We start from the raw sequence: 57671 nt of genomic DNA, 5'->3' as shown, positions 1-57671 counted from the left end.
TACAGCTGCAGCTTTAATTACAATATCGGAATCAGGGAATCTTTCCACAACTGCCTCCAGCATGTTCTGCGCAGATTCAACATGGATTACCTTCACACCTTCGGGAACCGGCAAAGAAGCCTTTCCTGTTACAAGTGTTACCTCCGCTCCCATACTTCGTGCGGCTTCCGCAATCGCATACCCCATTTTACCAGACGAATCATTCGTTAAATAGCGGACAGGGTCAATTCGTTCAACCGTTCCACCTGCGGTAACCAATACTTTTTTGCCGCGCAGCTGCCCTTTCTCCATAAAAAAGCGGTGAATCGCTTCTACAATCTGCTCCGGTTCCTCAAGCCTTCCCTTGCCAACATATCCGCAAGCCAATTGTCCGGTTCCCGGCTCCACAAATAACACCCCGCGTCGGGCCAAAGTTTCCATATTGGCCTGGACTGCGGGATGGGCGTACATATGAACATTCATCGCCGGAGCAACAAGTACTGGAGCTGTTGTTGCCAAGAGGGTTGTGCTTAACATATCATCGGCCAAACCATGCGCCATTTTGCCAATAATATTGGCCGTAGCCGGAGCTACTACTACAAGGTCCGCACGATCCGCCAGATCAATATGCGATACAACGGCAGCATCCTTTTCATCGAATGTATCCACAATCACATCGTGCCGAGATAGTGTTTGAAAGGTTAGAGGTGCTATAAAACGGGTGGCGGATTCGGTCATGATGACGCGCACATCAGCCCCTGCTTGAGCCAATTTACTACAAATTGCAGCTGCCTTATAAGCAGCAATTCCCCCGCTAACGCCAAGAACGATAGTTTTATTTCGAAGCATTCCCTTTTCGCCCCCAATTGTCGAGAAAAAAATAACAACCACAAGGGTTGTTGGTAGAACAGCTTACTTTACGATTTCTTTGGTAGGAAGCTTCTCGTAAGAGATATGCTCCTCATAAATCTCTTCCAATGCAAGTCCTACATTCTTGTACGAAGCTCTGTTACGAACCTCCGTTTTTGCTCCATCACGCAGCAGTCTTGCACGCTTTGCCGCGGCAACAACCAACGAATATTTGCTATCCACTTTATCTAACAGCTTGTCAATTGAAGGGTATAACATTTATTTCACCTCTGCCATCCATTGTTTTATTTTACTTACGACTTTGTCCTTGCGGCAATGCTCAGCTACTATAATCGATTGGATACTTGAGCAAGCATGCTCAACATGATCGTTAACAATAGCATAATCGTAATGCTCCATCATGCGAATTTCATCCATGGCTACTGACATCCGGCTACGGATCGCTTCTTGCGATTCCGTTCCCCGCCCAATGATACGGCTTTCTAACTCATCCATTGACGGAGGCAACAAAAATATAAAGACACCTTCCGGAAACGACTTCTTTACTTTCAGAGCGCCTTGAACCTCAATCTCCAGAATAATATCCTTGCCGGAGTTTAGAGTATCCTCAACAAACTTACGAGGTGTGCCGTAATAATTACCAACATATTCAGCCCATTCCAAAACTTGATTATCTTGGATCAACTGCTGAAATTGTTCCCTTGTCTTAAAGAAATAATTCACGCCATCCACTTCACCCTCACGAGGAGCACGTGTCGTAGCTGAAACCGAGTAGATTAAATCAGGTGCACATTCCCGAAGTGCTTTACAAACCGTACCTTTACCAACTCCGGAAGGTCCTGATAATACAATCAAAATTCCCTTGTCACTACTCGTCATGATCATCGTCCTTATTGGAAAGTCGATGCGCCACCGTCTCAGGCTGTACCGCAGATAAAATCACATGGTCGCTATCGGTTATAATCACTGCTCGGGTGCGGCGTCCATAAGTCGCGTCAATCAACATGTGACGGTCGCGTGCTTCTTGTATGATCCTCTTGATCGGCGCCGATTCCGGACTAACGATAGAAATGATCCGATTTGCGGATACAATATTACCGAAACCGATATTAATAAGTTTGATAGCCATCTATTTTCCTCCCACAGGCTTTGCTACAACAAAGCCGCCTCGTAAGCATTCATTAGCTTTCATTAGCCTTCTATTCGATATTCTGAATCTGCTCTCTCATCTTCTCCAGCTCGGCCTTCATTTCCACGACAAGTGCTGTGAGACCGGCATGGTTAGCTTTAGATCCGATTGTGTTCACTTCCCTGTTCATTTCCTGTACAAGAAAGTCTAATTTTCTCCCAACCGGCTCCGTAGAGTCCAGCAGCTGTTTGAATTGCTGAAGATGACTTTGCAGACGGGTTATCTCTTCATCCACATTGGCCCGTTCAGCAAATACCGCAACCTCTGTAGCTAAACGCGCCTCATCAATAACGGTTTGCTGCAGCAGCTCCTGTATGCGTAAACGCAACTTAGCTGTGTAATCCAGCACGGCTTGAGGAGCCAGTCGTTTGATTTGCTCAAGGAAGGATTCCGTAGCTTCAATCCGCTGCAGAGTGTCCGCATATAAATGGCTACCTTCCGTTTCACGCATATGAAGAAGCTGTGTAACCGCTACGCCTACGCACTCTTTAAGCGCAAACTCAATTTCCTCTTCCGTAACTTCGACCGTTTCCTTAATGGAAATCAAATCAGGGATACGCAAGTAGTCCTTCACTTCCATCACTTCATGCAGGCCAAATTTGTCCTTCAGCTGCTCAGCCGCCGAGCGGTAAGCTTCCGCTAAAGTCCAATTCAACTCTGCCGTTTGATTCGCTGCAGAACTGCGTTCTATCGTTACGAACAGATCTGCGCGTCCTCGTTTGATCCGCTCCAGAATGGTGCGTTTAAGTAAATCCTCATACTTTAACCATTCGCGGGGCATCCTTACAATGACTTCACAATAGCGATGATTGACCGATTTCAGGTCCATTTGCACGCTATAGCCAGCAAAGGCGCGGTTTGCTTGTCCGAATCCGGTCATACTGCGAATCATCGCATTTTCACATCCATTATCCTATATTAATTCATTTTGCTAGTGGGTACAAGTGGAAATAGCTCTCCCCGATTTCTCCCATACATAATTTGTCAGCTGGACGGTCATCTCATAGGAAAGAAAAGGTGTCATGAGATAGATTCCGTTAAAATACTTCATTGCTGTATCCAGAAGCTCCTTAGCGATCTGCACACCCATTGCCCGGCCTTCTTCACCCTTCAAGCCGCTCATACGCTGGCGCACCTCATCGGAGAGCTGGATACCCGGTACTTCATTATGCAAATATTCCGCATTGCCTCCGCTAGCCAGCGGCATAATGCCGATAAAAATAGGAATACTCAAATGTTTCGTCGCCTCGTAAATTTTCTCAATCAACTGAGCATCATATACCGGCTGCGTCATAATATAGTCCGTACCGGCTTCTATCTTCCGTTCCAGTCTTTGCACGGCTTTATCCAGATGCTTGACGTTAGGGTTGAACGCAGCGCCTACAATAAAGTTCGCTTGTTTCTTGAGCGGCTTGCCGGAGAAAGCTACCCCTTGATTCAGCTGCTTGATCATACGGATAATCTCAAAAGAGGTCAAATCATAGACAGAGCTCGAACCCGGCAAATCGCCAAATCGCGCTGGATCTCCGGTTACAGCGAGCACATGATCAATTCCAAGAGCATGCAATCCCATCATATGCGATTGAGTCCCAATCAAATTGCGATCACGGCAAGCAATATGAATCAATGGGCGTAATCCTGTCTGCTCTTTTACCAAATAACCGAGAGCCAAATTGCTCATTCGAGTTACAGCCAATGAATTGTCTGCCATGGTCAAAGCGTCGACTTTAGCTTCTTTAAGCGCGTGTGCGCCCTTCATAAATTTCTCAATATCCAAATCGCGTGGCGGATCCAGCTCCACAATAACCGTATGGCGCTGCTTCACCAAATCTATGATATTAGGCTCAACCGCTGCATTCGTTATTTCATCAACCGCTTTTGCCACCGATTCACGTTGAGGCAGCTCAACTATCCCTGTTGACTGCGTCTCATTAACCAAAGCTGTCGGATCCGGTGTATACATAGCAATCGCCTTCGACATTGCAGCAATATGCTCAGGCGTAGTTCCGCAGCATCCGCCAATGATACGCGCTCCCAGATCAGCGAATTTCAGTGCCGTTTCCGCAAAATATTCCGGCGTTGCCGCATAGGTAAAGCGACCATCGACATAATCGGGTATACCTGCATTAGGGAAAATAGAATAAGGCAATACGTCGCCTGCTGCAGCTACTTTTTCAAGTGAACGTAAAAGGCCGTTAGGACCGCTTCGGCAGTTAAAGCCAACAACATCAGCACCATTCTGCTTCAGTTTGGCAAAAGCATCATGCAGCGTAACGCCATCTTGTGTCGTCCCCGTTCCTTCCGTAGCGAATTGGCATATAACCGGTAATGAACTGAGTTTGCGTATTATTTTTAGAGCGAGCAGCAGCTCCTCAAGATCATAGAATGATTCCAATAACAGCCCGTCCACTTGTGTGTCCAATAAAATCTCAATTTGTTGACGCAAATCTTCTTTTATTTTCACAGTCCGAAAATTTTTGCGCATTCCTGCACGAATGGAACCGATTGCTCCCACGACATAAGCATCGCTGCCTACTGCTTTACGAGCCAAGTCAACGCCCGCGCGGTTAATAGCCTCAACATCCTCTTCGAGTCCGTACTTGGACAGCTTCTCGCGGTTGGCGGAGAATGTATTTGTTTCAATTAATCTTGCGCCCGCCTCATAATAACGTTTATGAACATCCGCTATTACATCCGGCTTTAACAAATTTAATTCCTCATAAGATATACCTACAGGAAATCCCATCTGATACAAGTATGTCCCCATGGCCCCATCACCAATAATAATTTGCTGGCGGAGCGCTTCCCTCAAATCAAGCTTCATCCTCTACCGTCCTGCCTTCCCTTTTCATTTACACCACAAGGTTAAACGACTGTTCATTAGCAATAGCTGGTGAAACAAGCCAGCTTTGCAACGAGCGCGTTTTATTGGTCAAGAATACCCGTATACACCTGCTCGGCAGGCCCGGTCATATATACATGGTTGTCAGCCTCGCTCCATTCGATAAACAAATCTCCACCCTTTAATGAAACGGTGGCTATTCTATCGGACAACCCATTCAACACAGATGATACCAAAGTAGCGCAAGCGCCCGTCCCACATGCCAAGGTTGGTCCTGCTCCACGTTCCCACACCCGCATATCCATAGCGTCGCGTGATTTGACTGTCGCAAATTCAACATTCACTCGTCTCGGAAACAGCGGATGAACTTCAAGCTTCGGTCCCCACACTGCAAGATCGATTGCCGCTGCGTCCTCTACATAAATGACACAATGCGGATTCCCCATCGAGATAGCGGTAAAGTGAAATACTCGTCCATCCACTTCAATAGGATAGTTCAGCACTTGCTCCTGATCGATAGTAGTAGGCACCAGCTTTCCTTGAAGCACGGGCTCTCCCATATCAACACGAACGGCAGTTACTTTGCCATGCGATACAGTAAGCTGAACCTGCTGTGCGCCCGCTCCCAACGTCTCGATAGATAGCTCGGTTCGAGAGGAATCAATAAGATCATGCTCATATATATATTTAGCGACGCAGCGTACCGCATTGCCACATTGTTCGGATTCCGATCCGTCTGAATTAATAATACGCATTTGGTAATCTGCTTTATCTGAAGGCAATATATAGACTAAACCATCAGCTCCGATGCCAAAAAAACGGCTGCATAATTGAACGGCGAGCTCGCTTGAGTTCGACGGCAGCTCGCTTTCGCCCGCAACGACGATAAAATCATTACCTAACCCATGCATTTTTGTAAAATTCATGATCTCTCCCGCTTTCAATCTTTCTAGAGTTCCTTTTGTTTAGCCACTATCATAACGCAAAACGAATAGCATGCATAGTTTTTCCGCAAAATTTTAACCGATATTCCCGGAAAATGCAAAAAGCCCGCGCTCGTGGGTCTTATTCCCTGGCACAGGCTGTTGTTGATTATCTGGTTATAGGTTTTGCGTTACCGTAATGAATAGGCTTGCGTTTGGCAGGCTTGCTCATGACACTGCCGATACCCATCAGGAACGTTGGAATTCCAGCAAACACAAGCACGATAATCCAATCCTGCCAGCCGAGCGGAACCGTTTTGAAAATCGGCTGCAACTGTTTGATGTACAGCACAGCAAGCATGAGCAGCAATGAGGAAATGACTGCTAATACTAAATAACCATTTTGCAGCGGATTACGATGAAAAATCGAACGGGAACTGCGGCAATCAAACACATGAATCAGCTGTGCCATTACTAATGTAGCAAAAGCAACGGTTTGTGCATGAACCAATGTGACTGAGTCGCCATTGGGTCCCTGGTACAGGACAATCAAGAAAGCCGCAAGCGTGCACAGACCGATTAATATACCCCGGCTAATAATTTTCCAGCCCAGACGGCGGGCAAATATGTTTTCACGTGCCCCTCGCGGCTTCTGCTGCATCAAATCCTTCTCAGCTTGATCGACGCCAAGAGCCATGGCGGGAAGACCATCGGTCACCAGGTTAACCCATAAGATTTGGATTGGGATAAGCGGCAGCGGCAGCCCGGCCATCATGGCCAGAAACATAGTCATAATTTCGCCAACGTTGGAAGCAAGCAGATAGCGTATAAATTTACGAATATTTTCGTATATGCCGCGCCCTTCTTCTATGGCTGCAACAATGCTCGCAAAGTTATCATCGCTAAGCACAAGAGCTGCCGCTTCCTTGGTTACGTCTGTTCCGCTGATGCCCATCGCGATGCCGATATCAGCCGCCTTAATGGCCGGCGCGTCATTCACGCCATCGCCTGTCATTGCAACTACGTGGCCCTTGCGCTGCAGCGACTTCACGATCCGCAGCTTATGCTCCGGTGAAACCCTTGCGTATACATAAGCATCCTCGACGCGATCGTCCAGCTCATCATCGCTCAGCTGATTCAGCTGCTGTCCATTTAATGCCAACCCGCCGCTTGGTGGCAAAATACCGAGCTGCTTCGCAATCGCTTCTGCCGTTCCCTGATGATCTCCTGTTATCATCACCGTTTTGATGCCAGCCTTGCGGCATTTGGAGATAGCATCCCGCACTTCTTTGCGGGGAGGATCGATCATCCCTGTTAATCCAATGAAGACAAGCCCCTGTTCAACGTCATCCTCATCCGTAAAGCTGTCGGTTACCTTCAGATCGCGATATGCGAGACCCAACACCCGAAGTGCATTTTTGGCCATGCCTTCATTTGCAGCAAGCACCTTTTGCTTCAACGTCGTGGTGAACGGAATCACCTTATCGTCCCATAGGACGTAACTGCATTTATGCAGCAGCAAATCAGGCGCTCCTTTGGTACAAACCATCCGGCCGCTTTGATGCTCAACCAGTACAGTCATCCGCTTCCGTTCCGAATCGAACGGAAATTCGCCTATCCGGCTGTACTGCCCACCAAGCAGTTGTTGAGTAGCTCCCGCTTTGGCTCCAAGTACAACCAGTGCCCCTTCGGTTGGGTCCCCTTTGATGTTCCAACTGACTGAAGGCTCCTCGGATGCCTGCTTCTTGCGTTTGGCCTCCCCCTTTTCTTCAACCAGTACGGCGTTGTTACAAAGCACTGATACTTGCAGCATCCGGTTCAGCATCAGATTGTTGTGGATGTCCACTTGGCTGCCGCTGCTTAGAATATCACCGCGAGGGTCATATCCATCGCCGGTAACCTCCAATACATTGCCTCCAAGCCACAGATGGGTTACTGTCATTTTATTTTGTGTCAATGTGCCAGTCTTGTCGGAGCAGATAACCGATGCACAGCCGAGAGTTTCAACGGAGGGCAGTTTGCGCACGATTGCTTTTCGCTGAATCATCCGCTGTACACCCAAAGCAAGCGCAATAGTGACAATGGCCGGTAATCCTTCCGGAATAGCTGCAACAGCTAAGCTGACTCCAGCCAGGAACATACCGTAAGGCTCCTGTCCGTGGACGATACCTGCTATTACGACAACTACAGTTAAGGCTAGCGCAACAATAATTAATATTTTCCCCAGCTGCTCTAAGCGATGCTGGAGCGGTGTTTCCATGGACTCTGTGCTCTGGATTAAGTCAGCTATTTTACCCATTTCCGTATTCATGCCGGTGCGGACTACGATGCCTCTGGCAGTACCCCGCGTAATCATAGTGCCCATAAAACCGAGATTTCTTTGGTCGCCGAGTGGCACTTCCTCACTGTGAAGCACATCCGTATGCTTATTGACAGGCACGGATTCTCCCGTTAAAGCAGATTCCTCCGCATAAAGACTGTTCGCGTCAATAAATCGAATGTCTGCCGGAATCCGGTCCCCGCTCTCCAGGAGAACGATATCCCCAGGTACTAGATCCCTTGCAGGAATTTGATATAGCGTACCCTCTCTCATTACCTTCGCATGCGGAGCGGACAATTCCTTTAATGCACGAAGTGAGCGCTCCGCCCGGAATTCCTGAACGAAGCCAAGAATCCCATTCATAATAATTATGGCGATAATCGTCACCGCATCCAAATATTCACCCAGCAGCCCTGAAATGAGTGTAGCGCCCATCAGCACCAGCACCATAAAATCTTTAAACTGATTCAAAAATAAAGCGATCGGCGATATTTTTGCCCCTTCGGATAATTCATTGCGACCATGCTCGTCCATACGCTTCTGCGCTTCTTCTGACGACAGCCCTTTTGACGGATGAATTTGCTGCGATTGCAAAATCTCCTCCGCCGTCATCTGATACCACTTTTTCTGACTCATCTGCTCATTCCCTCCCAAAAGGATCAAACAACCTCTAGAAATAAATGTATTCAGACAAGCTAAAAAATAGCACAATAGAAGGAATGGGATCGCAGACTTAAGTTTTTGCCGAAAATATGGCATGATAGAGTATATCTTCTTAAGCCCTCATATAAACTAGAATTTGAATGGAGTTGGAACCAACATGTCGTTTGACGGTCTAGTCGTCCACAGCCTCGTGCAGGAACTGCAGGCCTGCGTGGGCGGCCGAATTAATAAAGTGCATATGCCATCAGGCAATGATATTGTATTGCAGCTTCGCGCTCAAGGTAGCAATGTAAAGCTGCTCCTGTCCGCGAATCCCACATACCCTCGTGTTCATGTAACTGAACAAACCTTTACTAACCCTATGGAAGCTCCGATGTTCTGCATGCTGCTTCGAAAGCATTGTGATGGCGGCGTCATCGAAAGCATCACTCAACCGGGGCTGGAGCGGGTCATCCGACTTCAAGTACGTCAACGTGACGAAATTGGTGATGTCAGCAGCAAAGTCATCATTATTGAAATTATGGGACGGCATAGTAACATTATTCTGGTTGATCCCGCAACAGATACCATTATTGACGGCATTCATCATGTAACGCCAGCGATCAGCAGCTATCGGATTGTCATGCCAGGAAGCAGGTATACCACCCCACCTGAGCAGTACAAAAACCATCCGTTTCTTGTGGATAAGGAGCGCTTCATCACTCTGCTCACGCAACCGCCAGCAGAGGCTCCGCAAGAAGATGATGTTTTAAAAAGCTTGAATAGCCTTGGCAAACCGGCACCACAAACGATCAATGAAGAAACATGGGAACAGCGTCTTGTTGCCCGATTCAGCGGCCTCAGTCCGCTCGTAGCCAAAGAGCTTGTATATCGCACGCAGTATCCTTTAACAGTGGCAAACACTCCCGAAGCCAACGCGGCGCTCTTGTGGGAGCCATTCCATGAGCTTATGGAAAATCTCAAGCAAACCAGCGGAGAGCCTCACATTTGCGAGCAGCCTGATACAGCGAAGCAAGCTTTCTCGATAGTAGAGCTAACTCACCTGCATGGTGAGATCAGGCGGTATTCTTCTGTGAGTGAATGCTTGGAAGCCTTTTATGGAGACAAGGCCGAACGGGATACCGTCAAGCAGCGGGTATCCGATTTATTGAAATTTCTGCAAAATGAGCGCAACAAAAATGCTAAAAAAATGGAGAAGCTTCAAGAAACCTTGGAGGAAGGCCAGGATGCGGATAAATTTAGAATTATCGGAGAGCTGCTGACCTCCTCTATGCATCTGGTCCAGAAGGGTGATAAACAGATCGAAGTTATCAACTATTACGATGAGGAGCAGCGCCCAATCTTTATTACTCTGGATCCGTTACTCACACCTTCGGACAATGCGCAGCGTTATTTCAAAAAATATACTAAAAGTAAAAACAGTCTAATTGCGGTAAAAGAACAGCTTCTACAAACCCAAGAAGAAATTCTTTATTTGGACAGCCTGCTCCAGCAGCTTGGCACCGCTTCGCTCAGCGATATTGAGGAAATTCGTGAAGAACTGGTCGAGCAAGGATATATTCGCGACCGCAGCAAAAAAACACGTAAAAAGAAAGCCAATCAGAAACCGCTGCTATCCTGCTTTACTTCTAGCGAAGGAATTCCCATTTATGTTGGGAAAAACAATACGCAAAACGAGTATTTAACAAACCGGCTGGCCCAATCCGCAGATACTTGGCTGCACACGAAGGATATTCCCGGCTCACATGTAGTCATCCGCAGCGTACAATTCGGTGAGGCAACTCTCCATGAAGCGGCACAATTGGCCGCGTATTACAGCCAAGCGAAGTCATCAAGTCTTGTGCCTGTGGATGTAACAATGATCAAGCATGTCCGCAAACCGAGCGGCGCCAAGCCTGGATTTGTCATTTACGATCACCAGAAGACATTATTCGTAACACCGAATACTGAAGAAATCAAACAAATGCCTGTAAGCATCAAATAACAGACAGTAAGACAGGCAAGAAAAATGTCTTAAACCGTCCTTGGTATACGATCTACGTTTTGTTCGCTTTGGAGAGATGGGTGTTGGATTACGGCCGCTGTTGAAGTCGTGTTCCTTTGAATGGATGGCTTGCAGCGGGAGGAACACGATGTTCAAAGGTAGGTTGCATACCGAGTAGTTACCGGAGGTGACGACCAGGACGAACGCTATCGCTCCTCCACCCCACATAACCCTGAGCAACCCGGCAGTACTGCATCAACGGAAGTGAAGGGTAATCCGGAAGTAATTGTTCCTCTATCACCTAAAAAGTCCAAAAATCAGAGTGATACAGGAACAGCTAGTTCCGTTATTGCTCTGATTTTGTGCATAATGCTCCTATTTGCCCAACATAACGGAATTCCGGTTTCCGCTATCGCCTTAGATTGAGGCAGGCTGATGGAATAGCGGAACTCTTTGCTCCGTTCAAATCCTCCAGGATCATCGAAGCGCAGCTTCTCCGCCATCCATATAAAAATCCCCCTGGATCAAGAGGTGCATTAAAGATCTTTAGCTCTAACGTAATGCAGCTCTAATCTAGCTCTAATCTAAGCAAGGCAGGCAGGTTACTCGTTCTTCATTCCTTGGAAAAGCTTTCTGATCCTCTTTCATTGAAGATACATATCAATCTCTTAAAGGCAGCTTGTCTTGCGAGATAAATAGCGTGCCCTCGGCAAACTTATATTTAGAAAGGGTATCCTAAAAAAAGGCGCTTCAACCGCGGTTCCCCTGCGAGTTGAAGTGCCTTTTTTCTACATTCGAGTTGTTTCATCAAATTGGACAATAATTAAACTAAGCTATCCACTTCAGCATTTATTCTCCAGATAAGTTGCTTTCCTTCAAGATAACGTCATGAGCGCCACCCTCAATAATGCTTGTCGCTGAAACAATTGTTATGCGGGCTTTGCGCTGAAGCTCTTCAATCGTTTTCGCACCGCAGTTGCACATTGTCGATTTGATTTTGCTGTTTGTTTTATCCAAATTTTCTTGTAACCCTCCCGCATAAGGTACGTATGAATCAACACCTTCTTCAAAAACAAGACCTTGCTTGCCTCCGGTATCATAACGCTGCCAATTTCTCGCCCGGTTAGAACCCTCTCCCCAAAACTCCTTAACAAAATTGTTGCCTACCTTCAATTTGCGGGTCGGGCTTTCATCAAAACGGGCGAAATATCGGCCCATCATAACAAAATCAGCACCCATTGCTAACGCAAGCGTTATATGATAATCGTGAACAATTCCACCATCTGAACATATGGGTATATATATTCCCGTTTCTTCAAAATACTTGTTTCTAGCTTCAACAACCTCAATAAGTGCTGATGCCTGGCCTCGGCCTATTCCTTTTTGCTCCCTCGTAATACAGATAGAACCGCCGCCTACACCCACCTTGATAAAGTCCGCACCCGATTCAACCAAGTACAGAAATCCTTCACGATCCACGATATTGCCGGCTCCGATTTTTACATTAAAGTTAGATTTTACATACTGTAAAGTATCACGCTGCCATTCGCTAAACCCGTCAGAGGAATCGATTACAAGGACATCAACTCCCGCTTCTACTAATGCAGGCACTCTTTCTTCATAATCCTTCGTATTAATGCCGGCTCCCACGATATAGCTTTTGTTAATATCAAGCAATTCTTGAGGATTTTCTTTATGGGCGTCATAATCTTTGCGGAAAACCAGAAAATCGAGGTTCTGCTGACTGTCCACAATCGGTAAACAATTCAGCTTATGCTCCCAGATCAAATCATTGGCCTCAGGTAATGAAATACCCGAGTTCCCGTAAATTAGAGAAGAGAACGGAGTCATAAATTCATGAACTGGCTTATCTAGTGAATCGCGGCTAATTCTATAATCCCTGCTCGTTACGATACCTACAAGCTTCCCCTTTGGCGTTCCATCATCCGTAACCGCAACGGTAGAATGACCGGTTTCTTCCTTCAAGTCAAGCACATCTTTAAGAGTATGAGATGGGGTCAGATTGGAGCGGCTCACTACAAACCCGGCCTTATAACTTTTGGCTTTTCGCACCATTGCCGCCTGTTCTTCAATCGGCTGGGATCCGAAAATAAAGGCAATCCCCCCGCTCCGCGCCAAAGCAACGGCCATATTGTGGTCTGAGACCGACTGCATCACAGCTGATGCAAACGGGATATTCAAAGAAATATCCGGCTCTTCCCCTCGTTTAAATTTTACAATCGGCGTCTTCAGATCAACATTCGCAGGTGTACAATCCTTCGTTGATAAGTTAGGAAGCAGCAAAAACTCACTGAATGTCCGCGATGGTTCCATGTAGTAATAGGCCATTTTTCAATTATCCCCCTTCTGAATTTTGCGAAGCACAACTACCTGTTAAGCATGAGTATAATTTTTCAAAAGAAACTTACTGCTGACATTGCTTGGATGTGGGTAAATTTTTACAATCATAACATACAGCCCAAAATGTATCAATCCTATGTTGACGTAAAGGAAAACTTACTTAATAATGGTCATAGCAACCCATATGGAGGTAGTATCATGAGAGCAAGTATTGAGGAATTAATTGACCTATTCGACAAATATACCGATGAACAGATTGCTGATTTATCCGATTTTTCTTATGAAAACCGTACGATGTCCCGCGATGAAACCATTATCATCGTCTCCACGATTAGAGCCTCACGTGTAGCAAGAGGATATATCAACGGAGGCCGAACACGAATTACCGACAAAGACAACCAATTAGAGAGCCAATAGAGAACCAATTTGAGCAGGTTTTAGCTTGATCCTAAAATTATGACAGCAAAAAAGCTTCCAGAACGTCTTTATCGTCCTGGAAGCTTTAAGCGATGCTTGATATAGATAGATTTAGTTCTCCTACCCATTCCTCACACAAGTAATTATTTATTTCCCCATGATTTCGTAAGCTTCTGCAAATAGGCCTTCAGCGCATCCTGTAAATCCTCCCGCTGCAACGCTATTTCGATGCTCGCCTGTATGTAACCGAGCTTATCTCCAACATCGTAGCGCTTGCCCTGGATTGGGTAAGCAATCATCTGCTGCTCAGCATTAAGTATACGGAGAGCATCCGTCAATTGAATTTCTCCACCGCGCCCCGGTTCACAGTTCTCCAATATGCCAAAAATTTCAGGAGCAATTATATATCTGCCAATAACAGCCAAGTTGGATGGAGCTAGTCCTCGCTCTGGCTTTTCAACTAAATCTTCTACATATTGATACCCTTCTCCACATACACCAGGCGAAACAATACCATACTTATCGACATCCTCCCAAGGGACCTCTTGCACGGCTATAACCGATGTTTCCGTTTGCTCGTAGACATTGATCATCTGCTTTAGGAACGGAGGACTCGACTGAATAATATCGTCACCCAATAGAACCGCGAACGGTTCATTTCCGATAAATTTGCGTGCGCATAGCACTGCGTGACCAAGCCCCAGGGGTTGTTTCTGGCGAATATAGTGAACATCTGCAAGATTGGAGACTGATTTTACCAGCTCCAGCAGCTCAAGGCTACCTTTTTCTTCAAGTATCATTTCCAGCTCAACCGATTTATCGAAATGATCCTCAATCGCACGCTTATTGCGGCCAGTTACGATCATGATGTCTTCTATGCCAGCTGCGATTGCTTCTTCGACAATATATTGTATCGCAGGTGTATCAACAATGGGCAGCATTTCTTTGGGCTGTGCTTTTGTAGCAGGAAGGAAACGCGTTCCTAAGCCTGCCGCAGGGATAATCGCTTTACGTATCTTCATATTTAAGCCTCCTCGGTATTGTCGCTTGGCATTTGCTTGGTTGTCGTCCGCTTCGCCTCTGCCAGTTGCTTCACTACCGACATTTCAACTTTGCGCGCTCCAACCGGAGCGTGAAACACAACACCGCCGCGCTCTCCATGAAAATCAGAGCCGCCCGTCATAATAAGCCCAAGCTGCTCGGCAATGGATTGATAATGCTTCTCCTGCTCTGGAGAATGATCAGAGTGATATACCTCCAATCCCACCAAGCCGACGTCTGCAAGCTGAGGGATCAGCTCATCCAGATCGTACAGCCCAGGATGGGCCAGAACGGGCACACCCCCTGCTTCCAGTATCCACTCGACAGCGGTAAAAGGGTCTATGCGCGGCGGATTGACGTAAGCTGCCGCTCCATTACCCAAATAGCGTTCGAAGGCCTCCGCTATCGAGCTCACATACCCCTTCTTCAGCAGCGCATCCGCAATATGCGGCCTGCCTATCGTTTCATCTGCCTTCTTGGACGTTTCCAGAGAGGCCCATACATCTTCCATCGTGACCTGCAAGCCAAGCTCATTCAGACGTTCAATCATCATCACGTTGCGCTGCTCACGGACGTCTCGGAGCGAGGTTAACCGGCTCAGAAACAGTGTATTTGTATGGTCAATCCAATACCCAAGTACGTGAATATCTTGCCCCTCAAATACAGTGCTGATTTCAACGCCGGGAATAACAGTAATTCCGCTTTGACTACCTGCTTCCAACGCTTCGTCAATCCCTGCGACCGTGTCATGATCGGTAATGGCAATTCCCGCCAGACACGCTTTCACGGCAAGCCGGATATTTTCCGAGGATGGCTGTGTCCCGTCTGAAGCCGATGTATGTGTATGTAAATCTGCATAAAGCATTGCGTATCCTCCTAAAATTATGTACAATTTCCCCTTACATCCACTGACTCAAATCCCGTTCCCGCAAAAAAGTAACAAAAGTAACCGCCGAGATCGGCAAAATGGTAGAATTCAAATAAATTGCATAGAAGCTTCGCGAGAAGCGGATTCCTTCTATTTTTCTTATCACAAGCACGCCTAATGCCGCCTCATGCTTAAGAGACGACTGAGACAGGATTGAAATGCCCAGCCCAGCTTCTACCGCTGATTTGACTGCTCCTGTACTACCCAGCTCCATGACAATTTTCATATCGGTCGGATCGAAGCCTGCCCTTGCCAGCTCTTCCTCCATCACTCTGCGAGTACCCGAGCCTTGCTCTCGCAGCACAAAAGGATACTTAAGAACCTCCTCCATTGTAACGACAGGACTTTGCGCCAAAGGATGGTCTCGCGGCACTATTAATACAAGCTCATCGTTCATCACAGCTTCTATGTGAACGTCGGGATGATCAATCTCAGCTTCAACTAACCCAAAATTCAATTGATGATTAAGCACTTCATCCAGTATCAGCCGTGTATTAATAACTTTCATACTTACTGAAATATTCGGATACTCCTTGCCAAATGGGCCTAACAGTCGCGGCAAAATATATTCGCCAACTGTCATACTTGCTCCCAGATGGAGTCTCCCCTCAAGCATATGTGTAAACTTGGACATGCTTATGTCGGTTTCCTTCATCAGCTCGATACTGCGTTTAGCATACGGTAATAAGGATCTGCCAGCCTCAGACAACTCAATCTTTTTTGTTGAACGATGGAACAGCTTTGTCCCAAAGTAATCTTCTAAAGATTGCACCTGCATCGTAACCGCAGGCTGTGTCATATGAAGCGCTTGTGCCGCGTGTGAGAAGCTTCCTTTCTCCGCAACGGTATAAAAAATATGTAGCTGATGAAAATTAAGTGCCATCGTCCGTTTACCTCCAGCTTGCATTGGTATTCCTATTATAGCAAAAATAAAAAGAGCATGCCGTATATTACGGAATGCCCCTATCGTATATTCCAATTATCTGCGTTTTCTGCTATTTTTAATTAATGTCATTCTGCGCGAATGGCGAAGCCATGAATAATAAGACTTCAGGTCACGCAGTTCAATAGTTTCAGACATTCTCCCAAGGAAAGTGACGATGACCATACGATGCAGCTGTCGGTTGCCAGCACCTGAGCTTGGCTCCCATCCAGTAAACTCAGCGACCATCACTAAATCATCCTCAACCAAATAAACGTCTTCACCATTCTTATAATAAGACTTGATCTGCCCGGCTTTCAATCTATCCCACAAAAAATCGCATATATCATCAAAGCCAGTTTTTTGGCTCTCAACTCTATCCGCCCAACGGATCCGAGCATGATTTGTGATTACGATATCCGCGATGTTTTTGTCCCCCAAAGCAACATAAAACGGCTCGCAGTTGTTTAATCGGTCAATTGTTCTGTCTCTCATAAATCACAACCCCTCACCTATTAAACTAGTCCTTTTCGCCTATGTACATTTATGCTTCTTTATTTTACTAGATTTGAAAACGGATTCCAAATAAAAAAATCTTTAGATACCGCGATAATAGCAGTCAATAACAATAAAAAACTTCCAGTCTCATCCTTTTTGACAGAAGAATTGTACGCAAAAAAAGCCTCCGAGGTTTCAGAAGCTTTGGGGTTGCGTATATATATTAAGAAAAGCACAAGGTGCAATGCTTTTAACAATGGATTGGTTGCATTTATACGGTGTAAAAACGTGTTTTATCAGCCATATTACTACTACTGTATTCCGTTTGGATCTCATTGCGGTAAGAGCGTTCGACTTTTTTGACAAAAGGCAGCTTCTGCAGCTGTTTGGTTGTTTCCTCCAGTTTGGAGGAGTGCACGTACATTGCTGCATAGTGCAATCTTTTGGAAATAAAATGTACACTTCCATATCGTTCTAACTGTTTATTAGCAGCTTTGAGGTCACTTACCCAAACGATTAATCCACTGCGGTCGGTAAACATGATTTATACCTTCTTTCTATAAATAAGATCATCAATGAAAGGACGAATCGAATTGAATATGGCACATATCCTTGTTGAGGCGCTGCGCGGAGCCAGGACAGAAAGCCTGCATCGCGGCCACATTGCCGTTGTGAACACCAACCACGAACTCATTGCTTCTGCTGGTGACTCGGCTTATTATACATTCGCTCGTTCTACGGCTAAGCCGTTGCAAGCGATTCCTTTATTAGAAATAGATGGCGAGCTTCACTTTCAATTGAACGATAAAATGATCGCTCTTCTATGCGCATCGCATAATGGTGAAGATGCTCATGCTGAGTTGGCAAATGAGATACTGCATCAGCTTGGACTGGATGAAAACGCTCTGCAATGCGGGGTTCACGAGCCCTTTCACATACCGACAGCCAACCGATTGAAGGAAGCGGGAATCCCCCTCACTCCCCTTCGCAATAACTGCTCAGGCAAACATTCCGGCATGCTGGCGCTTTCCCGATTGCTTGAACTATCGACAGGTTCTACCATTGAACCCTATATCTCAAACTCTCATCCTGTCCAATTACGGATGCTGGACATCATTGCTTATATGTGCGGTGTCCCTGCAGATCAAATATCACTGGGTACGGATGGTTGTGGTGTTCCGGTTTTTGCGGTACCGTTGGAGTCACTTGGCTATGCTTATGCACGGCTTGGCAAGCCAGAAGGCTTGCCAGAGCAGCGTGCTCAAGCTTGTCGGAGGATTGTGCAGGCTATCATCCGACAGCCTTACTATCTGGCAGGAAGCGACCGTTTCGACACCCGGCTAATCGAGGTGACTCAGGGCCGCATTATTGGCAAGATGGGTGCAGAAGGAATGTTTGCCTTTACCATCCCGGAGAAGGGCTGGGGAGCTGCCGTCAAAATCGAAGATGGAGCTATGCGTGCCATTTATCCGGCTGTCATGGAAACATTGATTCAATTGGATATGCTCCGTAAAGAAGAAATCCTGCTTCTGGAAGAGTTCTATCATCCCAAAGTGCTGAATTGCCATAATGAAGTTGTTGGAGAAATTCGCCCCCTATTGAAGCTAAGTCGATTCACTTCGTAAGTCAATAATTCAAAAACAGAATTTTTTAACCACAGCTTCCGCTGCAGCCGCCTCCGGTCGAGCAGCTTCCGGTGGAACAGCTCCCGCCTCCTGCGTTCATGTCGTTGCCGGGCACTTTAATCGTGTCCGAGACGCTATGTGCAATCATTTGAGATACTGTATACAGCAGTTCATCAAGCCGCTGCTCTGCTTCCTTGAAATATTTGACGGATTCAAGGTTATCCAGCTTTACTTGAATCGCCTGTACCTGCTCCAACGCAGCATGGTAGTCTGGATGAAAATGACCGAACCGCTGGCATTCTTCGAACAGCTCTTTCTTTTTGTTAAAAAGCTTCACAAGTTCCTTTACCTGCGGGTCCTCGTCCTTGCGCTGCTTCCAATATAAATAATCCGACGTCTCCGTGGAAATTTTAATCATATCTCCTAAGTCGTACGCCTGCATCAGAATGGCAGACATATCCAACGCTTGAGCTTCAATTACTGCCATTATAGCACCTGCCTCGTATATAATATTCTTGATTGTCAGACAAGTTTATCATACCACATATTACACTTATTTGTTGCATCAATATTTATCATTTATGCCAGGCACAATGATCCTCATTTCCTGCCAATCCTCAGGAAATAAGCATATCTCCTGAAGCTTGGACTGTTCCAATCCAGTCATACTCCAGGTGCCGCGAGTCTCTTGCAGCTTTCTTGGGGCAATTATGTGATCATGGCCGTTATGGCGTACCTGCAGCGTAGTTTTCCACTCCATAGCCAGCTCGACCATTTCACGACGAGTTGAGGCGTGGTAAGTGCGGTAATCTTTCATCCAGCCCTGTGGAATCCCTTGTAAATCGGGGAATAAATCACGAACATCAGGCATTTTCTGCTCCATCTCAAAATACATGAACGTATGTCTCGAATATAGAAAGCCTTTATCTGCTATATGTACAGGACCATAGTTAATGGCTGTAGTATCATTCGAAGTTAAGATACCGTCTTCCAGCGGCTTCATTGACACTAAGCTGATCCTTGCTTCCCTCTGCTCGGAAGGATTGGCATTAGCTAACAGCTTAAGCTTACCAGTCATCCATCCTGCTTTATTAAGAAGCTCAGTCAACGGCTTTAATTGGTCCGTTCGAACAATCCACGCCTGCCCGCCAATCTCTTCAAGCAAGCAATCAGAGCAACCTGGCAGCTTCTTCACAGCTTCAGCAACGGCAGCATCCTCACATCGCAGCAGCAGCACTTCAGAAAGCTTGACTTTACCGAATGGCTTCGCCCATTGCTCCAGAGTAAGCCTGACATTTTCCGGTATGCCGTATAGAGATTGCTTTTCCAAAAACAACAACAGCTCTTCCAGCTGCAGCCCCTTCTCCAACCCTCGCTGTAAGCTTTCCTTGCCCAGTTTATAAACCGAAACAAGATCGGCCTTCTGCAGATCAGCAAACGCTGATAGCTCCCACTTTATTGCAAAAGGTACATTCGGTGGCACCAATACTTCGAAATCAGGTTGAACATAAAAGCCTTCTTTCTCCGTTATCGTCCTATCCGCTTGCGATTCAATGGGTTGTATCCTCCAACGGTAAACGACATCTCGGCCATCTGCTCCAGCAAATCCCTTCTCCATCCAACCAAAAGCTAGCAGTGGATGAATCCACTGCTGCTCCAGCTGATCGAGCAGCTCCTGTCCTGCAACATTCTCTTCGTTGCCAAATGGAGCTATTTTCTGCACCCGCAGCCACTGAGGAATATCGTCAGCAGCATACCAATCTTCATACTGCCTTTCCAGCAGAAGTACGGCATGCTGAAGCCAAGCTGGACCTGGAAACGCAACCATTTTCCAAATAAAATACAGCTGTTTATTTTGTTCGCGTTCGCTTAATAAGAGCCATCTTTTAACTTCAAGCTCCTGCAAACAAAGCTGCTCGCCCCGTTGCTCCACCAGCCGAAGTCTGAACAGAAATTCCATTATTACCGCAAGCTTTACAGGATACACGTCTGCATAAGCATATTTTAAAGAGCAGCCGAGAAATCTTTCATCTTGAATAGTTAGCAGGTCCAACCATTTTTGCAGCTGTTTTTTGTGCAGCGTTCCATTCTTCGTAAGCTTCATATCATTTTGATCTAAAAAAACAAGTGTCTGAAACAGCAAAGAAGCAAGACCCGGATTGTATTGTTCCACACATTCTATAGGGGTGTCTGTTGTTCTTGTCAAAGCCTGTTTATTATCTGCAGTTAATATAAGTTGCTGCCAAATGGCAAGAGCATCTTCAGCAAGGACATATACATGCTCTCCCCATGTTTTCTTGAACATATAGATTAAACCCTTTTTCAGCAATAACAAAAAACCGACTTTGGCTTCTGCACCCGACATCACGTGTGAGGTTAATTTTTCAAGCTTAGGCCAGTCAAAAGGCTCGCTTCCGATCGATGTAACAAGGAAATGAAGCACTTTTTTTTCTCTCGTAGACAATTGATTGTACACCGTTTCCATTATCGCTGAATTGCCCCATATGGAATCCAACGTTTCTCCCCGTCTCAACCAAGGAGCATAAACCGCCTCAGCTTCGATGTGAGATTTTAGAGCCTCCGGCATTTTGCTTAAGTAGAAAGCATGGTTCACGTCGACAAGACCTCCTCTTCGGATTGCTGATTCAATGGCTTACTGCTATAAGAATTATCAAGAGCGGCAGTAACTTTTCCCTCATCCTCAGCCTGTGAATACTCCTCAATTCGATACTGATAGCCTTGTTCAATTAGAAACAACTGCCGGTTTAGTGCGTATTCCTGCTCCTTCGTGTCGGATGAGACAATTGTGTAAAAAAATGCTTTATTAGCATCCGACTTTGGACGCAGAATGCGCCCCAGACGTTGGGCTTCTTCTTGACGGGAGCCGTAGCTGCCGGAAATTTGAATGGCTACAGAGGCATCAGGCAAATCAACGGCAAAGTTAGCCACTTTCGATACGATGATAGTATGCAGCTCTCCCCGACGAAACTGGTTGTAGAGCTCCTCCCGCTCCTCATGCGGCATCTGACCATAAATAAGCGGCGCATCCAAAGCTTGAGCCACCAGCTTGAGCTGATCCAAATACTGCCCTATAATAATCGTCTGTTCCCCTTTATGCTTGGCTAACAGCTGGTTTATCACATTCAGCTTGCTCTTGCTTGTGCTGGCAATTCTCATTTTCTGTCTCGCCTCTGCAGCCAGGTAAGAATCCTGTTCAGCCTGGAGCAACGGAACGCGGATTTCTGTGCAGCTTACTGAGGCAATCCACCCTTGTCCTTCCAGCTCCTTCCATGGCATTTCATAACGTTTGGGACCAACAAGTGAGAATACATCCTCCTCCCGTCCATCTTCACGGACAAGCGTTGCTGTCAATCCAAGTCTTCTTGTAGCTTGTATGTCAGCGGTTACGCGGAACACGGGAGCAGGCAATAGATGGACTTCATCGTAAACAATTAATCCCCAGTCTCGTTTATTGAACAAATCCATATGTATGAACAAATCATCCTTGGACTTGCGGTAAGTTAATATTTGATAAGTCGCTATCGTTATCGGACGAACATCCTTTTTCATACCCGTGTATTCCCCTACCATATCCTCAGTAACATCCGTTTTCTCCAAAATCTCACGTTTCCATTGATTTACAGAGGTCGTATTTGTAGTAAGAATCAGAGTAGCGCAATTCAGCTTACCCATCGCAGCTATTCCAATGATCGTTTTCCCTGCGCCGCAGGGCAGTACAAGTACACCGCTCCCCCCCATGATGCTACCTTCCCGATAAAATGATTCGACCGCTGAGGTTTGATAATCACGCAGCTGAAATGCTTTTCCATCTGAGGCATCCCCCCTAAGCCTGATGGGCAGCTCCTCCCCACGGGTATAACCGGCCAAATCCTGGACGGGATATCCAAGCTTGATCAATTCTTGCTTCAAAGCGCCTCTATATATAGATGAGAACCGTAGTGTTTGGGAATCCACCTGGCACAGACCATAAGAACGAAGTGTCCTAAAGGAGCACATTTCTTTGATCGCCTCTACGTCATCTGAAATCAACAGCAGATCCTCACCTAAGCTTTCAATTCGTACCAGGCCGTACCTTTCCACAAAACGTCGAATATCCTGCTTGATGTTGTGCGGTACACCAAACTTGGCATGCTCCTCCAAAAAAGATGTAATCTCCGAGGTAGTCATCCCAGCTGCCGCTGCATTCCACAGAGACAATGCAGACATGCGGTACGTATGGATATGCTCCGGTGTTTTGACCAAATCCGCAAAACGCGCCAATAAAGGGCGTACCTGATCAAATTCCGGATGGCGCACCTCCAGCAAAACCGTGAAATCGCTTTGTACCACGAGCGGCCTTTTTTGATCTATCTGCATATGGATCCCTCCTGAACTTCACTAAGTTTGCATACCATCTAGTATGAGGGGAATGTGCCTAAATTAAACATTTTTTTGCTTTACAGCAGTTGGAGTTGGTTCTACAATGGGAAATTAGAGGTGACATCATTGAAGAAGCAATGGATTGCAGCCGCGCTGCTCCCGATTTTATTACTAACCATGCTGCTATCAAGCTGCCAAAGCAAATCAACATCAACTAACAGCGGCAGGGAATCGGTTAAAATTGACCGAGTGGTCGACGGGGATACTTTTGAAATTAAGCTGAATGGAAAAAAAGAAAAAGTCAGACTAATCGGTGTGGATACGCCGGAGACAAAAAAGCCTAATACACCTGTCATGTTCTATGGCAAGGAAGCTTCTGACTTCACTAAAAAACGGCTCGAAAACAAAACGGTAGAGCTCGAATGGGATGTTGAACGTAAGGATAAGTATGATCGCCTGCTTGCCTACGTCTGGATTGAAGATGAGCTTTTCAACCGTACACTTGTGAAAGAAGGCTATGCACGGATTGCAACCTTTCCTCCAAACGTGAAATACGTGGAATTGTTTAAAAAGGATCAAGAAGAAGCCCGCAATAAGCAAAAGGGGCTTTGGAAGGATTACGATTCTGCATTCGAAAAGAAGAAGTGAATTAAGTGTTTGACCCTCCCAAACCCTCCCTAAAAGGGAGGGCCCCAAGGGCTTCGCCCTCTGGACACCCTAAAGTTTTGTCTTATCAGTTTCAGAGACTCTCCATTGTAATGGATGGTGGAGGATCGCTTTCGTCCCTACGGGACACGCTTAACATTCGATCACCCACCCTAATTTAGAGATGCTTGAACTCAAAAAAGGCGACCCACACGGAAATATCCGTTGGTCGCCTTTCTATTAATGGGTACCTTTTACATCCAATTGAAGTTCTTTTGTTTCTTTTTTGAAGGTTGAGCTATTGATGCGTTCTTGAAGCTTCTCGTAGTACAAATCTTCGTTGATCGGAAGATCAACCCAGTTATCTGTCCAGGTAGACAAGTGCATCGCATTGGAAAGCGTCAATCCTTTGATTCCTTCTTCGCCCGGTGCAAGCAACGGCGTGCCATTCAAAATATGATTGACGAAGTTTTGCGTGATGCCTTTATGTTGTGGCCCTGGAGCTCCAACTACAGGAACATCGCATTTCCAGCACTCTGGCTGACCGAAGCCGCCTTTGAATTCACTGTTAAACTTCGGTTCTGGTGTACGCAAGCGCCAGAATGTTAATGTATCGTTTTCGATAACAATTTTACCGTTATCTCCACTTACCTCATACCGATTCGTACCAGGAGCCTCGCCAGTGGTAGTAACGAATAAGCCGGTAGCTCCGTTCTCGTATTCAACGTATGCTGTAACATCATCTTCAACCTCGATGTTACGGTATTTACCAAAGCTGCAGAACGCTCTGACACGCTTAGGCATCATATCAGCCGTCCATTGCCACAAATCAAGCTGATGAGGATCTTGGTTGATTAATACACCGCCGCCTTCTCCAGCCCAAGTAGCGCGCCAGCCGCCGGAATCATAATAGCTTTGCGACCGGTACCAGTTAGTAATAATCCAGTTGGTGCGACGCACTTCTCCAAGCTCTCCGGATGTAATTAAATCTCTTAGCTTTTGATATAAAGGGTTTGTCCGTTGGTTGAACATAATTCCAAAAGCTTTACCCGATTTTGCGGCAGCTTCGTTCATTTCACGAACTTGCTTGGTATACACGCCAGCTGGTTTTTCAACCAATACATGGTAACCGTGAGAAAATGCTTGTATAGCAGCAGCCGGGTGATCGTAGTGAGGTGTAGCCACCAGTACTACGTCGAACGCCCTAGATGCATAGAAGGCTTCCAAATTATCGAACAATTGAATATTACTGCTTCCGTGGTTGCTTCTAACCCATTCAAGCCGGGTTGGATCCGTGTCCACAATGGCTGTCAACTCCGCATTGCTCACTTGATTCTTGGTCAAGTATTCCGTATGACTTTTACCCATGTTCCCCACACCGACAATACCGATGCGCACTTTATCCATTCTTATTCCCCTGCCTCTCATTCATTATAAATCTAATATGTAAGCCTTTTATTCGACACGATAATATTATATATTGCACACGTTAACATTACAATATAAAAAAATGGGTTCTCCCGATATAAACTTCGAGAGAACTAAGTAGAATCTTATATTAGACCGTTACTTTATCTTTTTCAGAAATTTCACTTAGCGCTTCTCCGGCCTCATCCTCGAACGTGCTGCGTACAGCTAAATCACCGATAGATACAATTCCTACCAGCTCACCATTCTCGACGACAGGCAAACGGCGAATTTGTTGGCTTGCCATTAATTTGGCTGCCTCATCCACCGTGGTTTCAGGGGTCGCACTAGTAATTTTATTGCTGCTCATGACTTCCGACACCGCCGTTGAGCCTTCCTTCTTGGCTGCAAATCCGCGGATAACCAAGTCACGGTCGGTAATAACGCCAATCAGCTTTTTACCGTCAACTACAGGAATAAACCCTGTATCCTCCTGCTTCATTTTAACGGCAACTTCATATACATTATCCTTCAAAGTGACTGTCGCGCAATCCTTCGTCATGATTTCCTTTATCTTTTTTGCATTCAAAGGTAAGTCCCTCCCAGAAGAGTTTGTCATTCGAGAAACACCGAACCTTCTTTAAAAGAAAGTAACGGCATTTTCCGTTGCAAACATAGAATCTCCCGAAACCCTTCTTTGCATGTGCTACAGGGGCCTAGCAGTTAATTACAGCCGCCGTTCTGACAATCCCATACCATACTCACAAACAATCTGGCTGCATCCCTCATTGCTTTTTCATCGATGTCAAATTTAGGATGGTGGTGAGGATGGATAATTCCCTGCTCGTGGTTGCCCGCTCCTACAAACATAAAACAGCCCTTGCGCTGCTGCAAATAATAAGCGAAATCTTCTCCCGCCATGATCAGTGGAGATGGTTTAACATTCATTACACGAGCTCCCGCTCGCAAAAATCGTTGTGCCTCTTCTGAATCATTAATGACCGGCGGGTAGCCCAACTTGTATTCGAAGCTGTAGTCAGCTCCATTCATTGTACAGGTTTGCGAAACTAACCGGTCCATTCGCTGCTTCACATCCATACGAAGCTCAGGATCGAACGTGCGAACGGTTCCGATTAGCGTGGCTTGCTCGGCGATGACGTTAAAGCTTGTACCGCTGTGAAAGGAACCGATAGAGACCACACAAGGCTGTGTAGGATCTACGCCGCGGCTAACGATGGTCTGAAGATTGCCCACCAGCTGTGATCCAATGACAATACTGTCCACGGTTTCATGCGGCAGCCCCCCGTGACCGCCTTTACCTTTTACAACTATTTCAAATTCATCGGCAGCGGCCATGAAGGGCCCTTCTTTACAGAAAGCTGTGCCCACAGGGAATGGCGTCCACAGGTGTATGCCATATATATAATCAACCCCATCCAACGCACCCTCATCAATCATACTGAATGCCCCGCCAGGACTTAATTCCTCGGCATGCTGAAATATAAACACTACGTCGCCATTCAGCATTTCCTTGTGCTCGGACAATACCTTGGCAACCCCCAGCAATGTGGAGGTATGGGCATCATGACCACATGCATGCATGACTCCACTGATTTTGGATGCATAATCGCAGTTCTTCTGATCCTGAATCGGAAGTGCATCCATATCAGCCCGCAGCGCTACCGTCGGTCCTTGCCCACTACCCTTCAATCGGGCGGTAATTCCATTGCCGCCTACTCCGGTACGAACCTCCAAGCCCCATTGCTGCAAATGGTTCGCGACATATGCCGCTGTTTCTCGCTCCTGATAAGACAGCTCGGGATGCTGGTGCAAATACCGGCGCCAGCCGACCATCTCCGGATATAGTAAATCAATCGCTTGTAATAAGGCTTCCATGACCGTACACCTCCGGTTTATCGAGCTTATAGAGGACGTTCAAAAATCGACTTTTGACCACGAAGTATCTAAGAAAGCTTCTTGCAACCTTCTCGGTGCTGAAAAGTCGGCTCTTTGAACTCTCACTTATTCTTATCTTTCTCTACATTTTAACAAATCTTCCTCCCGCTTTCATCTATATGTCACAAGAATTTCAAACTTTATATATCGTACTATGCTACAATTCGCATTAAGCTTGCACAAGTTTGGGAAACATACTATCATGATTAGAGGATTAGAATCAATGGATTTGACTTTTTAGGAGGGCTTTCAAAGTGATTATCGAAAATAATGGAGTTAAGGGACTAAAAAGCGATCTCGCTCATTTGGATGAAACAACAACAAGCTTGGGGTTCGTTCGCTGGCAGTGGGAATATACAAGGGCAACATATGACTTAAAAATTGACGACAGAGCTTCCGGCAGCGAATACTTCTTGCGTCTGAACACTCGTGCCGAATCCGGCAAACTGGAATCTCCTTATGCTGTGCTTTACATAGAAGAAGTATATATCGGGAGAGGCACTTTCCCTCATGGATTGGATTATGAATCACCAATTCCCGATTCTATCATGAAAATCGCTACCCAAAAGCTTGCTCAGCTGAAAACTAAATTGTCTGATTAAGGACGAAGTCTAATGACTGCCCAGCGACGAGGAACACCGGATTTCCTGCTGCTTTTTTTAACATTCTTACTGGTTTGCTTTGGATTGGCAATGGTATTCAGTGCAAGTATGGCGTACACACGCTTCGACTCCGTGTCGGAAACTATGCTGAATGATCCGTCGTATATGGTTATTCGTCAAGCGATTGCGATTGCCTTGGGTACAGTCGCTATGTTTTTTTGTATGAACATCGATTATCGTATCCTTAAGAAGTGGATCGGCCCCGGCTTTGTTATCGTTGTTATTATGCTGCTGCTGGTTCCTGTAATAGGACATGGGGTTAAAGGAGCAACAAGCTGGTTTAAAATTGCTGGTTTCAGTGTCCAGCCCTCCGAATTTGCTAAGCTGGCCGTTATCTTATATTTAGCGGCTCTCATTAGCAAGAAAGAGGATAAATTCCGCGATTTTCAAAAGGGGCTTCTTCCAGCTTTAATGATCGTTGGCTTTGTATCCGCACTGATCTTACTGCAGCCCGATGTCGGTTCTACCATGATCCTCATCATGTGTGCAGCTATCGTCATCGTTGTGGGAGGCGCCAATCTGAAGCATATCTTTTTCTTGAGTCTTCTTGGAGCGGTAATAATGTCTTCTGTAATATCGATTTATTTGGTAGTAAAAAACGGTCAAGACTATCGTATTGACCGTTTTACCGCATTTATGGACCCTTGGGCCGACCAGCTGGGTACAGGCTATCAATTAATCCAATCCTTATATGCCTTCGGTCATGGCGGAATTTCGGGTGCAGGCTTCGGTCAAGGCATCCAAAAGCTTCATTATCTCCCCGAAGCTCATAACGACTTTATATTTGCAATTATCGGCGAAGAGCTTGGTTTCATTGGCAGTTCCTTGTTTATTCTAGTTTACTTAGCCTTCCTATGGCGCGGATTGCTTGTTGCCGTCCGCTGTAAAGAGATGTTCGGTACATTAACAGGAGTCGGTATTATTGGAATGATAGCGGTACAAGCCTTAATCAATTTAGGCGGTGTCACTGTAAGTATTCCGATGACAGGTGTAACCCTTCCTTTTATTAGTTATGGCGGTTCATCTATGCTTATTTCTCTCATAGGACTAGGAATTTTGCTCAGCATTTCGAGGGAAAACAATAAACCGGAAAAAGAAACGAAAAAGAGAGCCTGAATGGCTCTCTTTTTCATACTATGTAAATTGCTTGCGGCCTTATTTCACTCGGTGCGCCTCGTCCAAATGAATTTCTTTCTCCTCTTCGCGGAATGCGACCCCTTCCACTTTAACATTGACTTCTACCACAGATAAGCCTGTCATGTTTTCTACAGCCTCACGAACATTTTGCTGCAGGTCGCGGCATACTTCTTGAATTTTTGATCCATAGTTAACAATTATACGCAAATCAATGGCGGCTTCCAACTGCCCCACTTCGACTGAAACCCCTTTTTGCACATTTTTACCACTCAGACGTTTAGCTAACCCTTCGGAAATACCTCCGGACATTGCGGCAATCCCAGGAGTTTCCAGCGCAGCTAAGCCTGCGATTGTCGAAACGACATCATCTGATATGCGAATAAGACCTGTTTGAATTTCTTCGGACATACGGATCACTCCTCGGTGGGTTATACCTATATTGTAATGACTTCCCAAGTGGAAAGCAACTTATGCGACAGGTTTCATCCTAATCTGCAAAACTCTACATGATATCATTAACTATGAGGAATAAGAATATAACGGTGTCCATTAATATATATCACTAGGATTCATGTTTACATCATAAGTAAATATGGGTATAGTAGAATAGATTTTGTTGAATAAGGCATACTTTACCAAAAGAGGTGACTATTTTGAAACGCCATTTATTTACAATTGGCTTAATTGCCAGCTTTGTGTTAAGCGCGTTTGCTCATTATTCGGGACTGTTCTCAGCTACGGTTCAATTCGTTATCTCATGTGTGGCCATTATTTTTGTAGCAGGCTTTTTGGGTAAGGCTACAGAAAGTGTAGCTCACTACGCAGGACAACGTTTGGGAGGATTTCTCAACGCTACCTTCGGTAATGCTGCAGAGCTTATTATTGCGATCTTTTTAGTAAAAGACAGCTTATTCGACATTGTAAAAGCAAGTATCACCGGTTCCATTATCGGAAATCTATTATTAGTTCTTGGGCTTAGCTTATTAGTCGGGGGGTTAAAATTTAAGGAGCAGCACTTTAATGTGAAGCTGGCCAGTCATAATGGCTCACTAATGCTGTTGGCTGTTATTGCCCTGTTCATTCCCGCAGCCTTTGCCAAAAGCTTAACGACTTCAGAAACTATGAATTTAAGCATCCTGGTAGCGGTTATCCTGATTATTGCCTACCTTCTGTGGCTGTTCTTTTCAATGGTTACACATAAAAATGAATTAAGCGATGAGGCTATCGAACACGGTGAACCGCAATGGTCCAAAGGAAAGTCGATATTATTTCTATTCGTAGCAACGGCAATGGTAGCTGTGGAGAGCGAATGGTTGGTCAGTACACTTGAGGTATTCTCACATCAATTCGGGCTGTCAGAGCTATTTGTCGGAGCTTTCCTGATCGCTATAGTAGGTAACGCCGCTGAACACAGTGCAGCTATCATGCTGGCTCGTAAAAACAAGATTGGCGCAGCTGTAGAAATCGCCGTTGGAAGCTCCTTGCAGATTGCGCTTTTCGTGGCTCCTGTACTTATTATCATATCCCTGTTCTTCGGAAAAACAATGGATATTGTATTCACTACCTTCGAGCTCGTAGCCATCGGAGTTGCGGCGATCATTGCCAAATCCATCTCCCAGGATGGCTCAACCAACTGGTATGAAGGCGTTCTGCTTCTAGTTGTCTATTGTATTCTGGGCATTGCCTTCTATCTTGTTTAACCTTAATCCATACATAGCTTTAATATCGAGGCGGCTTAACATCAGAGTAAGTAAAAAAGAGTAGTCCATCACTGATGGGCTACTCTTTAGTGTTCAATGCTTCGTACAGTTCCGCTAAATTTCTTTCCAGCTTCACCATAATATGCTTCCCTGCAGTCTCGTTAATAAGCTCAGCACGAATAGCGAAATCAATCTCTCTGGATAGCCCGTACATTTGCGTATCTAACACCTCTTCATACAGTGGGCATTTGCGTGTCGTCAAATTTTCCATCTGCACTTCGATGAGTTTCTCAATTTTATCTGCATCCTCTTGAAGAAGATGAAGTGCTTTTTGTGATAAGCTAAGCAACAAATCGGATGATGACATCAAGCTTCCCCCTTGTACATGCAAGTTCATAGCTTAATATTAGTCGATATTGTCTTAATACACAAGAGAGTTGACCATTGATTTGCCTAATGTTTGACGAGCGTCTGCAATTGTTCATAAATATATTAAAAAGCATTTCCACCCATCAGAGTGAAAATGCCTTCCTTGGATCCCATTCAGTTAGTCAAGAATACTGTTAATGTGAAGATTATGTTTGGCAAATACTTCTGCCATAGCTTTTTTCGCTTCTTCTGCATCCGGACCATGAACATGGAGGTCGTAATTGCTGCTGGTCACAAGTGTAGTGAACAAGCCAAGAATACTTTTTACGTCAATGTACTTATTGTCATACTGTAAAACAATGGAAGATCTGAATTTGTTAGCGGTTTGGGAAATTTCTACTATAGCTGCATTATTGGCACTTGACATATTGAATCCCTCCATGCGTATCATTACTTGCTTAATTAAGTAAATCGCTTTCTTTTTATGATTTTACATTGGAAAAGTATAACACGCAACAACTTTTTGTAAGGGCCCTATCTATAATGCCCTGCTTCTACAAGCAATAAATTATTTTAAATGCTCCGGATTCAGTCCTTCAAGCTCAGGTATAACAAATCGGCCATCCTTACGGATCAAAACGTCATCGAAATAAATCTCTCCGCCGCCGTATTCCGGCCTTTGAATCAACACAAGATCCCAATGGATTGCGGACCGATTGCCGTTATCCGCCTGCTCATAGGCTTGCCCAGGTGTAAAATGCAGGCTTCCATCAATTTTTTCATCAAATAAAGTATCCTTCATTGGCGTTAAGATATGCGGATTGAATCCGATACTGAACTCTCCAATATGACGAGCGCCGTCATCCGTATCCAACACTTCATTAATTCTCCGAGTATCGCTGCTTGTCGCCTCAACAATTTTACCATTTTCAAATCGGAAGCTAATATTTTCAAAAGTAACCCCTGAATGAACCGATGGCGTATTGTAAGTAATAGTACCATTAATGGAGTCACGGATTGGAGCTGTATAAACCTCGCCGTCCGGAATGTTGCGTCGACCACAGCACTTAACCGAACCGATGTCCTTAATTGAAAAGCTGATGTCCGTACCCGGGGAAATGATGCGAACCCGATCTGTTCGGTTCATCAACGCCTGCAAGGGATCCATCGCCAGTGACATCTTGGCATAGTCCAGGTTGCATACGCTAAAATAGAAATCCTCAAACTTCGTTGTACTCATATTAGCCAATTGGGCCATTGATGCGTTCGGATAACGCATAACTACCCAACGCGTCTTTTTAACCCGCTGCTCCATATGGACTGGCTTGCGATAATACATATCATACAGCTTCATCTGAGCTTCCGGCACATCGGACATCTCGCTTACATTCTCACCCGCACGAACCCCGATATAACAGCTCATATCCTTCATCCGCTTCAAATCCATCTCAGCCCAATGCTCAATTTGTTCTTTAGTGGCTGATTGCAGCATAGCGCTTCGCACAGAAGGATCCGTTAGTTCTATATAAGGCTGGCCGCCTCTTGCGTATATTTCTTCAACAAGACATACAACAAACTCCCTTTCGGAGCCAATCATCTCGACTAATACCTTCTCACCGGGCTGAACATCCAATGAGTAACCAATAATATTTTTTGCTAAAGTTTGTAACCGCGGATCTCGCATAGCTGCATTCTCCTTTTTTATATGGTTTTATTTAAAGGGCTAAGATTTATTACTGCCAAACCATTTGTTCTTATATACATTACCGACTAAAATCAGTCCGATAAACAAAGCCGAAAGAACAAGAAATCTCCCTTTATATTGATGAAAGTACAACAGATCATGCCCAATTAATGATTCCAATAATATAATTGGCACTTTACCTACTATCGTCCCCATTACAAAATCGCGCGTCCTTACTTTCATCACTGCAGCCGCCAGGTTTATTCCGAATGAAGGAAGCACCGGAATAATGCGCCCGATCGTTATGTACAAAAAACCATGATTCTCGAGCTTATCGTTAATTTTATTCAGGTAAGCATACTTCTCCAGCTTTGTTTCCACCCAGTCTTTGGCATAATGACGTGCTATCCAAAAAAAAACGATAGCTCCTAGAACGGACGCTGCGTAATTGACAAGAAAGCCTAGCCAAAACCCGAAAATCAGCACATTGGCCCCTGCGATGACCACAAATGGTATAAACGGCAGCACAGTTTGTACGAAGATTAGCATTGCCCCAGCAAGACGTCCCCACAGCCCCCATGAATTTAAGACGTCAGATAAATGCTGGACATTCAAGTTGGCCACAGATAACACTTCCCTTCTACCCTGTTATTGTAACACTTTCTTGCATCTATTTCATAATAGTGACCATTTTCTATCATAAAAGCAGCAGATGCACTTGACATAGGCAGGTATAGTCTTATAAAATTAGAAGTCGAGAATAAGCATTCTCCTGAACAGGAAAAATGCTTATGGTGGAAGCTTTGTGTCACCCTCACTGAGTTTGTTGCTGGCAGGACAGCGGCTGAGATTCCTGACAGATGCCGAAGTGTTACAAGCACTGATGGCTTTAAACAAAATCGGGCACATGCTTCACCCGAGGTATTAACCAAAACCAAACTAATCCCATTATTGTGGAAAAAAAGGAGCTCATTATACATGTCACGCTACACAGGTCCTAAATTTAAATTGAGCCGTCGTCTGGGTATTTCCTTAAGCGGTAACGGAAAAGATTTGAAACGCGCATTTCCTCCAGGTCAACACGGCCCAGGTCAACGCAAAAAAATGAGCGGTTACGGTATTCAATTGCAAGAAAAGCAAAAGCTTCGTCATATGTATGGAATGAACGAAAAGCAATTCCGCAACCTGTTTGACAAAGCTAACAAACAACAAGGTATTGCCGGTGAAAACTTCATGATCTTGTTGGAAAGCCGTTTGGACAACCTCGTTTACCGTATGGGTCTATCCAACTCCCGTGCAGGCGCGCGTCAATTGGTTTCTCACGGACACGTAACAGTTAACGGTAAAAAAGTGGATATCGCTTCTTACTTGGTAAGCACTGGCGATGTTATCAGTCTTCGCGAAAGAAGCCGTAACCTTTCCACTATTAAAGAAGCTTTGGCAAACCGCAACTACTTGCCAGCTTACATTGAATTCAACGATGCTGCTTTGGAAGGTAAGTTTACTCGTCTTCCTGAGCGCTCCGAGCTTCCACAAGAAATTGACGAGAAGCAAATCGTCGAGTTCTACAGCCGTTAATCTTAGCACCCACCCAATTCCTCCCCGCCGGGAGGGCCCCAAAGGCTCTGCCCTCTGGACACCCGCTCGTGGCAAGGAGGAAGGTTGGGGTTCTTACACGCTTTCGTCCTTAAGGACACGCTTAACTTTACTACGGCGAGTTACTTTGATGAATGCAATAAAAAAACTTGGCAGGCTGAGCCCGCCAAGTTTTTTTTGTGTTTGAGCAATGTAGCTTAGATCAACGCGTAAGCTCTCCCCATTTCTTCATATTCATTACCTCCTCATCTTTATAAAGGATACTAACCTTACGACTTATTTAAAAAGCCTTGGTTGCAATTGCAGCCAAGGCTTTTATTTGCTATACTCTTATTCCATCTTAAACAAATTTGGCAAGATAGTAGTTGCGCTTTCCTCTACGGATAACGATATATTTGCCTTCCATGCGGTCGCTGGACTGCAATACTTTTTCCACATCGCTAACTTTAACTCCATTCAAGGAAACGGCTCCGCTATCGATATCCTGCCTGGCTTGACGTTTGGATGGCGCTGCCTGGACAGCGATCAACAGGTCAACAAGAGCAATCTCCTCATCGCCGGAAAGCTCGGTGGAAGGCACATCCTTAAATGCCTCTTCGATTTCTCGCCCTGACAATGTCTCTACATTACCGCTAAACAATACCTCGGATATTTTAATCGCACTAAGTGCAGCATCCTCACCATGAACCAGCTCAGTCATTACACGCGCCAGCACACGCTGTGCTTCCCGTTTTTCCGGGCTCTGCTTCACTTGCTCCTCCAGCTCAGCAATTTGCTCACGGGTTAAGAAAGTAAAGTATTTCAAAAATTTTACTACATCATTGTCGTCAGTGTTAATCCAGAACTGGTAGAACTGGTATGGAGATGTTTTCTCCGCATCCAGCCATACAGCGCCTCCTGCGGTTTTACCGAACTTGGATCCATCACTTTTCGTTACAAGCGGCATGGTTAACCCAAAGGCTTTGTTGCCTGTAGATTTGCCAATCAGCTCCAATCCCGCGGTAATATTACCCCATTGATCGCTTCCGCCAACTTGCAGAGAACAGTTAATGTCGCTATTCATCCGGAAGAAATCATAAGCCTGCAGTATCATATAGCTAAACTCGGTAAACGATATCCCATTGCTTAAACGTGAGTCCACACTATCTTTGGCCAGCATATAGTTGACTGAGAAGTTTTTACCGATATCCCTTAGGAAAGTAATTACGTTCAGTTCCCCTAGCCAGTTATAATTGTTAGCCATGCGGGCAGGATTCACTGTAGATTCAAAATCCAGAAATTGCGACAGCTGGCCTCTAAGCTTATCGGTCCATTGCTCTACTACATCCTCCGTGTTAAGAGAACGTTCTGTCGACCTGCCGCTTGGATCTCCAATTAATCCGGTACCTCCTCCTACTAAAGCCACAGGCAAATGACCGGCCATCTGGAATCGTTTCAAGCATAAAATCGGCAGCAAGTGACCAATATGAAGACTATCCGCAGTCGGATCGAAGCCTGCATACAGAACAACCGGCTCCTCGCTTAATTTTTTAGCCAAGCCTTCTTCGTCCGTCAGTTGATGAATTAACCCTCTGTACTGTAATTCCTGTAAAATATCCATGGTTTCTCTCCCTTTCTTATAAAATACAAAAAAAGCCTTATCATCCACAAAGGGACGAGAAGGCTATTGCTCGCGGTACCACCCTAATTAAAGTATCTGCAGAAATCGCATTCTACAAAGAAGCGGTTCTCGATACTTTCACTTCATTATGATAACGGGCTGAACCCGGCAGGAAGCTACTGACAGAAGCAACATCAATAATGAGTTGTTCCAGACGTTCCCTTCCCCTGCTCCGGACGGTATTTCGAATTAAGGCCAAGTACCGGTTTGCAGCATCCACCGGCTCTCTGTAAGCTTGATTCCCTATTCTACTGAGATGCCAGACTAATCAATAGCCCGAACACCAAGTCCATCATTGCATTGTGATATGTGATTACAAGATTTATATCATATGACAAGACTCGTGTCAAACCTTAATGTGAGTAATCTAACATCCAGAATAGTGTCCAGAGCTTTCCCCATATGGTATAATAATCTACGTATGTTTTTTATAATCGGGAGGAACTTTTATCGGTATGCAGAAAGAACCACAAAAAAACAAAAAGCTTGCTGTCGTTTGGACTATTATGAAATATACATTAATAACGTTGAAATGGATGATGATTGCCGGTGTTATTATTGGTTTCTTAGGAGCCGGGGCCGTATTCGGTTATGTATCCGCGCTTGTTAAGGATGATCCCATCCGCAGCAAAGAGTCTATGACAGCTCAAGTACAGGAAAATGCGATTACCGGGTTTGTCTATTTTAATGATGAATCCATTCTTGGTCAGATTCGATCGGAAGAAGACAGGCGGTTAGCTAAACTTGAGGATATTCCTCAGCAGGTGCTTGATGCAGTTTTTGCCATTGAGGATAACCATTTCTATGAGCATAATGGGATCGACTTTAAAGGTCTGGCACGCGCTGTAGTCCAAAAATTAATGAACCAGGACATTCAAACCGGTGGAAGTACCATTACCCAGCAGCTGGCTCGGCGAGTTTTCTTAACCTTGGATCGTGAAGACAGCCGGAAAGCCAAAGAGATTTTTCTTGCAATGCGTATGGAACGTCTTATGTCCAAAGATGAAATTCTGCTTGCTTATTTGAACAAAATTCCATATGGTAACGGCTCCTCAGGTTACAATCTATACGGAATTAAAGCAGCAGCCAAAGGTGTTTTTAACATTAGCGATCTAAAGGATATTAATATCGCGCAAGCTGCTTATTTGGCGGGATTGCCTCAGCAGCCAAGCAACTATTCTACCTTCTCAAGCAAAGGCCAGTTTGACGGCGCAGCGTTTAAGCGTGCGGTTGCAAGGCAGCAGCTGGTGCTAAGAAGGATGCTGGAGGAAGACAAAATTAACCAGCAGCAATATCAGGAGGCGCTCAGCTTTGATCTTAAGGGATCGCTTGCCGAGCCGGTCAAAAAAGCCTACTCAACCTATCCTTATCTAATGATTGAGGTCGAAAAGGAAGCGGCCAAAGCTTTGCTTCAAGCACAAAATCCCAAGCTTACTGCAGCCTCTAATCCTGATGCCTACACAGAAGCTTTGAAAAATGCCCAAGCTCAATTAAGCCGCGGGGGCTATCAGATTTATACAACCATTGATAAAGATATTTATGAATCGATGCATGAAATCGCAGAAAATCCGAAAAATTTTACACCGGATGATCCAACTAAAGGTGTGGAGCAAATCGCCGCGGTCATGATCGACAGTAAAACCGGCTCCATTCTCGGGATGATCGAGGGAAGAGACTTTTTTATAGAGCAGTTGAATCATGCCACACAGGCATATCGCCAACCTGGCTCAACTATGAAGCCAATCGCCGCTTACATTCCAGCCATCGAGAAAGGCGCTATTCAACCTGCTTCGATTATTGACGATGTACCCGTCATCCTCAAGGATGGCACCAGGGGCTATCATATCCCCGAGAACTGGGACAATCAATTTCATGGTCTGGTAACTGCAAGAAGAGCTTTGAATCAATCGTATAATATTCCGGCCATCAAGCTGTTTACTGACGTTGTCGGTATTGAGCAAGCATGGAATTTTGCCAAAAAGCTAGGAATTACATCTATAACCAAGGATGATTATCACGCTCAAACCGGCGTTATCGGGGGCTTGAAGTACGGCGTTTCCGTAAAAGAATTCACTAGCGCCTACTCATCTATTGGTAACAAAGGTGTCCTTAACGAACCATTTATGATCAGCAAAATTACCGATTCCAACGGCAAAGTTATTTATAAGCATGAATTGAAGCCAACCACCGTATTTTCGGAGCAAACGGCCTATATCATGACCGATATGATGCGGACAGTAGTCACTGCTGGTACAGCAACTGACTTAATGAGTAAATTTAAACATTACGGAAAAGTCCCGATAGTCGGTAAAACCGGTTCGACACAGGACGATGCCGATGCTTGGTATATGGGTTATACGCCCGATATTACATTAGGTGTTTGGGCTGGTTATGATTCCCCTGTTCATAAGTTGAGCAAAGCTACTGGTGGGACTAATCGCGCCAAAAATATTTGGGCTCTCGCTATGGACGCAGCCATTGACAAAAAACCGGATTACTTTCCAACGAAAACGTTCAAGCGGCCTGACGGTATTGTGGAAATGACCGTATCCGGATATTCAGGCAAGCTCCCAAGTGAAGAAACAACCAAATCAGGCAATCTGACGACTGATATTTTCAATAAGAGCTTTATCCCAACTGAAGAAGATAATGTGTTTGTCAAATTATCTATCATTCCATACAATGGAATTCATTACATCGCACAATCAACTACACCCGCAGATTTTGTTAAAGAAAAAACCGTCATAAAACGTGAAAAATCAATTAACTCGCTGCTGAGCGAATTGTCTGCGATTATGAACAAGGTGCCTGAAGACCGGCGTCGCCCGCTTGATCGTTACCTTCCTACTGATTACGATCAGGATGCACCATCTGAAACAGATCCACGGGTCGATGACGGCAAAGCACCGGACGCTCCTACAACCGTTGTTGCCACGCATTCAGGCGACACAAGCGTAATTACATTTCAAGCAAACAGCAATGCGGATACTGTAGGTTACAGGCTTTATCGTTCTGTAAATCGTAGTGGCTTTAAGGTAGTTAGTGGTAAAATTGTCGAAGCAGGAGCAGAAACCAAATTTACCGATCAAGCTCCAGGCAGTAGTGTACTAGGTTATTATGTAACGGCCGTTGATGTAGCAGGTAAGGAATCCGCGCCGAGTAGAGCTTCTTTCACAGATGGAACGAATATTGAAATCTTAAACCTTACACCGGATGAGAATGGCTTGATTAACCCAGGTAATACTGGATCGACTGGAAATACCGGTACAGGCGGCACTGGCACTCCGGGCAGTAATAGTAATGGAACTGCAAAACCAGGAACCGGTACCCCGACAACACCGGTAAAAGATCCTCCACAAGCCCCGGTCGGGTTAACGATTAAAAGTATTGGCGCAGGCATTCTATTGAGCTGGAATGCAAACGCTGATAAGGAATCCGTTAAGCAGTACGTCGTGTACTACAATGAGAAAGAAACGGGCAGCTTCACTAAATTAGGTACTGCAAACAACGGTACCGAATTCCGTTATTATGCTGCTGTATATGAGGGCTATTACAAAATAACAGCAGTTAACGATGCTGGTGAATCCAAAACTTCAACCACCGTTTTCTTCAAAAAATAATATTGCTCAAACAAAAATAACACCCTGTATCTGCTACTCTTGCTTGAGAGTGCAGCAGATACAGGGTGTTGCTTTGTAGAGTATGCTTTATTTTTATCTAAGCGGATTAATCCTCTATCGTAGACAAGTCACCCGTAGGTAGATTTAATTCCCATGCTTTTAGAACGCGGCGCATAATTTTACCGCTGCGTGTTTTTGGCAGCTTATCTTTGAATTCGATTTCACGAGGTGCCGCATGTGCAGACAAGCCTTCTTTCACAAACTTGGATATTTCCGCCTTCAATTCATCAGATGGAGTATAGCCTTCACGCAGAGCGATAAACGCCTTGATGATCTCACCGCGCATCGGGTCTGGTTTGCCAATTACACCCGCTTCAGCAACAGCTGGATGCTCGACAAGCTTGCTTTCTACCTCGAACGGCCCTACTCTTTCACCCGCTGTGTTGATTACGTCGTCGATTCTTCCCTGGAACCAGAAATAACCATCTTCATCGCAATAAGCGGAGTCACCGGAAATGTACCAACCGGATATGCGGAAATACTCCTCATATTTAGCGGGGTTATTCCATATCTTGCGCATCATGGAAGGCCACGGAGCTTTAATAGCAAGGTTACCCATACGGAATGGAGGCAGAATATTGCCGGCATCATCAAGAATGGCCGCTTCAACTCCTGGCAGTGGTTTGCCCATTGAGCCTGGTCGAATGTCCATACATGGATAGTTACAAATCAACTGCCCGCCGGTCTCCGTCATCCACCATGTGTCGTGAATACGATGATTGTATACTTTTAAGCCCCAACGAACAACCTCAGGATTAAGCGGCTCTCCTACACTTAGCACATGACGAAGCGAGGACAAATTAAATTGCTTAACTACATCATCCCCCGCTCCCATCAGCATACGGAAAGCTGTTGGAGCACTGTACCATACAGTAACCCCATATTTCTCCAATGTACGGTACCAATCCTGCGGGCTAAAGCGTCCTCCCCGGATTACATTCGTTACCCCGTTCAACCAAGGCGCAAAAATACCATAAGAGGTTCCAGTAACCCATCCTGGGTCAGCGGTACACCAATAAACGTCATTCTCCTGCAAATCAAGTACAACGCGTCCAGTATAATAATGCTGGATCATAGCATTATGTACATGGAATACACCTTTAGGTTTACCCGTTGAGCCCGACGTATAGTGAATCAACAAGCCATCCTCACGATCCACCCACTCTATATCCAACTCTTCAGAGGCTTGCTCCATTTCCTTATAAAAATCAACCTGTCCGTGAGCCAGCTCAATGTCCTGTCCGACTACAATCACATGCTTCAATTCAGGTAGTTCATCCACAGGAATACGAGATACTAAAGCCGGTGTAGTTATAATTGCCGTTGCAGCACTGTCCTGAAGTCGATCTCTTACGGCTGTTTCCATGAAAGCTTCAAACAAGGGTCCAACCACGGCTCCTACTTTAATCGAACCAAGTAAGGCAAAGTACAGCTCAGGTGTTCTCGGCATGAATATAAATACACGCTGCCCCTTCGTAATACCCAGCTTACGCAATACATTACCAAATCGGTTGGATTGCAGCTTCATTTCATGAAAAGTATACTTTTCATCACGCTTGTCATCACTGTAGTAAAGAGCAATTTTATCTCGTTTAGCGGAATCAGCATGACGATCAATTGCTTCATATGCCATATTCACCTTACCTGTCGATGCCCAAGAGAATTGATTTTCAATCGCTTCCCAGCTAAACCCTGCTCGCTCTTGCTCGTAATTTGTCATATTTGATGATGCGGAAACTGCTTTAATGCTTTCAACGTTCGTGTGATCCATTCAGCTTGCCTCCTGATTTCATCGTTATCCATATCAATGAAACGCTTACAATCGATATATGGAAATGATTGATTTATACACCGCATATTATAACATATCCTTTTTTATCAGACTATTTCTTTTCTTGAAATGACTGTCACTTTAGTTTATAAGACTGCTCTTCCCAAGAAATTCATCCTTTAAAATGTTTGGCCTACTAAGAACCTCTTTACTAAGCTTTTCATAGCTGCCGTTTTTTGATATAGTACAAACCAAGATGAGTAAGTCTGTTTTCAATTGGATGGCATTTGCTTGCTGCATGAATTGCGTAAAAAGGGAGTTGCACGGTTATGGAGCATTACAAGCGGTATCATTCCCAACTTATACCTTATCAAAGTACCCGATCTATTGTTATAGAAGGACCTGTTCCTCCCGAACAATTAGCCCATTATCAGATGCATTCCGATCTGGATGCTTTTCGACGGCCCAAAGAACAATTCGAGGCTCTTATAGAAATCGCCGAGCTTACTGAGGGACGTATTATTTTAGCAAAGCTTGATAATGAAATTATCGGATATGTGACCTTTCATTATGCTGATGAAATGGAGCGCTGGTCGGAAGGAAATATGAAGGATCTCGTGGAATTAGGGGCCATTGAAGTAGCCGATGATTATCGTGGGCTCGGCTTGGGCAAACGAATGATCCAGCTTGCTTTCGAGGACGGACAGTTGGAGAATGTCATTACTTTTACCACTGAGTATTATTGGCATTGGGATCTGGAGAAAAGCGGACTGAATGTTTGGGACTATCGACAGATGATGGAGAAGCTGATGAAATCCGTCGACATGGTCTGGTTTGCAACAGATGACCCGGAGATATGCTCTCATCCTGCCAACTGCTTGATGGTTCGGATTGGCAAGGATGTTCCGCTCAGCTCGGTTGAGCAATTCGACAGAGTTCGGTTTAGACAGCGGTTTATGTACTAAGGGGGGCGGCACCCTCCCAAACCCTCCCTATAAGGGAGGGCCCCAAGGGCCTTCTGCCCTCTGGACACCCGAAAATTTTGGGGTGGGAGATACGGATGATGTTCCCTAGGGACGTTGTTGTAGGAGCGCTTTCGTCCCTCCGGGACACGCCACTTGATCACCCTCCCAAACCCTCCCTATAAGGGAGGGCCCCAAGGGCCTTCTGCCCTCTGGACATCCGAAAATTTTGGGGTGGGAGATAGGGATGATGTTCCTTATGGACTTTGTTGTGGGAGCGCTTTCGTCCCAGTGGGACACGCCACTTGATCACCCTCCCAAACCCTCCCTATAAGGGAGGGCCCCAAGGGCCTTCTGCCCTCTGGACACCCGAAAGGTTTGGGGTAGGAGATAGCAATGATGTTCTTTAGGTACGTTGTTGTAGGAGCGCTTTCGTCCCTGCGGGACACGCTTACATTTCTTGTTCGGCTGTTTGAATATTATTTTACCAAGATTGTCCTTCGGGAGTTGAAATTCGGTGGCAAATGAAGCTTTATTCATATATGACGAGTTTGAAACAGGGTACCATTTCAATGATGAGCACCCTTTTAATCAATTGAGGCTGAAGCTGACTGTAGACCTGCTGCGTAAGCTTGATGCCTTACCTGCCTCCTGTATAATCCCGCCTCATCCAGTAGACATGAAGCAACTGCTCGCAGTCCACAGTCCGGACTATATCCAAGCCGTGATGGAGCTCAGCAAAGAGGCTCCGGATCCGGTATGGATAAGTCAAGCAGGGAAGTATGGACTGGACACGGAAGACACCCCTTTCTTCCAAGGGATGCATGACATCACCTCTATGATCGTTGGAGGCTCTGTGCGAGCTGTAGACGCTGTAATGAGCAGCCAAGCCAACCATGCACTGCACCTGGGAGGCGGGCTTCACCATGCTTTCCAGAACAAGGGAGCCGGTTTCTGTGTGTATAATGATGCATCAGTTGCCATTCAGCATGCAAAAAGTCATTATGGCGTAAAAGTGCTCTATATTGACACCGATGTGCATCATGGAGATGGTGTACAATGGAGCTTCTATACGGAGCCAGACGTCTGTACGGTGTCTATTCATGAAACCGGGAAGTATCTCTTCCCTGGCACAGGAGCTGTGAATGAACGCGGTGAAGGCACCGCCTTTGGCACAACGATCAACATCCCTATCGAGCCTTACACAGAGGATGAATCGTGGTTGGAATGCTTGGAGGAAGTGCTGGAGCGGGTCACAGCGCATTTCAAGCCTGACCTGATCGTATCCCAGCATGGCTGCGACGCCCATGCTTTCGATCCCTTGTCCCATGTCCATTGCAGCATGGACATCTACCGTGCTATGCCGCGGCTGATCCACCGGCTTGCCCGCCAATACTGCGGCGGGCGTTGGGTCGCGCTGGGCGGCGGCGGCTACGACATCTGGCGCGTTGTACCACGCGCCTGGAGCCTGCTGTGGCTCGAGATGAGCGACCATCCCTTGGTCGCTCATCTCAACGAGCCACAGCAGGCACTAGGGCTGCCTCCAGCATGGCTGGCAAAGTGGCAGCCCCAAAGCCCCATCGAGCTGCCGACAACGTGGCTCGACAGCGCAGGATCACTGACTCCTATGCCTCGTCGAGAAGAAATTACGCTCAAGAACCGTCATACCAAGGAGCTGGCATTACTCTATATACCATAAAAACAAAAACCCGCAGCAACCTCATTTAATCAAATGAAGTCATTGCGGGTCTTCTTTTCATATTTGCTAAGCTCAGCCTTAAAACTGAATCTTCGCTTCAATAAATGCCTTCAACTCACTGATAGGCATCCGTGTCTGCTCCATTGTATCACGATCACGCACGGTGACTTGACCATCCTGTTCGGACTCGAAATCATAAGTGATACAGAATGGCGTACCAATCTCATCATGGCGGCGATACCTTTTACCAATAGAACCAGCTTCATCATAATCAACCATAAAGTGCGCTGACAAATCTCCAAAAACCTTCTGTGCGCCTTCAGACAGCTTCTTGGACAATGGGAAGACAGCTGCTTTGATCGGTGCCAAAGCTGGATGAAAACGAAGTACAGTACGGCTGTCATCGCCCTCAAGCTGCTGCTCCTCATAAGCGTCGATTAGGAATGCCAATGTTACACGATCTGCACCAAGCGATGGTTCTATACAATATGGAACGTAACGCTCATTAGCATCTTGATCAATGTAGTTGAAATCTTCACCGGAATGCTCCATATGCTGCTTCAAATCGTAATCGGTACGATCTGCAATCCCCCATAGCTCGCCCCAACCGAATGGAAATTTATACTCCACATCTGTTGTAGCATTGCTATAGTGAGACAGTTCATCATCGGAATGATCGCGCAGACGAATATTTCCTTCCTTCAGGCCCAGATTTAACAGCCATTGGAAGCAGAAGCTTCTCCAGTATTCAAACCACTGCATATCTTCTCCAGGCTTGCAGAAAAACTCAAGCTCCATTTGCTCAAACTCACGTGTACGGAACGTGAAGTTACCAGGCGTTATTTCATTACGAAAGCTTTTACCGATTTGGCCAATACCGAATGGCAGCTTTTTTCTCATAGTCCGCTGCACATTTTTGAAATTAACGAAAATCCCTTGCGCTGTTTCCGGACGCATATACACCACATTAGAGCTGGATTCGGTTACACCTTGAAATGTTTTGAACATAAGGTTGAACTGGCGAATATCCGTGTAGTCAAATGCTCCGCAATCAGGACAAATAATATTATGCTCACGAATTAAATCCATCATTTGATCGAAGGACAATCCGTCAACAACCATTTCGATCCCTTTGTCATTCAGAGCATTTTCGATAATTTTATCGGCACGGTGGCGAGCCTTACATTTTTTGCAATCGATCATTGGATCGTTAAAATTACCTACATGGCCTGATGCTACCCAAGCTTGAGGATTCATCAAAATAGCTGCATCCAATCCAACATTATAAGGGGACTGCTGGATAAACTTTTTCCACCATGCACGTTTAACGTTATTTTTCAATTCAACGCCAAGAGGGCCATAGTCCCATGTATTGGCTAATCCGCCATATATTTCAGAGCCAGGGAATATAAATCCGCGGTGTTTGGCTAACGCTACTACTTGATCCATTGTTACTGTCATAAAGTAAATCTCTCCTTCTCTATTCTACAGATGCTTTAGCATATGATCGACAATACGGTAAGAATTCCCTGAAGCTTGCAAAGTAAATTCAGCAAAATTAACATGTGCCGAACCATCCGCTTTATCGGACATGGATCTAATGATCACATGAGGTATATGATTCAATGAGCAAACTTGTGCAACAGCTGCCCCTTCCATTTCTGTACAAGCACCATTCAGTTCACTGTACAGCTGAGCGACAACTTCCCTGCTAGCAATAAACTGATCGCCGGATAGCACCCTGCCCACTTTTACACGGCCTTCGAACAGCTCTGTGCTTGCATTAACTGCTAATTGTCGTAGTTGTTCATCTGAAATAAACAGGGAGGTCTCCTCATAAGGAATGGTCCCTCGCGGAAATCCTAGCGCCGTTACATCCATATCATGCTGCAAGCATTCTGAAGAAACGACAATATCTCCTACATTCAGTTCAGGATCCACTGCTCCGGCCACTCCGGTAAAAATAATAGCATCCACGCCATATGTATCAATCAAAATTTGAGTTGTTAGTGCAGCATTTACTTTACCGACACCGGATTTGCACAGCACTATGTTCTTGCCATGCAGCAAGCCTTCTCGATAAGAAACCTTAGCCTTCTCGGTAACTTTAACTTGCTCCATATGGTCGAGGAACAATTCGATCTCTTCTTTCATTGCGCCGATAACTCCTATTTTCCCATAAGACAAGCGAATATCCTCCCAACCTTAAATAGTAAATCCCCAACAAAAAAGTCCACCTATAAGTGATGTGAACCTTCGCTGTATAATCAAATTACATAGTTTCAAGCATCAGCCTGTTTGTTCATTGAAACTGTTTGCATAAAATTCGACATAACAAAAAAGAAAGAGGCTCATTAACGATGAGCCACCGAATTTCTATGAATGACCTCATGCGGCAAAATTACCTGCATTAGCTCTGAAGCTTCCTTCGTTTCTTTGTTCATCAGCTTGGTCAGAAGCCTCATAGACACAGCACCGATATCATACATCGGCATCGCTACCGTAGTAAGCTGAGGACGTACCATGGATGCCATGCGAATGTTATCTACACTGATAACAGAAATATCGTCAGGTACCTTCAAGCCGCTATCCTGCAGCGTATGAATTGCACCTATGGCCATTTCATCTGTAGCAGCAAAAATCGCTGTAGGACGTTCGCTTAGCTCAAGGAAATGCTTGGTTACTTCAAGACCTGATTCGTAGCGGTAGTTTCCGATTCGTACATATTCCTCACGAATTGGAATTCCAGCTGCTTCCAGCGCCTTCCTGTATCCTTGATAACGGGCAAATCCATTGGCAGGATCTTGCAGCGTTCCCGAAATCATCGCAATATCGCGATGTCCGTTCTCAATCAACAAGGAGACAGCATCCATAGCTGCTTGTTCGTGATCAATGTCAACAGAAGCAACTGCATTATTCTCATCCGTCGTTGCGCAGAGCACAATAGGAACTGAGGATGTTTTGAAAGCTTGGATATGCTCTTCAGTTACTGCGCCGCCCATAAACAACAGCCCGTCCACCTGTTTCTCGAGCAACGTGTTAATAACGCGGATTTCTTTCTCTTTCTTCTTGTCAGCGTTACACAAAATGATATTGTAATGGTACATATTAGCGATATCTTCAATACCTCTCGCCACTTCGGAAAAAATAGTATTGGAAATATCGGGAATGACCACCCCTACGGTCGTTGTTTTCTTGCTTGCCAAACCTCTGGCTACAGCATTCGGCCGGTAACCGAGACGCTCTATTGCTTCGAAAACTTTCTTACGGGTTTGTGGCTTTACATTCGGATTATTGTTGACAACCCGCGAAACGGTTGCCATGGAAACCCCTGCTTCTCTGGCTACATCATAAATGGTTACAGTCACGGTCATTCTCTCCAATATATAAAATGTATAAAACTATCGATCCTTCACTATTAAGCTTTATCATACGACAAATTACGGCTTTGCGCAATGAATTCAGCATGTTGTTTCATTAATAGTAACAAAAAAAAGCAAAAAAAGCCAACTGCATGGCAGATGGCTTATAAATTAGGGTCCGGATTGGTTATTAGTTTAAATCGTTAGCTGAAAGAGAGTGCTTGGATATTTGCGTTAACCTCTTGCGAATCTCTTCTGTCCAAGGCTCATCGGCCAAAGACTGCGCCAATAAGAGTAGATCGAGCAGCTCATTAATTCGTTCTCCCACAATTTTTTCGACAGGATCGGACGCGTGTTTTTTCTCTGTAACCTTCACCATCAAATGTGCGATTTCACTAATTTCGTTAAAATGCAGCTGCTGTTTTTCCGGTAAATTCCCCAGCTTGCCAATGATTCCAGTTAGTTCTGGTTTCACTTCAGCAAACACTTCGCTTCGTTGACACATCTCGCATGAGAATATAGGGACATTCTCAATTTCTACTTTGTTCTGATAGATGACAGTCCGCAGCCGTATGCTCATAGAGCTGCCACACTTGCACTGCTTATGCAACCAATACCACTCCTTCGTCACTGCAACAGGTCACCGCGGTCGTTTAAATAAGCCCATACCGAACAGGAAACGGACTTATACTAACTCGCTTCTTATGTAGAATAATTCTACTTCAAATAGCAATCTCCTGCTGTGCAAGGTCTAGTAATATTTAACACCTGAATAGCGTTCAAACGCGTTTACGAACGGCAGGTATCGATATAAAATGCATAACCAGTGCGGCTCTTATCGCATCATTTCGCAGGTCCATCACATCGGGAACGTACTTTAATTATGATTTTGTTTTATATTCTACCAACACACGTACAAATTCTCTCAAGAAAGCCGGTAAATCTGGAGGTCTTCTCCCCGACACGATATTACGATCGACAACCACTTCCTCGTCAACCCAAATCGCACCTGCATTTTCCAAATCATCCTTAATTCCTGGTGTAGAGGTCATCGTATAGCCCGCACAAATTTTTGCGGAAGCTAGCACCCAACCGGCATGACATATATGAGCAATGGGCTTTTCAGCCTCATGAAATTCCCTAGTTAGCTTCAACACATCCGCATAGCGGCGCAATTTATCCGGAGCCCAACCACCTGGAACATAGAGTCCGATATAATCAGCTGCTCGTACCTCCCCAAAGGTATATTCTGTCGTTAAGGGGACGCCATATTTCCCATGATAAACCGTATTAGCCTTTGGTCCCGCCAAATGAACCTCTGCACCGGCCTCACGCAAGCGAAGCACTGGATACCACATTTCCAAATCTTCAAACTCCTCATCAACAAAGGCCAAAACCTTATACCCTTTTAATTCCATTGTACAACCTCCATCCGATTTTTCGTTATCTCTATTACAATCACGCCAGCGTTCTTGGAAAGCTCGCTCTATTTGGCCAAAACATCCTGGTGCAAGTATTGATTCAACACATCTACGACCGCCTTACCACTGCTGCAGCGCTGCACTTCTTCCCATATCGCGGCACTCTCACTGTATTGGCTTTGTAATAAGCTGTTTTTGACGCGAAGTATGGACATTACGGACATACTTAGATCAGAAATTCCAAGTCCCAGCCAGATCGGAAGCGCGCGAATATCTCCTGCCATTTCACCGCAAACGCTGATCTGCAGATTTTCTGCCTTGGCAGCCTCCACCGTTCTTTTCAGCATTCGCAATACAGCGGGATGAAACGGATCATAAAGATGGGCTACCTGTTCATTCATCCGGTCTACTGCCAGAACGTACTGAACCAAATCATTCGTTCCAATACTAAAGAAATCGACCTTTGGCGCTAGCAAATCGGCTATTATTACGGCTGCCGGCACCTCGATCATAATACCAACTTCAATTTTAGGATGAAACGGTATCCGTTCCAGACGCAGCTCCTGCTTCGCTTCCTCCAATAGTTGATTAGCCTTATCAAGCTCTTCAATGGAGGAAATCATCGGATATAGGATTTTAATATTCCCGTAATGACTGGCTCTCAAAATGGCTCTTAGCTGCGTTTTAAACAGATCTGTTCGGTCCAGGGTAATGCGTATCGCGCGATAGCCCAAAGAAGGGTTGTCCTCTTCAGGAAGAGCAAAATAATCCAGACTTTTGTCCCCCCCGATATCCAGAGTACGGATAACGACATGCTTGCCTTCCAACTGTTCAGCGACCTGCTTGTAAACTACAAATTGCTCTTCTTCCTCCGGTAGGCTGTCACGATCCATATATAGAAACTCGGTCCGGAACAGCCCTACGCCGGCCGCTCCGTTTCTTAGCGCTTGATCCAGCTCTTTAACGGAGCTTATGTTAGCGGCTAACTGGAAGGCCACTCCATCCTTCGTCTGTGTCGGAATATCTGCAAGCGTCTGGAGCTTCTCACGCATTTTTTGCCAGATGGATTTACGTATCTTGTATTGCTCAATCAGCTCTTCCGACGGGTTAACGAATACGCGCCCTTCATCGCCGTCGATGATAAGAAAATCCCCATTCTGGATCGCAATGTTCAGCTTGCCCTCTACCCCCAATACATAAGGCAGACCCATAGCACGAGCCATAATAGCCACATGTGAGGTCTTCCCCCCCAGCATGGTCACCAAGCCTAACGCTTGATTAATATCCAGATGAACCATCTGGGATGGAATCAGCTCTTTGGCTACAACAATATAGGGCTGGTCTTTAGGAGGAAGCGTCTCTTCAAGAGCACCCAGCAGATGCTTCAGGAGGCGATTGCCAACATCCTTGATATCAAGGGCTCGTTCTTTCATATATTGATCATCCAGCAAGTCAAACATGTTCACAAACTTTTCAATCGCTTCTTTTACCGCAACCTCTGCCGCCTTATACTGCCGCTGCATGATCCCCTGCACTTCACTCATAAAAACAGGATCCTCGAGAATCGCCAAATGAGCATCAAAAATGGAGGTCTGCTCTTCTCCCAGCACGGTTACGAATTCCTGCTTCATATGTACAATTTCATCCTTGGAAGTGCGAATGCCATCGTAAAGCCTTTCAAATTCAAAGGCCAAGTCGGCGACATCGATCAGCTTGTCAGGAAAGTCCCACTCCCAAGTTGGAATAACGAAAGCTTTCCCCATCGCTATACCTGATGAAGCTCCGATCCCCTCAACCAAAAACGTTCCCTCCCCCTGTGGCTTCCGTTTTAAGTACAACTGACATGACGGACGCCTGACCTTTTTTAACAGATTTATACGGAGCAAAACTCCAAGATTTCACTTTATCCACATTGGTAATGATCATAGGTGTAGCAAGCGAGGTGCAGTTCTTTTTCACCTTTTGCAGGTTGAAACGAACGAGTAATTGCCCAGCTTCCACCATATCGCCTTCTTTAATAAAGGCTGTAAACCATTTACCCTGCAGCTGTGCCGTATCGATGCCGATATGAAGCAGTACCTCGAGACCTTCCTCCGTTTGAATGCCGATGGCATGGAGAGTCGGGTATAATATGATGATCTTCCCAGCGATAGGAGCGACAAGCTCACCGCGGTCAGGCATAAAAGCTACCCCGTTTCCAACCAGCTTACCTGCAAAGATTTTATCCGGCACTTCCTCCAAAGGGATCATATGGCCTTGCATCGGAGCATTGAACAACACTTGATGAATATCTTTGCGAAGCACTTTCTTAATTTCTTCCCGGATTAATTCGGAATAAGTTCCAAAGACGACTTGCACATTCCCGCCACCCAAACGAATGACACCGGCTGCCCCCAAATGCTTGAGCGAGGCAATATCCAACATCTTGTCATTTACCAAAGTCAGACGAAGCCTCGTGATACAAGCCTCAATATTTTTAATATTGTCCTTGCCGCCCAGTGCTTGCAATATTAATGGGGAACGATATGGAATGTCGCCTGCCCACTCTTCCAATTTAGAGCCTTCCTCACGTCCAGGTGTAGGGATACGAAAAGTCCGAATGGCCCAACGGAAAAAGAAGTAATAAAGAAGTCCATAGGCAATCCCGATCGGAATCAGCATCCAGCCGTTATGTGACAAATGAAAATTTATCACAAAATCTATCGCACCAGCGGAATACGAGAATCCATGATGGATATTCAAGCTGTATGCTATCCACATCGCAAGACCTGACAAGATGGCATGGCCGATAAACAGATAAGGTGCAACAAACAGAAAAGCGAACTCAATGGGTTCCGTAACACCGGTTAAAAAAGAAGCTAGCGCAGCTGTTAAAAAGGTAGCGCGGATTTTGGGCTTCAAATCCTCCCTGGCTTCCTGAATAATGGCTAAAGCTATTGCAGGCAGGGCAAACATCATGATCGGGTATAAACCTGCCATGTACACGCCTGAAGAGGGATCGCCGGCAAAATATCGAGGCAAATCCCCATAGATCATTTCGCCTCCGGGCTTCTCGTAAGCCCCAAGCTGGAACCAGAAAAAATTATTGAACACATGATGCAATCCCGACGGCACCAATAATCGGTGAATAACGCCATACAGAAATGTACCAAAACCGCCTAAGCCAAGTATAGTAGTGGAGAGCGTTTCCATGAAAGCTTCCATATAAGGGCCGATTTCGATAGTAATTATACTCAGTAAAAAGATCGCCAATCCCATAAGTAAGGGAACCATCCGCGGACCGCCAAAAAACTGGATGTATTCAGGCAATTGAATATGTTTGGAGCGATGATACAAAATAGCTGCGATCAGACCGATTAAAATACCTCCAGGGACTCCCAAGTGGAATTCCTGACCTAAATAATGACGTGTCGCTTGAATAAACATGACATGACCAATTAGAGCGGACATCCCTGCTATTCCAGCGCTCTCCGTCAATCCAAGAGCAACCCCAACGGCAAAAATCATCGGTAAGTATGTAAATATCGTATTTCCGCAAAACAACAAAATCTCTCCGAAGCGGGACATGTTAATATCTCCCCACGGCAAACTACCCAAACAGAGCATAATAGCCGCTACGGGGATCGTTATGGTCGGAAGCATTAACGACCGGCCCAACTGCTGCAAGTTACCCATCCAGTTCAAACCAACCGCACCCTCCTTTCTAATTCGATGGTAAAGCCAATACCGCTTTTTGTCAAACAGCCTCAAATAAAGAAAGCGAGCCGGTTGGCCCGCTTCCCATGTTAGATATTAAAACTGATATCGATTGAAGTTAGTGTTATTGCTGCTAAACTGACTTTGAGCAGGTTGGTTGGAATCTGATCTCAAATAATTGTCATGACCTTGTTGGTTTCCCCGATAGCTTGCTGTTTGGTAAGATTGTGGGCTCTGGGACTGGTTAAAGCCTTGGTTTTGAGAAGAACCGAATGGGTTCGAATTATTGTTGAAGCTCGTTCTGTACGAATTGAAATTGCTCGCACCCATACCATATTGATTTTGAGCCGGTTGGGAAGAGTCCGATCTCAAGTATGAATCATGTCCTTGTTGGTCGCCGCGGTAGTTTGCCGCGTGAAAGGATTGCGGACTTTGTTGTGCGAATTGTTGTTGAGAGCCATAGGAGGATCCGATATTATTAGTATAGGAGTTTGCTTGGTTAGAAAAGCTTGCTCTATACTGATTTTGAGATGGCTGCATGGAATCCGATCTCAAGTAAGTATCATGGCCTTGTTGGTCACCCTGGTAGTTTGCCGTGTGGTAAGATTGTGGGCTTTGGGATTGAAAATTAGAATATTGATTGGAGCCTTGAAATTGGTTGCTCATGTTTTGATTTTGATTTTGGTTATATTGTGACTGTACATTCCCTATCGGTTGAAATTTATTTTCCAAACCGCGGTATTGAGAGTTCACATTTGAATAGCCCATTTGATTTTGCATACCGTATTGCTGATTATTTTGATACATGTGAAAATCCTCCTTGAGAGTGGCAAAGTCTTCCGGTTCCGGTTTATTTCACCGTTCTTATCCAGAAGCCTTTCTTATTGTCTCTATGGAGGATTTATTTTATTTATGGAAGCTGGTGGATAATTAATTTTTTATTTGAGCTGTGCTTTTTGCAAACTACTTACAAGCGTTTGAGCAGCCAGAAACGGATTTTGTTGCTTCGTTATTGCTGAAACGACTGCAACACCATGAGCTCCCGCTTCTACTATAACCGCGGCGTTTTCGCTATTTATTCCACCTATACCCACTACTGGAACATTCCAACGTTGAGCAACCGCAGAGATTAGTTGAGTACCGATAGCCTCACCGGCATCTTGTTTGGTTGCAGTTGAATATACAGGTCCAACTCCAACATAATCGGCGCCATTCTCCATGGCCCATTCCGCCTCTTCCATAGTTCCAGCCGAGATGCCAATAATCTTGTCATCCCCCAATAACCTGCGGGCTTCTGCACCAGGAATATCATCCTGACCGACATGAACACCGTCTGCATTAAGCAGAATGGCGACGTCTACCCGATCATTGACAAGAAACGGAACATTAAGCTCACGGCATAACTCCCTTAGTTGAGCTCCTTGGGCCAGTACTTGTTTAAGAGGTGCATTTTTTTCCCTGAGCTGAACCATGGTTACCCCGCCTGCAATTGCTTCACGAGCAAGCTGAAGGGCTGTCAGGTGTCCATAACCTTCCAGCCCCATAACCAAATAAACCTGTAAGTCTTTAATAATTTGATCACGGTCACGTAACAATGCTTATTTCCCTCCTGGAAGTAGAATGGAGTCCTCCACCTTTATGCAACGGTCCATAATGACCTCCAAGCCACCAGCTGCGGCAATATCAGCCGCCTCTTCGTTAAATATACCCTGTTGAAGCCAAAATACTTTGGCCTTAATTTGCACCGCTTCTTCGGCAACAGGTACAACATGCTCGCTGCGTCTGAAAACATTCACAATATCCACTGACTCCGGAATATCCGAGAGAGTCGCATAACAAGTCTCTCCAAGAATATTTTGGGCATTCGGATTAACTGGAATGATTCGGTAGCCCTTCTTTTGCATCGCTTCCGCTACCATATAAGATACACGATCCGGTTTGTCTGACAAACCTACAACAGCAACATTTTTAGCAGCAGACAGCAGTTCTCTGATATGATCTCTGGAAGGATTTTCGAATGCCATAGAAGTTTCAGCTCCTCTTTAGGATGGAATAGTTACTGCATTATTTAAGATAAGATAAAGCTTGCTTACCCATGACTTCCCATGTTTCGAGAAACTGTCCTTTATCAATCTTTATTTTTGCTTGACCGCTTAAAGGATCGTTAACATATACATTTTGTTCGTCAAAGCCTACAAGCAGCACGGCGTGCTCCATAAAGGTGGTTTGAATGGGACCTATAGGAGTATCCCAAACATTCCACTTTTCAGGAACACGGTAATCGATAGTTGTCCATACAACAGATGGAATCCCCTCTCGTAATTGCTGCTCAAGCTTTTCAAAGGGCTGGCCGGTCAAATCTACCGCTTTAGGAATATATTGCTTCTGGAGCTCAAACAAAGCGCCATGATAGATCCCAAAGCCTCTCCCTGCAGCTGTAACTTCACCAACAAACCCTGTATTAGGATTTCCCCAATAAGCTATGGCCCCATTCTTCCCTCGTCTTAATGGGGTTGTATCGCGTTTCATTTCAGGTACAAGCTCCATCTTATCTTTCTGAATTCCGAAGAATAAGAACATCATCGTTAAGCTCGTAACCTCACACCCCGAAGGCAGCTCGGGAAGCTGGCGAACGACCGGCGCATCCAACATAGCTGACTTGGCGGGAGGCTCAGGAGGCGTTACGGTCGCCGTCAACACAATAGGCTGCTTGGCGCCGACTGTTTCAGCATAAGCTATGGGAGATGATTCTTCAAACCAAGCTTGCCCCGTTATTCTGGCATACAGCAGTATAGTAAATACTCCACTTGCGAAAAGGAGACCTGCGATGAGGAAAAAACCAAACGTCACTTGGATTCCTTTCCATAGGACCTTCATCGACCTCAACCCACTTTTGGCTTAGTTGCAATCAATAATGAATGCTTTGAAATATAATAAATGTTTATTCTTCAACCAATTCTATTTGAGCGCCTAATGACAATAAATGCTCAAAATAATGCGGATAAGATTTTGCAACATGATGTGCATCTTTTATTACAAGTCCTTTGTCCGAACGTAAGCCGACTATAGTTAACGCCATAATAACGCGGTGATCGTAATGTGCATTGATCTCCACACCACCTTCTACCCCTTGCGGACGTCCATGAATAATGATCTCGCTTTGTCTTTCCTCTACATCCGCTCCCGCTTTACGAAGCTCTGTAACGAAATCAGTTATTCGGTCACACTCCTTATAACGAAGGTTCTCAACATTATAAAAGCGCGAGGTTCCTTCAGCAAATACAGCGGCGGCAACCATTGCCAGAACACCATCCGTAAAATGATCTCCATCAAATTCTCCGGCTTTCAGCTGCTGGTTACCTTGAACATGAACAACGCCATTCTCGTGAGTTAAATTAACTCCCATCGCTTTCAATACATCGACGACTGCCTTCTCGCCTTGCTTGCTCTTCTCTTCGAGTCGAAGCACTGTCACATCTGAATTGGTAACCGCGGCAGCAGCTAAAATAGCGGCAGACCCTGGGTAATCACCCTGCACTACATATTTCTGAGGCTGATAGCTTTGACGACCCGGCACTTTATAGTGCATTAAATCTGCTGATGCTTCAATCTTGATTCCCGCCTGCTCAATAACTTCCAAGGTCTGTCCTACGATAACCTTGGACTTTAAGTCATGCAGCACTTCAATCTCACTATCTTCCTCAAGAAGAGGCGTCATGAAAAGCAATGAGCTCAAAAATTGGGAGCTTACATTACCCGATACTTGAATCTTACCGCCGCGAGGTTGCCCGCCACGGATCGTTATCGGCAGCTTTCCTTGGTTATGTTCGATTTCCACTCCCATTTGCTGAAGCGTGTCGATTAAATCATCATGAGGTCTTTTTCCAAGCGAATTAGGGTATGTATTAACAAAGGTCAGCTCAGGACAAAATGAAGCAATAGACATAAGGAAACGAAGCACAGCTCCGGCATTGCCAACATTTAATTCCTTCACATGCAGCGGGTGTTTACCAAAGCCTTGAATCGTCATTTTCTCATCATCTTCTTCAACTATGGCTCCCAAATCACGAATACAACGTCGCATTGCATCGCTGTCCTCACTATGAGCGGGATAATAGATGGTGCTTGTCCCTTCGGCGAGGGCACCGATCAACAAATAACGAGTTGTATAGTTTTTAGAGGATAAAGCATTAATTGTTCCTTGTAATTGATTTGTCGGTTTTACAATAGCTTTCATGAATATGTATCTCTCCTGTTCGGCAAATAATCCGTCATATTTCAACATATAAGTTACAGCAATTTTACCATAAGGGTATAAGGATGGAAACCGGGAAGTTTGACACCTGCTATATAATGTCTATATCATTGACTTTGAAACTAAAAGCAACCAAATGCGATGCAAGTTTCTACGAAAACTATAGGAGGTCAAAAAGCATGACAACTATTACTCCACAGCAGCTAAAAGACCGTTTAAGCAATAATGAAGAGCTGCATATTATTGACGTAAGGGAGCCGGATGAAATTGCTCTTGGCATGATTCCAGGTGCTGTCTCCATACCGCTTATGCAAATTCCAGATCGATTAAAAGAGGTTCCTCAAGACAAAGAGACCATTCTAGTCTGCAGAAGCGGAAACCGCAGCGGAAAAGCCCATGAATACTTAACAGCACAAGGCTTTATGAACTTGAAAAATATGAGCGGTGGCATGTTAGAATGGGACTCTCTCTAAAGAACCGCTGCAATTCTCTCAACAATCTCATTTACCGTCAATTCACTTGTATCTATAGCTAAATCAGCAAAATCGTAAGCATGCTTCCGACTCTCCATTAATGCCGTCACCTTTTCTTCTACATTACCTTGTACGAGGGGACGGCTTTGATCTTTACTTACCCTGGTTATGATCATTTCCTTGGAAGCGGTTAAATTAACAACAAACCCATCCTCTTGCATGCGGACCCGGTTCAGCTCAGCCAAAACCGCTCCTCCTCCTGTAGATACAACTTGGTTCTCTTCCTTCAGAGTGCGATCTATTACTTCGCTTTCCACGACCCTAAAAGCTTGCTCACCCATTGTTTGAAACATCTCGCTAATACTGATACCTTGCAGTTCCTCAATTCGCTGATCCGTATCAATAAATTGCCAGCCCAAACGCTCTGACAATGCCTTTCCTACTGTTGATTTACCTGTCCCTGCAAAACCTATTAAAATTACATTCTTTTTTTTCAACGCGTTAACACCCCTGAATGCCTTATATAATAACCCTATAATCATACCATATGATGAACATCATGAATATAAAGTTGGACAAAATCATAAGATGAAT

53 protein-coding genes (1 of these 53 cut by a window edge) are annotated in these 57671 nt (G+C 45.2%); 12 read left to right on the top strand and 41 right to left on the bottom strand.

What is annotated here, in order from left to right; translation table 11 throughout:
- From coaBC to ACFQ0C_RS26900, 8 genes are all read right to left on the bottom strand, one after another.
- Window positions 1-828, bottom strand: partial view of a bifunctional phosphopantothenoylcysteine decarboxylase/phosphopantothenate--cysteine ligase CoaBC gene (gene coaBC / locus ACFQ0C_RS26935; RefSeq protein ID WP_379371225.1) — the 5' portion only. It extends 384 nt beyond the left edge of the window; the window shows 828 of its 1212 coding nt (coding positions 1-828); the start codon lies at window positions 826-828; its stop codon lies off the left edge, out of view.
- Window positions 829-891: 63 nt separating this feature from the next.
- Complete coding sequence (gene rpoZ / locus ACFQ0C_RS26930; RefSeq protein ID WP_258215194.1) at window positions 892-1107, bottom strand: DNA-directed RNA polymerase subunit omega; 216 nt, start codon at window positions 1105-1107, stop codon at window positions 892-894.
- Window positions 1108-1728, bottom strand: coding sequence for a guanylate kinase (gmk, locus tag ACFQ0C_RS26925; RefSeq protein WP_258215193.1), 621 nt, complete (start codon window positions 1726-1728; stop codon window positions 1108-1110).
- On the bottom strand, window positions 1718-1978 hold the full coding sequence (remA, locus tag ACFQ0C_RS26920; protein WP_009672664.1) for an extracellular matrix/biofilm regulator RemA: 261 nt from the start codon (window positions 1976-1978) through the stop codon (window positions 1718-1720). The genes gmk and remA overlap by 11 nt, the downstream gene beginning before the upstream one ends.
- Window positions 1979-2048: 70 nt before the next feature.
- Window positions 2049-2930 (bottom strand): YicC/YloC family endoribonuclease, encoded by an 882-nt coding sequence (locus ACFQ0C_RS26915; RefSeq protein ID WP_379371222.1) that lies wholly within the window; start codon window positions 2928-2930, stop codon window positions 2049-2051.
- A gap of 39 nt (window positions 2931-2969) precedes the next feature.
- On the bottom strand, window positions 2970-4862 hold the full coding sequence (locus ACFQ0C_RS26910) for a bifunctional homocysteine S-methyltransferase/methylenetetrahydrofolate reductase (protein ID WP_379371220.1): 1893 nt from the start codon (window positions 4860-4862) through the stop codon (window positions 2970-2972).
- Window positions 4863-4963: 101 nt separating this feature from the next.
- Window positions 4964-5806: a diaminopimelate epimerase gene (dapF, locus tag ACFQ0C_RS26905; RefSeq protein WP_379371217.1), complete on the bottom strand. Its 843-nt coding sequence runs from the start codon at window positions 5804-5806 to the stop codon at window positions 4964-4966.
- 166 nt (window positions 5807-5972) lie between these two features.
- On the bottom strand, window positions 5973-8759 hold the full coding sequence (locus tag ACFQ0C_RS26900; RefSeq protein WP_379371215.1) for a calcium-translocating P-type ATPase, SERCA-type: 2787 nt from the start codon (window positions 8757-8759) through the stop codon (window positions 5973-5975).
- A 184-nt stretch (window positions 8760-8943) separates the two neighbouring features.
- Between ACFQ0C_RS26900 and ACFQ0C_RS26895 the strand changes: the two genes are divergently transcribed.
- Window positions 8944-10770 (top strand): Rqc2 family fibronectin-binding protein, encoded by a 1827-nt coding sequence (locus tag ACFQ0C_RS26895; protein WP_379371213.1) that lies wholly within the window; start codon window positions 8944-8946, stop codon window positions 10768-10770.
- Window positions 10771-11087: 317 nt separating this feature from the next.
- On the opposite strand, the gene ACFQ0C_RS26890 is transcribed toward ACFQ0C_RS26895, so the two are convergent.
- On the bottom strand, window positions 11088-11273 hold the full coding sequence (locus ACFQ0C_RS26890) for a hypothetical protein (protein WP_379371211.1): 186 nt from the start codon (window positions 11271-11273) through the stop codon (window positions 11088-11090).
- Between the two features lie 346 nt (window positions 11274-11619).
- The gene (locus ACFQ0C_RS26885; RefSeq protein ID WP_258215186.1) at window positions 11620-13119 is read right to left on the bottom strand and encodes an IMP dehydrogenase; all 1500 of its coding nucleotides are present in this window, start codon (window positions 13117-13119) and stop codon (window positions 11620-11622) included.
- A 210-nt stretch (window positions 13120-13329) separates the two neighbouring features.
- Between ACFQ0C_RS26885 and ACFQ0C_RS26880 the strand changes: the two genes are divergently transcribed.
- Complete coding sequence (locus ACFQ0C_RS26880; RefSeq protein WP_379371209.1) at window positions 13330-13548, top strand: hypothetical protein; 219 nt, start codon at window positions 13330-13332, stop codon at window positions 13546-13548.
- A gap of 143 nt (window positions 13549-13691) precedes the next feature.
- Here ACFQ0C_RS26880 and galU read toward each other — a convergent pair whose 3' ends face one another.
- The 5 genes from galU to ACFQ0C_RS26855 all read right to left on the bottom strand — a co-directional run bounded on the left by galU (window position 13692) and on the right by ACFQ0C_RS26855 (window position 17478).
- A complete protein-coding gene (galU, locus tag ACFQ0C_RS26875; protein ID WP_379371207.1) occupies window positions 13692-14570 on the bottom strand; it encodes a UTP--glucose-1-phosphate uridylyltransferase GalU in 879 nt (292 codons plus the stop codon).
- A gap of 2 nt (window positions 14571-14572) precedes the next feature.
- Window positions 14573-15454, bottom strand: coding sequence for a PHP domain-containing protein (locus ACFQ0C_RS26870; RefSeq protein WP_379371205.1), 882 nt, complete (start codon window positions 15452-15454; stop codon window positions 14573-14575).
- A 34-nt stretch (window positions 15455-15488) separates the two neighbouring features.
- Window positions 15489-16400, bottom strand: coding sequence for a selenium metabolism-associated LysR family transcriptional regulator (locus tag ACFQ0C_RS26865; RefSeq protein WP_379371203.1), 912 nt, complete (start codon window positions 16398-16400; stop codon window positions 15489-15491).
- A gap of 96 nt (window positions 16401-16496) precedes the next feature.
- Window positions 16497-16934: a hypothetical protein gene (locus ACFQ0C_RS26860; RefSeq protein WP_258215181.1), complete on the bottom strand. Its 438-nt coding sequence runs from the start codon at window positions 16932-16934 to the stop codon at window positions 16497-16499.
- A 274-nt stretch (window positions 16935-17208) separates the two neighbouring features.
- Window positions 17209-17478, bottom strand: coding sequence for a YlbG family protein (locus ACFQ0C_RS26855; RefSeq protein WP_258215180.1), 270 nt, complete (start codon window positions 17476-17478; stop codon window positions 17209-17211).
- A 34-nt stretch (window positions 17479-17512) separates the two neighbouring features.
- Between ACFQ0C_RS26855 and ACFQ0C_RS26850 the strand changes: the two genes are divergently transcribed.
- Window positions 17513-18562: an asparaginase gene (locus ACFQ0C_RS26850; protein WP_379371200.1), complete on the top strand. Its 1050-nt coding sequence runs from the start codon at window positions 17513-17515 to the stop codon at window positions 18560-18562.
- A gap of 25 nt (window positions 18563-18587) precedes the next feature.
- Here ACFQ0C_RS26850 and ACFQ0C_RS26845 read toward each other — a convergent pair whose 3' ends face one another.
- The 3 genes from ACFQ0C_RS26845 to ACFQ0C_RS26835 all read right to left on the bottom strand — a co-directional run bounded on the left by ACFQ0C_RS26845 (window position 18588) and on the right by ACFQ0C_RS26835 (window position 22939).
- A complete protein-coding gene (locus tag ACFQ0C_RS26845; RefSeq protein ID WP_379371198.1) occupies window positions 18588-19049 on the bottom strand; it encodes a YlbF/YmcA family competence regulator in 462 nt (153 codons plus the stop codon).
- Between the two features lie 78 nt (window positions 19050-19127).
- Window positions 19128-21176: a helicase-associated domain-containing protein gene (locus ACFQ0C_RS26840; protein WP_379371196.1), complete on the bottom strand. Its 2049-nt coding sequence runs from the start codon at window positions 21174-21176 to the stop codon at window positions 19128-19130.
- Window positions 21173-22939 (bottom strand): DNA repair helicase XPB, encoded by a 1767-nt coding sequence (locus ACFQ0C_RS26835; RefSeq protein ID WP_379371194.1) that lies wholly within the window; start codon window positions 22937-22939, stop codon window positions 21173-21175. The genes ACFQ0C_RS26840 and ACFQ0C_RS26835 overlap by 4 nt, the downstream gene beginning before the upstream one ends.
- A 54-nt stretch (window positions 22940-22993) precedes the next feature.
- On the opposite strand from ACFQ0C_RS26835, the gene ACFQ0C_RS26830 reads away from it, so the two are divergent.
- A complete protein-coding gene (locus ACFQ0C_RS26830; protein WP_379371192.1) occupies window positions 22994-23590 on the top strand; it encodes a thermonuclease family protein in 597 nt (198 codons plus the stop codon).
- A 237-nt stretch (window positions 23591-23827) separates the two neighbouring features.
- Here the strand turns inward: ACFQ0C_RS26830 and ACFQ0C_RS26825 are convergent, their stop codons facing one another.
- The 3 genes from ACFQ0C_RS26825 to ACFQ0C_RS26815 form a co-directional block, all read right to left on the bottom strand.
- Window positions 23828-24994 carry a Gfo/Idh/MocA family protein gene (locus ACFQ0C_RS26825; RefSeq protein WP_258215175.1) on the bottom strand — a complete coding sequence of 389 codons (1167 nt, stop codon included), beginning with the start codon at window positions 24992-24994 and terminating at the stop codon, window positions 23828-23830.
- A 151-nt stretch (window positions 24995-25145) separates the two neighbouring features.
- Window positions 25146-25556, bottom strand: coding sequence for a CBS domain-containing protein (locus ACFQ0C_RS26820; RefSeq protein WP_379371318.1), 411 nt, complete (start codon window positions 25554-25556; stop codon window positions 25146-25148).
- Between the two features lie 161 nt (window positions 25557-25717).
- Window positions 25718-26890, bottom strand: coding sequence for a M20 family metallopeptidase (locus ACFQ0C_RS26815; RefSeq protein ID WP_379371189.1), 1173 nt, complete (start codon window positions 26888-26890; stop codon window positions 25718-25720).
- Between the two features lie 314 nt (window positions 26891-27204).
- Between ACFQ0C_RS26815 and ACFQ0C_RS26810 the strand changes: the two genes are divergently transcribed.
- Together ACFQ0C_RS26810 and ftsW are read left to right on the top strand one after the other, a co-directional pair.
- The gene (locus tag ACFQ0C_RS26810; protein ID WP_258215173.1) at window positions 27205-27552 is read left to right on the top strand and encodes a YugN-like family protein; all 348 of its coding nucleotides are present in this window, start codon (window positions 27205-27207) and stop codon (window positions 27550-27552) included.
- A 12-nt stretch (window positions 27553-27564) separates the two neighbouring features.
- Entirely contained in the window at window positions 27565-28728 is a 1164-nt protein-coding gene (ftsW, locus tag ACFQ0C_RS26805; RefSeq protein ID WP_379371187.1) for a putative lipid II flippase FtsW, read from the top strand.
- A 39-nt stretch (window positions 28729-28767) separates the two neighbouring features.
- Here the strand turns inward: ftsW and ACFQ0C_RS26800 are convergent, their stop codons facing one another.
- The gene (locus ACFQ0C_RS26800; protein ID WP_258215171.1) at window positions 28768-29157 is read right to left on the bottom strand and encodes an Asp23/Gls24 family envelope stress response protein; all 390 of its coding nucleotides are present in this window, start codon (window positions 29155-29157) and stop codon (window positions 28768-28770) included.
- A gap of 245 nt (window positions 29158-29402) precedes the next feature.
- Here ACFQ0C_RS26800 and cax point away from each other — a divergent pair, with 245 nt between their 5' ends.
- A complete protein-coding gene (cax, locus tag ACFQ0C_RS26795; RefSeq protein ID WP_379371185.1) occupies window positions 29403-30449 on the top strand; it encodes a calcium/proton exchanger in 1047 nt (348 codons plus the stop codon).
- A 79-nt stretch (window positions 30450-30528) separates the two neighbouring features.
- On the opposite strand, the gene ACFQ0C_RS26790 is transcribed toward cax, so the two are convergent.
- The 4 genes from ACFQ0C_RS26790 to ACFQ0C_RS26775 form a co-directional block, all read right to left on the bottom strand.
- Complete coding sequence (locus tag ACFQ0C_RS26790; protein ID WP_379371183.1) at window positions 30529-30816, bottom strand: Fpa/YlaN family protein; 288 nt, start codon at window positions 30814-30816, stop codon at window positions 30529-30531.
- 180 nt (window positions 30817-30996) lie between these two features.
- The gene (locus ACFQ0C_RS26785) at window positions 30997-31245 is read right to left on the bottom strand and encodes an HPr family phosphocarrier protein (RefSeq protein WP_171653458.1); all 249 of its coding nucleotides are present in this window, start codon (window positions 31243-31245) and stop codon (window positions 30997-30999) included.
- Between the two features lie 141 nt (window positions 31246-31386).
- Window positions 31387-32502, bottom strand: a complete 1116-nt coding sequence (locus tag ACFQ0C_RS26780) for an aminopeptidase (protein WP_379371180.1) — start codon at window positions 32500-32502, stop codon at window positions 31387-31389.
- Between the two features lie 39 nt (window positions 32503-32541).
- The gene (locus tag ACFQ0C_RS26775) at window positions 32542-33126 is read right to left on the bottom strand and encodes a TVP38/TMEM64 family protein (protein ID WP_379371178.1); all 585 of its coding nucleotides are present in this window, start codon (window positions 33124-33126) and stop codon (window positions 32542-32544) included.
- A 354-nt stretch (window positions 33127-33480) separates the two neighbouring features.
- Here ACFQ0C_RS26775 and rpsD point away from each other — a divergent pair, with 354 nt between their 5' ends.
- Entirely contained in the window at window positions 33481-34080 is a 600-nt protein-coding gene (gene rpsD, locus ACFQ0C_RS26770; protein WP_258215166.1) for a 30S ribosomal protein S4, read from the top strand.
- A 358-nt stretch (window positions 34081-34438) separates the two neighbouring features.
- Here the strand turns inward: rpsD and tyrS are convergent, their stop codons facing one another.
- Entirely contained in the window at window positions 34439-35698 is a 1260-nt protein-coding gene (gene tyrS, locus ACFQ0C_RS26765; protein ID WP_258215165.1) for a tyrosine--tRNA ligase, read from the bottom strand.
- A 515-nt stretch (window positions 35699-36213) separates the two neighbouring features.
- Here tyrS and ACFQ0C_RS26760 point away from each other — a divergent pair.
- Window positions 36214-39378, top strand: coding sequence for a transglycosylase domain-containing protein (locus ACFQ0C_RS26760; RefSeq protein WP_379371175.1), 3165 nt, complete (start codon window positions 36214-36216; stop codon window positions 39376-39378).
- 106 nt (window positions 39379-39484) lie between these two features.
- Here ACFQ0C_RS26760 and acsA read toward each other — a convergent pair whose 3' ends face one another.
- The gene (gene acsA, locus ACFQ0C_RS26755; RefSeq protein ID WP_379371173.1) at window positions 39485-41209 is read right to left on the bottom strand and encodes an acetate--CoA ligase; all 1725 of its coding nucleotides are present in this window, start codon (window positions 41207-41209) and stop codon (window positions 39485-39487) included.
- Between the two features lie 329 nt (window positions 41210-41538).
- Here acsA and ACFQ0C_RS26750 point away from each other — a divergent pair, with 329 nt between their 5' ends.
- Window positions 41539-42174 carry a GNAT family N-acetyltransferase gene (locus ACFQ0C_RS26750; RefSeq protein ID WP_379371171.1) on the top strand — a complete coding sequence of 212 codons (636 nt, stop codon included), beginning with the start codon at window positions 41539-41541 and terminating at the stop codon, window positions 42172-42174.
- Between the two features lie 514 nt (window positions 42175-42688).
- Entirely contained in the window at window positions 42689-43870 is a 1182-nt protein-coding gene (locus ACFQ0C_RS26745) for an acetoin utilization protein AcuC (RefSeq protein ID WP_379371168.1), read from the top strand.
- 78 nt (window positions 43871-43948) lie between these two features.
- Here the strand turns inward: ACFQ0C_RS26745 and ACFQ0C_RS26740 are convergent, their stop codons facing one another.
- From ACFQ0C_RS26740 to aroA, 12 genes are all read right to left on the bottom strand, one after another.
- Window positions 43949-45331 (bottom strand): glycine--tRNA ligase, encoded by a 1383-nt coding sequence (locus ACFQ0C_RS26740; RefSeq protein WP_258215160.1) that lies wholly within the window; start codon window positions 45329-45331, stop codon window positions 43949-43951.
- Window positions 45332-45355: 24 nt separating this feature from the next.
- Window positions 45356-46057, bottom strand: coding sequence for a 5'-methylthioadenosine/adenosylhomocysteine nucleosidase (locus ACFQ0C_RS26735; protein WP_379371166.1), 702 nt, complete (start codon window positions 46055-46057; stop codon window positions 45356-45358).
- Window positions 46058-46224: 167 nt separating this feature from the next.
- Window positions 46225-47244, bottom strand: a complete 1020-nt coding sequence (gene ccpA / locus ACFQ0C_RS26730; protein ID WP_258215158.1) for a catabolite control protein A — start codon at window positions 47242-47244, stop codon at window positions 46225-46227.
- Between the two features lie 178 nt (window positions 47245-47422).
- Window positions 47423-47842: a hypothetical protein gene (locus ACFQ0C_RS26725; protein ID WP_258215157.1), complete on the bottom strand. Its 420-nt coding sequence runs from the start codon at window positions 47840-47842 to the stop codon at window positions 47423-47425.
- A gap of 271 nt (window positions 47843-48113) precedes the next feature.
- Window positions 48114-48650 (bottom strand): type 1 glutamine amidotransferase domain-containing protein, encoded by a 537-nt coding sequence (locus ACFQ0C_RS26720; protein WP_258215156.1) that lies wholly within the window; start codon window positions 48648-48650, stop codon window positions 48114-48116.
- Between the two features lie 68 nt (window positions 48651-48718).
- Window positions 48719-50452 carry a phosphoenolpyruvate--protein phosphotransferase gene (ptsP, locus tag ACFQ0C_RS26715; protein WP_258215155.1) on the bottom strand — a complete coding sequence of 578 codons (1734 nt, stop codon included), beginning with the start codon at window positions 50450-50452 and terminating at the stop codon, window positions 48719-48721.
- Window positions 50445-52337, bottom strand: a complete 1893-nt coding sequence (locus tag ACFQ0C_RS26710) for a glucose PTS transporter subunit IIA (RefSeq protein WP_379371162.1) — start codon at window positions 52335-52337, stop codon at window positions 50445-50447. Before ACFQ0C_RS26710 ends, ptsP begins: the two co-directional genes overlap by 8 nt.
- A 108-nt stretch (window positions 52338-52445) precedes the next feature.
- A complete protein-coding gene (locus tag ACFQ0C_RS26705) occupies window positions 52446-53156 on the bottom strand; it encodes a hypothetical protein (protein ID WP_379371160.1) in 711 nt (236 codons plus the stop codon).
- A gap of 131 nt (window positions 53157-53287) precedes the next feature.
- Window positions 53288-53944 carry a thiamine phosphate synthase gene (gene thiE, locus ACFQ0C_RS26700; RefSeq protein ID WP_379371158.1) on the bottom strand — a complete coding sequence of 219 codons (657 nt, stop codon included), beginning with the start codon at window positions 53942-53944 and terminating at the stop codon, window positions 53288-53290.
- Between the two features lie 3 nt (window positions 53945-53947).
- Window positions 53948-54373, bottom strand: a complete 426-nt coding sequence (locus ACFQ0C_RS26695) for a CoA-binding protein (protein ID WP_379371156.1) — start codon at window positions 54371-54373, stop codon at window positions 53948-53950.
- A 40-nt stretch (window positions 54374-54413) separates the two neighbouring features.
- The gene (locus tag ACFQ0C_RS26690; protein ID WP_379371154.1) at window positions 54414-55226 is read right to left on the bottom strand and encodes a C39 family peptidase; all 813 of its coding nucleotides are present in this window, start codon (window positions 55224-55226) and stop codon (window positions 54414-54416) included.
- A gap of 64 nt (window positions 55227-55290) precedes the next feature.
- Window positions 55291-56586: a 3-phosphoshikimate 1-carboxyvinyltransferase gene (gene aroA, locus ACFQ0C_RS26685; RefSeq protein ID WP_258215149.1), complete on the bottom strand. Its 1296-nt coding sequence runs from the start codon at window positions 56584-56586 to the stop codon at window positions 55291-55293.
- 197 nt (window positions 56587-56783) lie between these two features.
- On the opposite strand from aroA, the gene ACFQ0C_RS26680 reads away from it, so the two are divergent.
- Window positions 56784-57077, top strand: a complete 294-nt coding sequence (locus tag ACFQ0C_RS26680) for a rhodanese-like domain-containing protein (RefSeq protein WP_379371152.1) — start codon at window positions 56784-56786, stop codon at window positions 57075-57077.
- On the opposite strand, the gene ACFQ0C_RS26675 is transcribed toward ACFQ0C_RS26680, so the two are convergent.
- The gene (locus ACFQ0C_RS26675; protein WP_379371150.1) at window positions 57074-57574 is read right to left on the bottom strand and encodes a shikimate kinase; all 501 of its coding nucleotides are present in this window, start codon (window positions 57572-57574) and stop codon (window positions 57074-57076) included. The genes ACFQ0C_RS26680 and ACFQ0C_RS26675 overlap by 4 nt on opposite strands.
- Window positions 57575-57671: the final 97 nt, after the last annotated feature.

Source organism: Paenibacillus sp. GCM10027630 (assembly GCF_042676305.1).
Taxonomy (GTDB): Bacteria; Bacillota; Bacilli; order Paenibacillales; family NBRC-103111; genus Paenibacillus_S.
Note: the sequence above shows the minus strand (reverse complement) of the source record. Positions and strands in the feature narration are given on the sequence as shown.

What these genes read in the sequence shown, in the direction of transcription:
- rpoZ (WP_258215194.1), bottom strand. Translation starts at nt 1,107, where the DNA reads ATGTTATACCCTTCAATTGACAAGCTGTTAGATAAAGTGGATAGCAAA.
- gmk (WP_258215193.1), bottom strand. Translation starts at nt 1,728, where the DNA reads ATGACGAGTAGTGACAAGGGAATTTTGATTGTATTATCAGGACCTTCC.
- remA (WP_009672664.1), bottom strand. Translation starts at nt 1,978, where the DNA reads ATGGCTATCAAACTTATTAATATCGGTTTCGGTAATATTGTATCCGCA.
- ACFQ0C_RS26915 (WP_379371222.1), bottom strand. Translation starts at nt 2,930, where the DNA reads ATGATTCGCAGTATGACCGGATTCGGACAAGCAAACCGCGCCTTTGCT.
- ACFQ0C_RS26910 (WP_379371220.1), bottom strand. Translation starts at nt 4,862, where the DNA reads ATGAAGCTTGATTTGAGGGAAGCGCTCCGCCAGCAAATTATTATTGGT.
- dapF (WP_379371217.1), bottom strand. Translation starts at nt 5,806, where the DNA reads ATGAATTTTACAAAAATGCATGGGTTAGGTAATGATTTTATCGTCGTT.
- ACFQ0C_RS26900 (WP_379371215.1), bottom strand. Translation starts at nt 8,759, where the DNA reads ATGAGTCAGAAAAAGTGGTATCAGATGACGGCGGAGGAGATTTTGCAA.
- ACFQ0C_RS26895 (WP_379371213.1), top strand. Translation starts at nt 8,944, where the DNA reads ATGTCGTTTGACGGTCTAGTCGTCCACAGCCTCGTGCAGGAACTGCAG.
- ACFQ0C_RS26890 (WP_379371211.1), bottom strand. Translation starts at nt 11,273, where the DNA reads ATGGCGGAGAAGCTGCGCTTCGATGATCCTGGAGGATTTGAACGGAGC.
- ACFQ0C_RS26885 (WP_258215186.1), bottom strand. Translation starts at nt 13,119, where the DNA reads ATGGCCTATTACTACATGGAACCATCGCGGACATTCAGTGAGTTTTTG.
- ACFQ0C_RS26880 (WP_379371209.1), top strand. Translation starts at nt 13,330, where the DNA reads ATGAGAGCAAGTATTGAGGAATTAATTGACCTATTCGACAAATATACC.
- galU (WP_379371207.1), bottom strand. Translation starts at nt 14,570, where the DNA reads ATGAAGATACGTAAAGCGATTATCCCTGCGGCAGGCTTAGGAACGCGT.
- ACFQ0C_RS26870 (WP_379371205.1), bottom strand. Translation starts at nt 15,454, where the DNA reads ATGCTTTATGCAGATTTACATACACATACATCGGCTTCAGACGGGACA.
- ACFQ0C_RS26865 (WP_379371203.1), bottom strand. Translation starts at nt 16,400, where the DNA reads ATGGCACTTAATTTTCATCAGCTACATATTTTTTATACCGTTGCGGAG.
- ACFQ0C_RS26860 (WP_258215181.1), bottom strand. Translation starts at nt 16,934, where the DNA reads ATGAGAGACAGAACAATTGACCGATTAAACAACTGCGAGCCGTTTTAT.
- ACFQ0C_RS26855 (WP_258215180.1), bottom strand. Translation starts at nt 17,478, where the DNA reads ATGTTTACCGACCGCAGTGGATTAATCGTTTGGGTAAGTGACCTCAAA.
- ACFQ0C_RS26850 (WP_379371200.1), top strand. Translation starts at nt 17,513, where the DNA reads ATGAAAGGACGAATCGAATTGAATATGGCACATATCCTTGTTGAGGCG.
- ACFQ0C_RS26845 (WP_379371198.1), bottom strand. Translation starts at nt 19,049, where the DNA reads ATGGCAGTAATTGAAGCTCAAGCGTTGGATATGTCTGCCATTCTGATG.
- ACFQ0C_RS26835 (WP_379371194.1), bottom strand. Translation starts at nt 22,939, where the DNA reads ATGCAGATAGATCAAAAAAGGCCGCTCGTGGTACAAAGCGATTTCACG.
- ACFQ0C_RS26825 (WP_258215175.1), bottom strand. Translation starts at nt 24,994, where the DNA reads ATGGATAAAGTGCGCATCGGTATTGTCGGTGTGGGGAACATGGGTAAA.
- ACFQ0C_RS26820 (WP_379371318.1), bottom strand. Translation starts at nt 25,556, where the DNA reads ATGACGAAGGATTGCGCGACAGTCACTTTGAAGGATAATGTATATGAA.
- ACFQ0C_RS26815 (WP_379371189.1), bottom strand. Translation starts at nt 26,890, where the DNA reads ATGGAAGCCTTATTACAAGCGATTGATTTACTATATCCGGAGATGGTC.
- ftsW (WP_379371187.1), top strand. Translation starts at nt 27,565, where the DNA reads ATGACTGCCCAGCGACGAGGAACACCGGATTTCCTGCTGCTTTTTTTA.
- ACFQ0C_RS26800 (WP_258215171.1), bottom strand. Translation starts at nt 29,157, where the DNA reads ATGTCCGAAGAAATTCAAACAGGTCTTATTCGCATATCAGATGATGTC.
- ACFQ0C_RS26790 (WP_379371183.1), bottom strand. Translation starts at nt 30,816, where the DNA reads ATGTCATCATCCGATTTGTTGCTTAGCTTATCACAAAAAGCACTTCAT.
- ACFQ0C_RS26785 (WP_171653458.1), bottom strand. Translation starts at nt 31,245, where the DNA reads ATGTCAAGTGCCAATAATGCAGCTATAGTAGAAATTTCCCAAACCGCT.
- ACFQ0C_RS26780 (WP_379371180.1), bottom strand. Translation starts at nt 32,502, where the DNA reads ATGCGAGATCCGCGGTTACAAACTTTAGCAAAAAATATTATTGGTTAC.
- rpsD (WP_258215166.1), top strand. Translation starts at nt 33,481, where the DNA reads ATGTCACGCTACACAGGTCCTAAATTTAAATTGAGCCGTCGTCTGGGT.
- tyrS (WP_258215165.1), bottom strand. Translation starts at nt 35,698, where the DNA reads ATGGATATTTTACAGGAATTACAGTACAGAGGGTTAATTCATCAACTG.
- ACFQ0C_RS26760 (WP_379371175.1), top strand. Translation starts at nt 36,214, where the DNA reads ATGCAGAAAGAACCACAAAAAAACAAAAAGCTTGCTGTCGTTTGGACT.
- acsA (WP_379371173.1), bottom strand. Translation starts at nt 41,209, where the DNA reads ATGGATCACACGAACGTTGAAAGCATTAAAGCAGTTTCCGCATCATCA.
- ACFQ0C_RS26750 (WP_379371171.1), top strand. Translation starts at nt 41,539, where the DNA reads ATGGAGCATTACAAGCGGTATCATTCCCAACTTATACCTTATCAAAGT.
- ACFQ0C_RS26740 (WP_258215160.1), bottom strand. Translation starts at nt 45,331, where the DNA reads ATGACAGTAACAATGGATCAAGTAGTAGCGTTAGCCAAACACCGCGGA.
- ccpA (WP_258215158.1), bottom strand. Translation starts at nt 47,244, where the DNA reads ATGACCGTGACTGTAACCATTTATGATGTAGCCAGAGAAGCAGGGGTT.
- ACFQ0C_RS26720 (WP_258215156.1), bottom strand. Translation starts at nt 48,650, where the DNA reads ATGGAATTAAAAGGGTATAAGGTTTTGGCCTTTGTTGATGAGGAGTTT.
- ACFQ0C_RS26705 (WP_379371160.1), bottom strand. Translation starts at nt 53,156, where the DNA reads ATGTATCAAAATAATCAGCAATACGGTATGCAAAATCAAATGGGCTAT.
- ACFQ0C_RS26695 (WP_379371156.1), bottom strand. Translation starts at nt 54,373, where the DNA reads ATGGCATTCGAAAATCCTTCCAGAGATCATATCAGAGAACTGCTGTCT.
- ACFQ0C_RS26690 (WP_379371154.1), bottom strand. Translation starts at nt 55,226, where the DNA reads ATGAAGGTCCTATGGAAAGGAATCCAAGTGACGTTTGGTTTTTTCCTC.
- aroA (WP_258215149.1), bottom strand. Translation starts at nt 56,586, where the DNA reads ATGAAAGCTATTGTAAAACCGACAAATCAATTACAAGGAACAATTAAT.
- ACFQ0C_RS26680 (WP_379371152.1), top strand. Translation starts at nt 56,784, where the DNA reads ATGACAACTATTACTCCACAGCAGCTAAAAGACCGTTTAAGCAATAAT.